We start from the raw sequence: 57,203 nt of genomic DNA on the forward strand, positions 1-57,203 counted from the left end.
CCTGGGTCGCGGTCTGCACCGGCCCGACGAACAGGCCGACGAGGAAGGCGAAGGCGATGACGGTGCCCATCGACAGGTCCCCGGCGACGCCGAGCACCACACCGAAGGCGAGCACTGCGCCGTTGGCGAGACCACCGGCGACACCCGACGACGCGAACGTGACGGCGACGAGCTTCTGTGCCTTGACGTTGGCGTCGAGGTTGCCCTGGATGCCGGTGTCGACGCGCTGCTGCGTACGACGCTCGATGGCGTACGCCCGCACGACCGACGCCCCGACGACGGGCTCGGCGATCACGGCGATCATCTCGCCGACCGTGCGCCGGACGATGTCGTAGGCGTCGCTGAGGCGCTGCGCGAACCACCGCAGGCTGATCGCCAGCGGCAGGAAGCAGACCAGGACGACGATCGTGAGCTGCCACGAGTAGTAGGCCATGATGATCGTCGCGACCAGGATCTGACCGAGGCTCACCACGATCTGGATGCCGGTGAACTGCAGGAACTGCGACACCTGGTCGATGTCGGAGGTCACGCGCGACACGAGCACGCCGCGACGCTCGGAGTTCTGCGTCAGCATCGACAGGTCGTGGACGTGGCGGAACGCGTCGACCCGCATCTGGGCCAGGCCTGTCTCGCTCGCGACGAACAGCCGGATGCGCATCCAGTAGGCCACGCCACCGGTGAAGAGGATCAGGACGGCGGCGATGGCCAGGAACCCGCCGATGTCGCCGACGCTGGTGTCGGCTCCGTCGCCGAGGCCCGAGTCGACGGTGCGCTGGATCAGGATGGGGATGACCGACCCGCCGACCGTGCTCAGGATCGCGAGCAGGATCGTCAGGCCGAGGCCGTCCTTGATGGCCGGCGAGAGGGCAAGACCGCGTCGGATGATCGCCGTGCCGCTCTCGCGGTTGCGATCGATCTCGGGGATGACGTTCTGGGTCATGACAGGGCCTCCCTCGCCTGGTCGTAGGCGTTGACGAGGTTGCTGTAGTCGCTCGAGCGAGCGACCAGCTCGTCGTGGCTGCCCCGGGCGGCGATCGCGCCCTCGTCGAGGAACACGACCTCGTCGGCCAGGGCGATCGTAGCCTTGCGGTAGGCCACGACCAGGACCGTCGGCCCCTCGCCGTCGGCCGTGCTGGCAGCGAGCGCCTTGAGGATGCGTTGCTCGACCTCGGGGTCGACGGCGCTGGTGGCGTCGTCCATCACGAGCAGTCGAGGACGCCGCACCAGGGCGCGCGCGAGCGACAGCCGCTGGCGCTGGCCGCCGGACAAGGTCGTGCCGCGCTCGCCGAGCTCGGAGTCGAGGCCCCGAGGCAACGCCGCGACGAAGTCGGCCGCCTGCACGGTGCGCAGGGCCGCCCACACCTCGTCGTCGGAGTAGTCGCCGCCGAGCGTGACGTTCTCGCGGACGCTGTCGTCGAACAGGAAGGTGCCCTGGGGCACCACGGCGATCGCACGGGCGAGCTCGTCGTGCGTGAGGTCGCGGATGTCGGTGCCGTCGACGCTGATGCGACCGGCCTGCGGGTCGACCAGGCGGCTCAGCAGCGACGTGAGCGTGCTCTTGCCGCTGCCGGTCGCCCCGACGACGGCGACGACCTGGCCGGGCTCGACCTCGAGCGAGATGTGTCGCAGCACGTCGCGGTCGGCGTCATCGAACCGGAACGTCAGGTCGTCGACGTCCAGCGACACGGCGCCGACGCCGGGCAGCGCACGGGGGCCGTACGGCATCGAGCCGCGCTCCTGCAGCACCGAGTCGACCCGTTCCCAGCTGACGACGCTACGGGGCAGCTCGCCCAGCACCCAGCCGATGGCACGCACCGGGAACGCGACCACGGTGAACAGGTAGGCGACCGAGACGACGTCGCCGGGGTCGGCCGCGCCGCTCGCGACCCGGCCGACACCCAGCACCACGACCAGGAGGATGCCGATGTTGGGCAGCGCCTCCAGCAGCGGGTCGAAGATGCTGCGGATGCGTCCGACCGCGATGTTGGCGTCGCGCAGCTCCTGGGAGACCTCGCGGAACCGGTCGGTCTCGTCGGCCTCGCGACCCAGGGACTTGACGACCAGCGCACCGTCGAACGACTCGTGCGCGACGGCGCTGACCGAGCCGCGCAGCGACTGTGCGTGGGCCACCTTGGGCGACAACCAGCGCTGGTAGAAGACGTTGATCACGAACAGGGCCGGGAACACGACCAGACCGACGAGGGTCAGGACGAGGTCGGCACGCACCATCTCGACGATCGCCGCGACCAGCATCGCGATGACGCCGATCGCCATGGGCAGGGGCATGAAGACCGCCCACGCACCCTCGACGTCGGCGTTGGCGTTGGACAGCAGCTGACCCGTGGGGTGCCGGTGGTGCCACGACATCGGCAGCGAGAGGTACTGCCGGGTGACCCGACGGCGGTACTCCGCGACGAGCCGGTAGTAGACGATGCCGCCGATGAGGCGGCGGGCGACGATGCCCAGCGCGCGCAGGATCGCAACCGCCATGAACAGGGCGATCGCCGCGACCAGCGCGCCCTCCGTGACGTCGCCGCGGGCGAACGACGGGCGGATGACGTGATCGGTGGCCCAGCCCAGCACGCGGGCGTCGGCGACGGTCATGAAGCCGAACAGCACGCTGCCGACGACCGACACCCAGAACAGGAACCGCTGCTCCTTGATGCCGCGCCCGAGCAGGGCGAAGCCGCGCCGGGTGATCTGGTCGGTCCGGGCGTCTCCGAGGTCTGACGTGTCAGGGCTAACGGACACGGTGTCCAGCAGCTCGCAAGGTCTCTTTCACCTGTCCGATGGTCAGGTCGCCGAAGTGGAACACACTCGCGGCGAGCACGGCGTCAGCGCCGGCCGCGATCGCTGCGGGGAAGTGATCGAGGCGTCCGGCGCCACCACTGGCGATCAGTGGCACCTGTGTAACGTCACGGACCGCCCGAATCATTTCCAGGTCGAAGCCGTCCTTGGTGCCATCGGCGTCCATCGAGTTGAGCAGGACCTCTCCCGCGCCGAGCTCCGTGGCACGTCGGGCCCACTCCACGGCGTCGAGACCTGCCGACGTACGCCCCCCGTGCGTCGTGACCTCGAAGCCGCTGGGCTGCTCGCTGCTGCGCCGCGCGTCGACGCTCAGCACCAGCACCTGGTTGCCGAAACGCTGCGCGATCTCGGCGATGACCTCGGGCCGGTTGATCGCGGCGGTGTTGATGCCGACCTTGTCGGCGCCCGACCGGAGCAGCCGGTCGACGTCGTCGGGCGTACGGACTCCCCCGCCGACCGTCAGCGGGATGAAGACCTGGTCGGCGGTCTTGCCGACGACGTCGAACGTCGTGCTGCGGCTGTCGGAGGACGCCGTGATGTCGAGGAAGGTGAGCTCGTCGGCCCCTTCGGCGTCATAGACCTTGGCCATCTCGACGGGATCGCCCGCATCACGCAGGTCGACGAAGTTGACGCCCTTGACGACGCGACCGTTGTCGACGTCCAGGCACGGGATCACACGGACGGCAAGACTCACCGCACGAGCCTATCGGTCGCCCCGAGGAGGTGGATTCGCAACGTCATCCACCGCGCCCAGGTGCCCCTGCCACCGCATCGAACGGCATGAGGTTGCAGGCGCACCTGCCCCGGAGCCGGACCCGTGGGAGAGGTTGTAGATCCACCTCCCGCGCGGCGAGGCGGGACCGATCAGCCGAGCTCGTCCTCCCGCCGGCGGCGTGTACGACGGGTCTCGGCGATCTTGTCCTCGATCGCCTCGATCCTCGACTCGGCGTTCAACCGGACCGACGCATAGCCGATGCCGACGCCAAGGGACGGGAAGATCGGCCAGAAGAAGTACGGTCCGCCGCTGGCGATGCTCGACACCACCCACACAGCGACCGACACCCCGCTCACGAACAGCCAGCCGTTGCGGGCGTCACGCAGCTCGCGCTCGTACTTCACGATCGCCTTGGCCCGCAGGTCGGCCGTGACGCCGGACGACACCCGTGTGACGGCGGACGGGAACAGGTCGGCGAGGAGCGGCAGGACCTCGCCGAGGGTGCGGACGCCGAGGGCGGTCGCGCTCCGCTCGTCGTACTCGCTGCGGGTCAGCCGGCCGTCGGCGTATGCCTCCCGCAGCGCGCCGGCCGCGACGTCGCGGTCAGCGTCCGAGGCTCTCAGGGTGGCCGAGGCGGGCACTCGGGGGTCGCCCGAGAAGGCCGCCCAGACCTCAGCCCCCACGGTTCGCCCCTCCGTGAACCGATGCCGTCTGCAGCCTGAACAGGATGCCCTCGCGTCCCTCGAACGAGACGCCATGGATCGAGGGCGCCCGGAGCACCTCGGAGAACCCGAGCTGTTCGTGCAGACGGATCGACGCCGCGTTCTCGGCCGAGGCGAAGTACCACGCCTCATCGGCACGCTGACCGATCCAGCCGAGCCGAGCGGCCGTGAGATCCCGGGCCAGGCCGGCCCGGCGGAACTCAGGGAGGACCGTGACTCCGGTCAGGTAGTGACCGGCCGGCGCTCGATCCTCCGGGTGCTCCTCCAGGACGTGGGCCTGGGCGAAGGCAGCGATCGTCCCACCGACGTCGGCGACGAGGAGAAGCCGTTCGCCCCGGACCGATCGATCGATCGTGTCGGCCCACTCCTCGGGCGTGCGCACCACGACCGTCATGTCGAAGGCCAGCAGGCCTGCCACGTCGGCAGGTGTCGCCGGCCGCAGCACGGCATCAACCACTACGCCCTCACGCCGCGCTCGCGGCTCGTAGGACGCGTAGTGGTGCCCCACGGTCACACCTCTTCGACGGCTGCCAGTGCCTCGGGGAGCGTGAACGCGCCGGCGTAAAGAGCCTTGCCGACGATCGAGCCCTCGACGCCGATGCCGGTGAGCGTCGCGATGTCGCGAAGGTCCTGCAGGCTCGAGACCCCGCCGGAGGCGACGACCGGCTTGTCGGTCTGCTCGCACACCTGGCGCAGCAGGTCGAGGTTGGGGCCGGTCAGCGTGCCGTCCTTGGTGACGTCGGTGACGACGTAGCGGGCGCAGCCGTCACGCTCGAGGCGAGCGAGCACCTCGAACAGGTCGCCGCCCTCCTCGGTCCAGCCGCGCGCCGCGAGGGTCGTGCCGCGGACGTCGAGGCCGACAGCGATCTGGTCGCCGAACTGCCCGACGACCTTGGCGCACCAGTCGGGGTTCTCCAGAGCCGCCGTGCCGAGGTTGACCCGCGTGCAGCCCGTCGCGAGCGCGGCCTCCAGCGACGCGTCGTCGCGGATGCCACCGGACAGCTCGACCTTCACGTCGAGACGCCCGACGACCTCGGCCAGCAGCTCGCGGTTGGAGCCCTTGCCGAAGGCTGCGTCGAGGTCGACGAGGTGGATCCACTCCGCCCCGTCGGTCTGCCACTGCAGGGCGGCGTCGAGGGGCGATCCGTACGCGGTCTCGCTGCCGAGCTCGCCCTGGACGAGGCGCACGGCCTGCCCATCGGCGACGTCGACGGCCGGGAGGAGTTCAAGAGTCACGATCGCGATGGTATCTGTCGGCCCGCCGATCTAGCGTGGCGGCATGAAGGTCATCCTGGTTCCCGGTTTCTGGTTCGACGCGTCGTCGTGGGACGCCGTGACGCCGCTGCTGCAACAGTCCGGCCACGACGTGACTGCCCTGACCCTGCCCGGCCTCGCGTCGGTCGACATCGACCGCAGCGACATCGGGCTCGCCGAGCACGTCGCAGCGGTGGTCGAGCAGGTCGACGCGGCGGGTGAACCGGTCGTGCTGGTCGGCAGCAGCTTTGCCGGCAAGCTGGTGCAGATCGTCACCGACGAACGGCCCGAGTCGGTCGCCCTGGTGGTCTACGTCGACTCGCTGCCCAAGCCCGTCGATGCTGAGGCAGCTGACGAGCCGGCCGGCGCCGACATCGCGTTCTCGTGGGACGAGCTGACACCCGACGAGCAGCGCGACCTCACGCCCGACCAACGGTCGACGATCGAGCGCACGGCCGTTCCCTACCCCGCCCGGGTCGTCCGTGACGGCTGGGTCATGGCCGACGACCGCCGCTACGCCGTCCGCAGCCTCGTGGTCGCCACTGGTTTCACGTCCACCGACCTCGAGCAGTGGCGAGCCGACTACCCGGGCGTCGGCGATGAGCTCGACGCCCACACCGACCTGACGATCGTCGAGCTGCCGACGAGCCACTGGCCCCAGATCACGACCCCGCACGAGCTCGTCGAGACCATCCTCGACGCGATGCCGTGACCGCGATGCCCTGACCTAGAGCGTCGCGATCCAGTTCTGCAGCAGGTGCATGCCGGCGTCGCCGGACTTCTCGGGGTGGAACTGGGTCGCCCAGAGTGGACCGTGCTCGGCCGCCGACACGAAGCGGTCGCCGCCGTACTCCGTCCACGTCACCGACGGGTCGGGGAACGCCGGCGGCTGCGACAGCACCCAGTCACGCAGCCCGTAGGAGTGCACGAAGTAGAACCGCTCGTCCTCGACGCCGGCGAACATGCGCGACCGCTCGCCGGGCTCGACCGTGTTCCAGCCCATGTGCGGCACGATCGGCGCCTGCAGGCGCTCGATGACACCGGGCCACTCGCCACACCCCTCGGTGCGGACGCCGTGCTCGATGCCCTCGGCGAACAGGATCTGCATGCCGACGCAGATGCCGAGCACCGGCCGGGTCGCGATGAGTCGCCGCTCGATGATGCGCACGCCGTCGACGCCCCGGAGGCCGCGCATGCAGGCCTCGAAGGCACCGACGCCGGGCACGAGCAGCCCGTCGGCCTCCTCGGCGGTCCGAGCGTCGCTGGTCAGGACGACCTCGGCCCCCGCACGCTCGACGGCACGCACCGCCGAGCGAAGGTTGCCGGAGCCGTAGTCGAGAACCGCGACGCGCGGCAGCGTCACAGAGCGCCCTTGGTGCTGGGAACGCCCGTCTCGCGGGGATCGAGCGCGATCGCCTCGCGGAACGCCCGCGCGACCGCCTTGAACTGCGCCTCGGCGATGTGGTGCGGGTCGCGACCGTCGATCAGGCGGACGTGCATCGTGACCGCCGCGTGGTGGGCGATCGACTCCAGCACGTGAGCCGTCAGCGAGCCGGAGTACTGCCCGCCGATGATCGCGGTGATCTGGCGCTCGGGCTCGCCGGAGTGCACGAAGTAGGGACGCCCGGAGACGTCGACGACGGCCTGCGCGATCGACTCGTCGAGCGGCACGAGGGCGTCGCCGTAGCGCTTGATGCCGGCCTTGTCGCCGAGGGCCTCGCGCAGGGCCTGGCCCAGGCAGATCGCGGTGTCCTCGACGGTGTGGTGGGCGTCGATGTGCAGATCGCCCTCGGTCTTGACCGTCAGGTCGATCAGCGAGTGACGCGAGAAGGCGGTCAGCATGTGGTCGTAGAAGCCGACACCGGTGGAGATGTCGTTGGCTCCGGTGCCGTCGAGATCGACCTCGACGACGACATGCGACTCGGAGGTCTTTCGCTCGATGCGTGCTGTGCGCGTCATCGGGTCACCTCCTGGAGTGCGTCTCGGAACGCGGTCATGTCCTGCGGCGTGCCGATCGACACGCGCAACCATCCTAGGGGGCCGACCTCGCGGATCAGGACGCCCCGGTCGAGGACGCCCTGCCACACCGCGTGACGGTCGTCGAACCGGCCGAACAGGATGAAGTTGGCGTCGGACTCAGCGACCTCGAAGCCCTGCTCCCGCAGCCACACGGCCGTCTCGTCGCGGGTCGCCCGCAGCGCGTCGACCTGCGCGAGCAGCTCGTCCTCGTGACGAAGAGCAGCGGTTGCCGCAGCCTGGCTGACCGCGGAGAGGTGATAGGGCAGGCGGACGATGCGCAGGGCGTCGATGATCGCCGCGTCGGCGGCGACATAGCCGAGCCGGCCACCAGCGAGCGCGAACGCCTTGCTCATGGTGCGCGTCACCAGCAGACGCGGGAACTCCCCCAGCAGCTCGAGGGCGCTCGGCGTGCCGTCGCGGCGGAACTCCGCATAGGCCTCGTCGACCACCACGATGCCCGGCGCGGCCTCCAGCACCGCGCGCGTGTGAGCGGGGTCGAGCGCCGTGCCGGTCGGGTTGTTGGGCGACGTGAGGATCACGACGTCAGGCTGCTCCTCGGCGATGAGGGCCAGCGCAGCGTCGACGTCGAGACCGAAGTCGTCGCGGCGTCGTCCGGCCACCCACCGGGTGTGGGTGTTGCGGGCGTACTCGGGATACATCGAGTACGTCGGGGCGAACGACACCGCGGTGCGACCGGGTCCACCGAAGGCCTGCAGCACCTGCTGCATGACCTCGTTGGAGCCGTTGGCCGCCCACACCTGATCGACCGTGAGGCCGTGCCCCAGGTAGGACGCGAGGGACGTCCGCAGCTCGATCGCCTCGCGGTCGGGGTAGCGGTTGAGCGTCAACGCCGCGCGGTGCACCGAGTCGGCGATGTCGCGCGCCGTGGCCTCGCTCGGCCCGTAGGGATTCTCGTTGGTGTTGAGCTGCACCGGCACGTCGAGCTGCGGCGCGCCGTACGGCTCGTCGTCCCGGAGCTCCTCGCGGATCGGGACCCAGGCGGGAACCGGCATCAGCGAGACGTCCGGATCGAGACCGCCGCACCGTGGGACGGCAGGTTCTCGGCCTCGGCGAGGGTCACGACGTGGTCGCCGACCTCGCGCAGGGCCGTCTCGGAGTAGGTGACGACGTGCATGTTCTTGCAGAACGCCCGCACCGAGAGACCCGACGAGTGGCAGGCGCAGCCGGCCGTGGGCAGCACGTGGTTGGAGCCCGCGGCGTAGTCGCCGAGCGACACCGGCGTGTGGGAACCCACGAAGATCGCACCGGCGTTGACGATACGCGCGGCGACGCCCGCCGAGTCGGTGGTCTGCACCTCCAGGTGCTCGGCGGCGTAGCCGTTGGCGACGTCGACGGCCTGGTCCATGTCGCGCACGAGGACCGTGGCGGACTGGGGACCGTCGAGCGCCGTGCGGATGCGATCGGCGTGCTTCGCGCTGCCGATCTGCACCTCCAGCTCGGCCTCGACCGCCGTCGCGAGGGACTCGCTGTCGGTGATCAGGACGCTGGCGGCCATCGGGTCGTGCTCGGCCTGGCTGATCAGGTCGGCGGCCACGAAGGCCGGCACGGCGCTGCCGTCGGCGATGATCGCGATCTCCGTCGGCCCGGCCTCGGAGTCGATGCTGACCGTGCCCTGCAGGTGTCGCTTGGCAGCCGCGACGTAGATGTTGCCCGGGCCGGTGATCAGGTTGACGGGGCGGCAGTCGACGCCGTCCTCGGACGCCGCGCCGTAGGCGAACATCGCCAGCGCCTGGGCGCCACCGGCCGCATAGACCTCGTCGATGCCGAGCAGCGCGCAGGCCGCCAGGATCGAGGGGTGCGGGAGCCCGCCGAACTCCGCCTGGGGTGGGCTGGCGAGCGCGATGCCGGGCACGCCGGCGACCTGGGCCGGCACGGCGTTCATGACGACGGTGCTCACCAGCGGCGCGAGGCCGCCGGGCACGTAGAGGCCGACGCGCTGCATCGCCACGATGCGTCGTTCGACCGTCGCGCCGGGAGCGACGTCGGTGACCAGCGTCTGCTCGAGCTCGGCCTCGCTGGTCTGCCGGAGGCGACGGATCGACTCCTCCAGCGCTGCTCGGATCTCGGGCGCGAGCGCGGCGAGGGCGTCGGCCAGCGCGGCGGCAGGCACGCGCAGCTGCGCCGGCCGGACGCCGTCGAACCGCTCGCCCGCGTCGAGCACCGCGACGGTCCCGCGGCTGCGGACGTCCTCGCAGATCGGGCGCACGGCGGCGAGCGCATGCTCGACGTCGACCTCCGCACGCGGCACCGCCGCGGTGTAGACCACGGCTGATTCGTCGGCGGCGGGGTCGAGCTCACGCAGGTCGAGACGTCTCATCACGACATCAAGTCTACGGACGCACTACGGTGGGGTCGTGGCCGCCAACCAGAAGCCCACCGACGCGACGCCGGCGTTCGTCGCCCTGCACCGCGCCAACGTCCAGTTCACCTCGCACTCCTACGTCCACGACCCTCGCGCCGAGTCGTTCGGCATGGAGGCCGCGCAGGCGCTCGGGGTCGAGGCAGGCCGCGTCTTCAAGACGCTGATGGCCGTGATCGACGGAGAGCTCTGCGTCGGCGTGGTCCCGGTGATGGGCTCCCTCGACCTGAAGGCCCTGGCCGACGCGCTCGGCGGCAAGCGGGCCCAGATGGCCGACGCGGCCCAGGCCCAGCGCGCCACCGGCTACGTCATCGGGGGCATCTCCCCCGTCGGGCAGAAGAAGCGCCACCGCACGGTGATCGACAAGTCATCGGCACAGTGGCCGACGATCTTCGTGTCGGGCGGACGCCGCGGCCTCGAGGCCGAGCTGCACCCCGACGACCTCGTCCGGGTGACGCAGGCCGTCGTGTCGCGAATCGCGCGCTAGACCCGCTCGTCGACCCGGTGGCGGGTCGCCCACATGGTGCCGACCACGCCGACCAGGCCGAAGATCGGCCAGACCAGGAACGGCGCCAGGCCGTCGACCTTGAGCTCTGACGGGACGCGATCACCGATGCTGAGGCCGGTGACGGTGACCGGGTCGGGCGGGCCGAGCTCGACGCCGATGCGCCACGCGATGACGGCCGCCAGCAACGTGAGGGCGATGACGACAGGGGTCACGACCCAGCCGAGGTCGTCGAGCACCCAGGCTGCGACGGCGCCCCACACCAGCGACGTGCCCGCGCCGATCAGCACGAACACCACCACGACGGAGAACTGTCCCTTGGCGGCAGCCTCGTTGAGCACGATGCCGTTCTGGACGGCCTCCCACTCAGAAGGATGCGCCAGCCCCAGCCACACGAATCCGGCGGCGATGCCCAGCAGCAGCATGAGGATCGACGTCAGCACGGTCCGCCGCACCACGGATGCGCGGGACGGTGCGGGTGCCTGGCCAGGCAGGAAGTGCTCGTTCACGACAGACAATGGGGCCCCAGCAGCTCTTTGAGGTCGGCGATCAACGACGACGACTGTGCCACACGCAGGCTGTCGTCGAGGCGCATGACCTTGGTCGATCCGTTGCCGATGAGTCGCAGATGGACCTCCGACATGCCCGGGTGGGCCGAGAGCACCTGCTTGAACGTGCCGATCGTGTCGCTGGTGCACCGCGCGACGGGAAGGGTGACGACCATGGGGCGCTCGGGGCCACCCGAGCCCATCGCCGGCATCGTGACCTCGAGGGCGTTGAGCTCGATGCCGTCGTCCTTGCGGCGCACGCGCCCCTTGACCACGACGATCGTGTCGGGCACCAGCACCGGCATGGCCAGCTGGTAGGCGCCCGGGAAGACCATGACCTCGATGCCACCCTCGAGGTCCTCGATCGTGATCGAGGCCCACGGGTCGCCCTTCTTGCTCATGCGGCGCTGGACCCCGGTGATGAGCCCACAGATGCGCGTCGTGCTGCCGTCGGGCAGCTCGGTGTTGGTGAGCAGGTCGCCGACGGTGCTGTCGCTGCTGGCCCGCAGCACGTGCTCGAGGCCCTGCAGCGGGTGGTCGGAGACGTAGAGACCGAGCATGTCGCGCTCGAACGCCAGCAGCTGGGTCTTCTCCCACTCCGGCATCTGCTCGGGCACCTCGACCTTGCCGCCGCTGAACACGTCGTCACCGAGGCCGCCGAACAGCGAGTCCTGGCCGATCGCCGCCTGGCGCTTGAGGTCGATGTAGAGGTCGACGCCCTCCTCGGCCACGGTCGTCAGGGCACGACGGCGATGACCGAGCGAGTCGAAGGCACCGGCCTTGATCAGCGAGTCGAGCACGCGCTTGTTGCACACGTGCGTCGGCACCTTGTCGAGGAAGTCGTTGAAGTCGCCGTAGGCGCCCTTGGTCGTGCGCCCCTCGACGATGCCGGCGACGACGTTCTCGCCGATGTTGCGGATCGCGCCGAGGCCGAAGCGGATGTCGGCGCCCACCGAGGCGAAGTTGGACACCGACTCGTTGACGTCGGGCGGCAGCACCTTGATGCCCATGCGGCGGCACTCGTTGAGGTAGATCGCGGACTTGTCCTTGTCGACGCGGGTGCTCGTGAGCAGGGCCGCCATGTACTCGGCCGGGTAGTTGGCCTTGAGGTAGGCCGTCCAGTAGGAGATCACGCCGTAGGCCGCCGAGTGCGCCTTGTTGAAGGCGTAGTCCGAGAACGGCAGCAGGATGTCCCAGAGCGTCGTGATGGCCTTCTGGGAGTAGCCACGCTCGAGCATGCCCTGCTGGAACCCGGCGTACTGCTTGTCGAGCTCGGACTTCTTCTTCTTGCCCATCGCGCGACGCAGGTTGTCGGCCTGTCCCAGGGAGAACCCGGCGAGCACCTGGGCGATCTCCATGACCTGCTCCTGGTAGACGATCAGGCCGTACGTCTCGCCCAGGACCTTCTCGAGCGGCTTCTCCAGCTCGGGGTGGATCGGATCGATCGGCTCGCGCCCGTTCTTGCGGCGGGCGTACTTGTTGTGCGAGTCGGCGCCCATGGGGCCCGGGCGGTAGAGCGCGCCGACGGCCGAGATGTCCTCGAACTTGTCGGGCTTCATGCTGCGCAGCAGCGCGCGCATCGGCCCGCCGTCGAGCTGGAAGACACCGAGCGTGTCGCCGCGCGCCAGCAGGTCGTACGTCGCCTGGTCCTCGAAGTCGAGGTCCTCCAGCACCAGGTCGATGCCGCGGTTGCGCTTGATGTTGATCAGCGCGTCGTCGAGCACCGTGAGGTTGCGTAGGCCCAGGAAGTCCATCTTGACCAGCCCGAGCGCCTCGCACATCGGGTAGTCGAACTGGGTGATGATCGCGCCGTCCTGCTCGCGCTTCATGATCGGGACGATGTCGATCAACGGGTCGCTCGACATGATGACGCCGGCGGCGTGGACGCCCCACTGACGGATCTGGCCCTCGAGCCCCAGCGCGGTCTGGTAGATCTTGCGGACGTCGGCGTCCTCGTCGTGCAGCTTGCGGAAGTCGCCGCCGTCGCCGTAGCGCTTGTCGTTGGTGTCGAACAGGCCCTTGAGCGACACGCCCTTGCCCATGATGTCGGCCGGCAGCGCCTTGGTGATGCGCTCGCCGTGCGAGAACGGGTAGTCCATGACGCGTGCGGCGTCCTTGATGGCCGCCTTGGACTTGAGCCGTCCGAACGTCGCGATCATCGCGACGCGCTCCTCGCCGTACTTGTTGCTGACGTAGCGGATGACCTCGCCGCGACGACGCTCGTCGAAGTCGATGTCGAAGTCGGGCATGGACGGACGCTCGGGGTTGAGGAACCGCTCGAAGATCAGGCCGTGCGTCAGCGGGCAGATGTCGGTGATCCGCAGCGCGTAGGCCGCGATCGAGCCGGCTCCCGATCCACGGCCGGGACCCACGCGGATGCCGTTGTCCTTGGACCAGTTGATGAAGTCGGCGACCACGAGGTAGTAGCCGCAGTAGCCCTTGGTGCGGACGACGTCGAGCTCCATCTCGGTGCGGGCACGGACCTCGTCGGTCATCTTGTCGCCCGGGTAGCGGCTCTCGATGCCGCGCCAGACCTCCTTGACGAACCAGCTCTCCTCGGTCTCGCCGTCGGGGATGTCGGCCTTCGCCATGTAGCCACCGTTGGACTCGGTGAACTCGACGTTGCAGCGCTCGGCGATCAGGAGGGTGTTGTCGCACGCCTCCTTGAGGTCGAAGCGGTCCTCCCACAGGTCGCGCATCTCGGCGGCGGACTTGATGTAGAAGTCGTTGGAGTCGAACTTGAAGCGGTTGGGGTCGGTCAGCGTGCTGCCGGACTGGACGCACAGCAGCGCCGAGTGCGCCTCGGCGTCCTCGGGGCTCGTGTAGTGCGAGTCGTTGGTCGCGATCGCCGGGAGCCCGAGGTCGGCCTTGAGCCGCAGCAGCCCGTCGCGGACCGTGCGCTCGATCTCGAGGCCGTGGTCCATCAGCTCGAGGAAGAAGTTGTCCTTGCCGAAGATGTCCTGGAACTCCGCGGCCGACGCCCGGGCCTTCTCGTAGTTGCCGATGCGCAGCCAGGTCTGGATCTCGCCCGACGGGCAGCCCGTCGTCGCGATGAGCCCCTTGCCGTACTGCTGGAGCAGCTCGCGGTCGGCGCGCGGCTTGCGGTACTGGCCCTCCAGGCTCGCGTAGGACCCGATCCGGAACAGGTTGTGCATGCCCTCGGTCGTCTCGGACAGCAGCGTCATGTGGGTGTAGGCACCGCGTCCGGCGACGTCGGCGTCCTTGGCGCCCTTGTTCCACTGGACGGCCTTCTTCTCGTGACGCGAGATGTTGGGCGTGAGGTAGGCCTCCATGCCGATGATCGGCTTGACCCCGTGCGCCTTGGCCTTGCTGTAGAAGTCGTAGGCGCCGTGCAGGTTGCCGTGATCGGTCATCGCGATGGACGGCATCCCCAGCTCGGCCGTGCGCTCGAACAGGCCGTCGAGCAGGGCCGCTCCATCGAGCATCGAGTACTCCGTGTGGACGTGCAGGTGCACGAAGGACGAGTCACTCGACATCGAAAAAAGGCCTCCTCGGCGGGACGTGGGGGGAAGATCTACAGCCTAGTCGAGGCCCCTGACGGGAATCGACGCCGCGCCGATCCGCACCTGCGATCCGGGCCCGAAACGGTCTCGGGCGTCACTCGCGTCCCGTCGGTCCCACCGGCCCACCCATACTGGACGGATGACGGAACCAGCTGAGGGCGAGAAGCGGACGTTCACGACGGTCGACGAGTTCATCGAGGCGGCGACCTATGACGTGGAGCCGCGACTGATCGAGATGCGACGAGTCGTCCGCGAGGCGCTCCCCGACGCCGAGGAGACCATCAGCTACAACATCCCGGCCTACCGCCAGCACGGCGTCGTCGTCGTGCAGTTCTCCGGCTACACCGAGCACACCTCGCTCAACTTCTTCCCGACCGCCGGCGCCTTCGCCGCCTTCGACGAGGAGCTGAGGCCCTACCGCACCTCGAAGTCGGCGATCCGCTTCCCGCTCGACGAGCCGCTCCCCCTCGAGCTCATCTCGCGGATCGCGACGTTCCGGCTCGAGGAGGCCGCCGCGTTCGCGGCGCGCAAGCGGTCGGGCAGGTAGCGACCGCCTACTTCTTGGGCTTCGACAGCGCGAACAGACCGACGTCGTACTGCGGGTCCGACGGCACCTTGCGACCGGTCTGGGCGTAGGCGTAGTCGTACGCGTAGTCGCTGCGGGACAGCGCGACTCCCCCGCTGAAGGGGGCGACCTCCGGTGAAGACTGCAGACCGTTGCGGCGATCCTTCGGGATGTTCCAGCGGCCGGTGATCTTGCCGGTCGCAGCATCCAGGGTCATCAGCTCCACGGAGACGTCGTTGCTGAGCGTCGCCAGCACCGTCTTGCCGCCCTCGATCAGGTCGAAGTGCTGCGAGAGGTAGGACCCCTTGCGATCACGCTCCATCGACTCGACGATCGACGAGGTGTCGACCGCCCAGCGGATCTTCTTCTCGGCGAGCGAGTAGCGCATGACGCCGGACTGCTGCTCCATCACCACGTCGCCGTTGTCGAGGCCGACGGTCTGGAACGGGGCAGCTCCGAGCACGGTGAACTTCTTGAGGTCGTCGGCGAGGTAGTCGCGCTCGACCCGCCCGGTCCGCGACACCACACGTCCGGTGTCGGGGTCGAGCAGGACGAGGGAGTCGTCGACCTTCTTGGTCGGGTCGGAGAGATCGCCGAAGACCGTCGAGATCCACAGCGGGTTGCCCTGCCACGACGAGACCGGGCTGCGGCGGTCGACCTTGCCCAGCACCTTGCTCGCCGTCGTCGACCAGACCCGCTCGAAGGCAGGCAGGCGGTAGGCGTCGATGGCCCACTCCCGTCCGCCCTTGAGGCTGGTCGTGCTGACGAACAGCGACGGATCCTCCGGGCTGGGCTGGAGCGGGTAGGACTTGCGCGCCAGGGTGCCGACGTCGACGAACGCGCCGTCGTCGATGCGCCGGACGTCGCGGCCGTCAGACACCACGTAGACGACCTTGTCGCGGACCACCATGTCGGTGACGACCTTTGCCGGAGCCGGCAGCTGGATGCGATCCAGCTCGCTGCCGTCGGCGGCGTCGACCCGCAGCAGGGTGTTGCACGTGTCGCCCTTGCCGCTGCCCTGATAGGCGATGGTGAACGTCTTGACGGCCTGGTCGGGCGGCTCGGACGCGCACACCTTGGCGCCCGGGTCGTCGGCGTCGACCTCGAAGCTCCACTTCTCCTTGCCGGACTTCGTGTCGAAGCCCGTGACGGTGCCGGAGGTGTAGCTCACCAGGCGTGATCCCGTGCTGAAGGCCCCGGAGCTGCGCTCACCCGTGGCACCCTCGGGAGTCGTGATGCCGGCGAGAGCCTTGGCATCGGTGTCGGTGGGACCGGAGGTCGGCACCGACGGGGAGGTCGAGCTGTCGGGCTCCGGGAACGTGAAGATCCCGATGTCGTAGAGGGGCCCCTCGGGCTCCTTGAGGTCGAGGTAGTCCGCGAACGTCCGCTTCCAGCTGTCGAAGTTGCGGCTCAGCACGAGGCCGTCGCCGAACAGCGTCATGCCGGGCTCGACCTGGAAGCCGTTGCCGTAGTCGGCCGGGACGGCCCAGCGGGCCACGAGCTTGCCGGTCTTGACCTGCACGGCAATGACCTCGGCCGCCGTGTTGTTGCTGACCGTCGCGACCAGGTAGCCGTCTGCCGTGACACCCTGCGGGAGGACCGTCGTCAACGGGTAGTCCTCGGCCGACTCGAGCTCGACCTGGCCGAGATCGAGGTCCCACGCGACCTTGCCGGTCTCGAGGGAGTAGCGCGTCAGGCCACGCACCTGCGCGAAGACCATGTCGCCGCCGGGCAGGCCGAGGGCGCGGTCGAACTGGTTGGCGGCGCTCGAGAGATCGAACTCGCCCTCGGCCGCCTTGCCGCCGGAGTCGGTGGCCGCGTCGGCCTTGCCGACGACCTTGCCGGTGTCCGGGTCGACCTGGATCATGGAGTAGCGACTCCCGTCCTGCTGGACCATCCAGGCCGGGTTGCCGCTCGCGGGCGAGATGATGCAGTCCTCACGGACGTCGGGAAACAGCGACGCCGAGTCCTCGGTCCACATCCGCTCGAAGGACGGCAGCGCGTAGGCATCGACCCGGCATCGTCCACGGTCGCTGAGGCGAGCACCGATGAGGGTGTCACCCTCGGGCGTCGGCGCGATCGTGAAGTACGACCCCGTCTCGAGGCGCTGGAGCGGCTCCGGCTCGCCCTTGACCATCTTCCACACGACACCGCGGAAGTCGAGGACGTAGTCGCGGCCCTTGATCGTGAGCAGCTCGGTGACCGGGCCGCCGGCGGAGTCCCCCTCGAACTCCTGGAGGTCCGACAGCGTCTTCGAGATCGACATGACCTTGCCGTCGGACACCCGGATCGTCGCGAGGTCGGGGCAGTAGCCGGACTTGCCGTAGGCGACCGTGAAGGTCTTGACGGCGCGATCAGGCTGCGACACGAAGCAGACCGTTCCTCCGCCGAGGTCGAGCTTGGAGGTCCAGAGCTGTTCGCCGGAGTCGAGGTCGTAGCCCGAGATGTTGTCGACCGCGTAGCCGACCGCGGTGCGTCCGCTGATGAACGCGCCCGACCGCCGCTCGACGGAGGCGCTGTCGAGCGAGCCGGCCTGCTCCTCCAGCTCGTCGGACGACTCGAGCAGCACCTTGGGCTCGAGCGCGGGTCCGGTCGCCGCGCCACGGGCTGACGGCGCCTTGGCCGGAATCGGCAGGGACGGCCCCGACTCCTTGTCGTCCTTGTCGTCGCCACCGCCGGTGCAGGCCGTGAGAGCGAGCACCATCGTCGCGGCGACTGCGACGAGCCGCTTCATGCGCCGACCCACTTGCGCGTCGCGGCGAGGAGGTCCTTCTCGCTGCGGCCCAGCTTGCGGGCCGCAGCCTTGCGGTCGTCGGCCCCGTAGAAGGCCTCGGCGGTCTCGAACACCGCGTCACGTCCCTTCTCGTCCTCGAGGTAGGCGAAGATGGCCGCTGAACACTGGTAGAACTCGTACTCCAGCGGTGAGTCGTGGAACTCGTCGTAGCCCTTGAGAGCCACCGACTCGAACTGTCCGAACGCCGATCGGATGCGACCGCCGTCCGTGGCCATCAGCGACTGGCCATTCGTGCCCCACTCGGCGAGCCCCTCGGCGACCCAGGTGGGCTGGCCCGAACCGCTGTTCCACTGGTCCGCCAAGACGTGGATCCCCTCGTGGCAGGCCGTGTCGACGAAGTCCGGCCGGGTGAACGACCCCTCGTGGAGCCCGACTCGACCGGTCGCCCGCGGCAGCCCCTTGGCGTCGGCCGGCGTCTTCTGCCCCTTGGACAGCTCGGCGGGGTCCAGGAACGGGTGGTAGTAGGCGTGCGCGTCGGCCTCGCCGATCGCCACGCCGCCGTAGAGCTTGCCGTCGACGGCTGGCCAGGTCATGGCGTAGAAGACCTTGTCGACGCCCTTCGGCCTCGGCATGAGATCGAACGCCCTCTTGGCTCCCTGCTCGATGCGACCCGCGAAGTCCTTCGCCTTGGCCGCGTCCTGCTTGCGGAAGACGATCCACGCATGCTTGGTCTCGATCGCATCGATCGTGGCGACGTCCCAGATCGACGGGTCGAACTGCGCCTCGGCGTCGCCCAGGTGCAGCAGCTCGAGCGGCGCGTCCTCGGCCTTCTTGCGGAACGAGGCGCGGTAGCTCTCGACGACCTGCTGGGCGTCGCAGCCCCTGACCTGATGGGCGAAGACGAGATCGCCGTCGTACTCCACGAGCCCGCCGGAGGCGTTGCGGGTGCGCCCGGTCGGCACACCGACGAACCACTCCCCCTCGACGAACCCGAGGCGCTTGAAGTTGTCGAAGCGGCGGGTCCAGCGCTTGCGGACGTCGTCGAGCGCGAAGTCGCCCGGATCGATGAGGGCGACGAGCTGCTCGACGTCCTTGCTCGCGAACGCCTCGTTGAGCTGCTTGCGTAGCGCCGCCGTGTCAGCCTGCGTGACGACGTTGCCCGTCTGCGGCTTGACGATGTTGGGGCCCTTGGTCGTGGCCTTCGGCTCGGCCTTCGTGCTGCCGCCGCCACAGCCGGCGAGCACCAGCCCTGCCGAACCCCACAACAACGTACGTCTGTCCAACTCGCGCATCAGTCCCCCGAACTGTGGTCAACCCGTACGGTATCGCCTGCGACAGGCTGGCGCGCGACAACGCCCCAGAACCATCGGCGCGTGTTCGAAAGGTCCCGGGGCGTCGCGGCAGGCCAGCGGTGGCCTAGCGGCTGCTGGCGATGCGGTACTGCCGGATCGACAGCGGCACGAAGACCACGATGATGAGCGCGACCCACAGCAGCGTGTAGACCACCGGGTGCTGGATCGACCACGCATCGGAGGCCGGCGGCAGCCCGCCGGTGTTGCCGAACAGCTCGCGCGAGGCCTGCGTGACGGCCGAGACGGGGTTCCACTCGACGAACTTCTGCAGCCCGCTCGGGAACGAGTCGAGCGGCACGAAGGCGTTGGAGACGAACGTCAACGGCATGATCACGATGAACGAGGCGTTGTTGATGACCTCGACGCTGGGCACCAGCAGGCCGACGTAGGCCATGACCCAGCTGATCGCGTAGGCGAACACCAGCAGCAGCAGGAATCCCGACAGCGCGTCGACGACACCCTCCCGCATGCGCCAGCCGACCAGCAGACCGGTCAACGCCATGATGATGAGCGACAGCACGTTGTAGACGATGTCGGACGTCGTGCGGCCCACCAGGACCGCCGACCGCGACATCGGCAGGGAGCGGAAACGGTCGATGATGCCCTTCTGCATGTCCTCCGCGAGACCTGCGCCCGTGAAGGTCGCGCCGAACACGACGGTCTGGGCGAAGATGCCGCCGATCAGGAACTCGCGGTAGTTGACCCCGTCGCCCGGGTCGATCGCGCCGCCGAAGACGTAGGCGAACAGCAGCACGAACATGATCGGCGAGATCAGGACGAAGACCAGGATCTCCGGGACCCGGACGATCTTGATGAGATTGCGCTTGGCGACGACCCATCCGTCGGTCGCGTGGCGGGTCAGGCTGGTCATGCGGAGACCTCCTCGGTCGAGTCGTCGTCAGCGGGGTCGGTGACGCCTTCGGCAGCACGCCCGGTGAGGCTCAGGAACACGTCGTCGAGGGTGGGCCGGCGCAGCCCGACGTCGAGGACGTCGATCGTCGCGGTCTCGAGCTCCTGCAGCACGGTGCGCAGCTGGGGCACTCCCCCCTCGACGGCAGCGGTCAGCTCGCGGCCGTTGTCGCCGACCTGGACCTCGCCGACGGCCACGCCCGCCAGGATGCGCACCGCGTCGTCACGCCGGGCCGGATCGGTCAGCAGCACCTCGATGCGCTCGCCGCCGGTCTGGGCCTTGAGCTCGTCGGCCGTGCCGCGCGCGATCGCCCGACCGTGGTCGATGACGACGATGTCGTCGGCCAGCAGGTCGGCCTCCTCGAGGTACTGCGTCGTCAGCAGCAAGGTGGCACCCGACGACACGAGGTCGCGGATGACGGTCCACATCTGCTGGCGGCTGCGCACGTCGAGACCTGTCGTCGGCTCGTCGAGGATCAGCACCGGAGGCTCGGCGACCAGCGCGCCCGCCAGGTCGAGGCGCCGTCGCATGCCGCCGGAGTAGGTCTTGGACGGACGGTCCCCCGCGTCCTCGAGCCCGAACCGCTCGAGCAGGTCGCGGGCGCGCTGGGAGGCCCTCGCCTTGGGCATGCCGTAGAGCCGGCCGACCATCTGCAGGTTCTCGAATCCCGTCAGGTGCTCGTCGACGGCGGCGTACTGGCCCGACAGCCCGATGCGGGCGCGGACGCCGTCGGGGTCCTTCGCGACGTCGACGCCCGCCACCTCGGCGGTGCCGCCGTCGGCCTTGAGCAGCGTCGCGAGGATGCGGACGGCCGTCGTCTTGCCGGCACCGTTGGGACCCAGCAGGCCGAGCACCTTGCCCTCGGGCACCGTGAGGTCGAGGCCCGAGAGCGCCTCGACGTCCTTGTACCTCTTCACCAGTCCGGTCGCCCGGATCATGTCAGTCATGCGTCAGGAGCCTCTCTCTATTCCTATCAGGAACATCGAGAGACATCCTGCCGCATGCCGCCGACAGAAACGTCCCCTTTTTGCCCCGAAGCGGTGGAATCTCCACCGCAAGCGAGGGAATGGGGTTGCGGATCCACCTCCCGGCGGCGGGTCGGTCAGACCTGGCGGTAGCTGCTCAGGAAGTTGCCGAGCCGCTGGATCGCGTCGGCCAGGTCGCGCGCCCACGGCAGCGTCACGATGCGCAGGTGGTCGGGATCGGGCCAGTTGAAGCCCGTGCCCTGCGTCAGCAGGATCTTCTCCTGCAGCAGCAGGTCGAGCACGAGCTTCTGGTCGTCGTGGATCGGGTAGACCTCGGGATCGAGCCGCGGGAACGCATACAGCGCGCCCTGGGGCATGACGACGCTCACGCCGGGGATCTTGCGCAGCTCGTTGACGGCGGTGTCGCGCTGCTCGAGCAGGCGTCCGCCCGGCAGGATGAGCTCCTTGATCGACTGGTAGCCGCCGAGCGCCACCTGGATGGCGTTCTGGGCGGGGACGTTGGGGCACAGCCGCATCGAGCACAGCAGCGTGATGCCCTCGAGGTAGTCCTGCGCCCGCTCCAGCGGCCCCGTGACGACCAGCCAGCCGGCGCGGTAGCCACAGACCCGGTAGGCCTTGGACAGACCGTTGAACGTCAGGGTCAGCACGTCGGGTGCGACGCTCGCGAGCGGGATGTGGACCGCGTCCTCGTAGAGGATCTTGTCGTAGATCTCGTCGGCCATCAGGACCAAGTCGTGCTTGCGCGCGAGGTCGGCGATGCCGGCCAGCGTCTCGCGCGAGTAGACCGCGCCGGTGGGGTTGTTGGGGTTGATGACGACGATGACCTTGGTGCGGTCGGTGATCTTGGACTCGAGATCGGCGAGGTCGGGGTTCCAGTCGGACTCCTCGTCGCACAGGTAGTGCACCGGCACGCCGCCGGCGAGGTTGGTCACCGCCGTCCAGAGCGGGTAGTCGGGAACGGGGATCAGCACCTCGTCCCCGTTGTCGAGCAGCGCCTGGAGCGCGATCTGGATCAGCTCGGAGACCCCGTTGCCGATCCACACGTCGTCGACGTCGATCGTCGGGAAGCCGTCCTGCAGCTGGTAGTTGTGCACCACGGCGCGGCGCGCGGACTGGATGCCGCGGGAGTCGGAGTAGCCGGCCGCGCTCGGCAGCGCCGCGATGACGTCCTGCAGGATCTCGGCGGGTGCGTCGAAGCCGAAGGGCTGGGGGTTGCCGATGTTGAGCTTGAGGATGCGGTGTCCCTCGGCCTCGAGGGCGGCGGCTCGGGCGCTGACGGGTCCACGGATGTCGTAGAGGACATCTCTCAGCTTCTCGGACTGGCGCACGATGGAGGACATGGCGCCATTGTTTCACCTGCCCTCGGGCACCCGGTCGCGCCTCTCCGGGTGGAACCGGACCGCCAGCACCGCGATGTCGTCCTCGTGCTCGTCCGGGAGCAGGCCGGTGACCAGCTCCTCCAGCGGAAGTGACCGCAGGGCCGACAGCCGGTCGCGCAGGGCCGTGAGGCTGTGCTCGAGGTGCTCGCGACGTCGTTCGACGAGACCGTCGGTGAACAGCAGGAGCGTCGCCCCCGCACCCATCGTGGTCACGTCGTCGGCGCGGGGTGACTCCGCGTCGATCCCGAGCAGCAGACCGTGCGCGTCGAGCTGGCGCACCTGGCCGTCGGGGTCGCAGACCAGCGGCGGCGGGTGGCCGGCGTTGGACCACTGGACCCGCAGCGTGCCCGCATCGGCGGTGTCGTCCTCGACGCGCATCACCAGGGCGGTCGCGATCGTGGGCATCTCCAGCGTCACCAGGGCACGGTCGACCTGGGTCAGCAGCTCGCTCGGCGAGGCGCCGGTGGCGACGGCGATGCCCCGCATCAGGTTGCGCAGCTGCCCCATGACGGCGGCCGACGCGATGTCGTGGCCGACCACGTCGCCGATGACCAGGATGCTGCGCCCGTCGTGCTGGACGAAGGCGTCGTACCAGTCACCACCGACCTGGACCGCCTCGTTGGCCGGACGGTAGCGGGCGACCACCTCGAGGTGGCTCGGCTGCACCGTCGCCGTCAGCATCGAGCGCTGGAGCTCCTCGGAGACGTCGCGGTGCTGCCGCATCTGCATCGCGTTGAGCAGCGCGATCGCCGCACGCCGCCCGATGATCTCGACGGTCGTCTCCTCCGCCGGCGTGAAGACCGGGCGGTCCGGACCGCGGTAGAGCGTGAGCACGCCCACGAGACGGTCGGCGTGAAGGAGCGGCAGGAAGGCCGCCGAGTGCGGCGCGAGGATGCGCATCGCGTCGATCGCCTCGGCTGACTGCAGGCGGCTGATCGCGAGCTCGTCGACCCGCTCGCGCACGTAGACCGGCTCCCGGGACGACGCGGCCTGCGTCACCCCGTTGACGGCCCGGGTGATGCCCGTCAGCCGGTGCTGCGCGAACAGCACCGTGGCCGGCCGGAAGATCGGGTCGCGGTGCCACGTGTCGACGTCCTTCAGCTGCCCCTCGTCGTCGACGATCGTGACCATCGACCAGTCGGCGAGCTCCGGCACCGGCAGGCGCGCGAGCCGGCTGATCGCGACCTCGGGCTCCATCGAGGCCGACAGCACCTCGCCTGCCGCGGCCGCGAACGCGATCAGTCGCGCGCCCTCGTCACCGGCGAAGTTCTTGCCGAGGAGGTCGACCGGGAGACCCTCCATGGAGGGTCCGGGAGGTGGCGATTCCACGTCTCAGCGCGGCAGCGGGTTGTCGTCGATCGTGCGGACGACCTCGAGCGCATGGACGAGGTCGTCGGGATACTCCGAGCTGAACTCGACCCACTCGCCGGTGCGGGGGTGGGTGAACGCGAGGCCCTTGGCGTGCAGCCACTGGCGGTCGAGGTCGACCCGCTTGGCGAGCGTCGGGTCGGCGCCGTACATCAGGTCACCGACGCACGGATGGTGGATCGCGCTCATGTGCACCCGGATCTGGTGCGTGCGTCCGGTCTCGAGCTTGATCGTCAGCAGGCTGGCGAACCGGTGCGCCTCGAGCGTGTCGTAGTGCGTGATGCTGTCGCGGCCGCCGTCCTTGACCGTGAACTTGAAGTCGTGCTTGGGGTGCCGGGCGATCGGCGCGTCGATCGTGCCCGTGTGCGGGTCGGGGTGACCCTGCACGAGCGCGTGATAGGTCTTCTCGACCGTGCGGTCGCGGAAGGCCTGCTTGAGCACGGTGTAGGCGTGCTCGGACTTCGCCACCGCCATGAGGCCGCTGGTGCCGACGTCGAGGCGGTGCACGATGCCCTGACGCTCGGGAGCGCCCGAGGTCGAGATCCGGATGCCGACGCCCGCGAGGTGGTCGAGCACCGTGGGACCGCTCCAGCCGACGCTGGGGTGCGCCGCGACGCCGACGGGCTTGTCGACGACGACGATGTCGTCGTCCTGGAAGACGATCTTCATGCCCTCGACCTCGGTCGCGACGACCACGGCCGTGCGCGGCGCGGGGATCGATGCCTCGAGGATCGACCCGGGCACGACCCGGTCGGACTTGGCGGGTGCAGCCCCGTCGAGCGTCACGTGGCCGTCGGCGACGAGCTCGCTCGCCCGGGTGCGGGACAGGCCCAGCAGGCGGGCCAGGGCGCTGTCGACCCGCTCGCCCGCGAGGCCCTCGGGGACCTGGATGACCTTGTGGTCGAGGGCGGGCTGGCCCAGGTCGGTGCCGTCGGTGGTCATGACTTCTCCTCGCGGGTGCCGTCGAGACCGATGCCTCGCCACGCACGCCAGATGATGATGAGAGCCGCGAACGTCAGGGCGATGTCGGCGACGTTGCCGACGAACACGCCGTAGTCGATGAAGTCGACGACGTGGCCCTTGAGCGGCGCGGGCTCACGGAAGATGCGGTCCACCAGGTTGCCCAGCGCACCGGCGAGCAGCAGACCGAGCCCGATGGCCCACCCCTTGTCGCGCAGGCGAGGCGCCGCCCGGATGACACCGATGCACACGGCGATGGCGATCAGGCTCAGGACCAGGGTGAACCCGGCACCGGTGCTCAGCGCGGCACCCGGGTTGCGCAGGAACGTCAGCGACAGCAGCCCGGGGATGATCTCGATCGACTCACGACCTTGCAGCTTCTCGACCGCGACGACCTTGGTCACCTGGTCGAGAGCCAACGCCACGACCGCCACGACCGTGAACAGTCGTACGTATGTCCTCGTGGTCGCGCCGTGGTCGTCGCCAGGGCTCAGCGACGCTCCTCGCGCTGCTTGCATGTCATGCACAGTGTCGCACGAGGGAACGCCATCAAACGATTCTTGCCGATCGCCTCACCGCAGGACTCGCACTGACCGTAGGTGCCCTTGTCGAGCCGGTCGAGCGCCTTCTCGGTCTGCAGGAGCAGCTCGCGCTGGTTGGCGGCGAGGGACATCTCGGCGTCACGCTCGAGCCCCTTGGAGCCCACGTCGGCCTGGTCGTTGCCCGCGCCGTCGACGCCGTCGCGCAGGAGGTCCTGCAGCTCGCGGGCCGACTGGTCGAGCTCGATCCGCAGGCGGGCCAGGTCACCCTCGAGCTCGCTGCGGACCTCCTTGGTCTCGGCTGCGGTCCAGGGCTTCTCGTCCGCCCGTACGGCGAGCTTGGTGTTTGACATGCACGAAGATTAGACCCCGCCCTGCACAAAGCCAACTCGCACCGCCGCAGTCCTGACAACGCTCACCCGTAGAATTGAGGGTGTGACTTCGCACGCGTCCTACCGCCCCGTTCCCGCCCACGTCGATCTGCCGGTGCTGGAGCGCGAGATCCTCGATCTCTGGGCCGACCAGGGCACCTTCGCCGCCAGCCTCGACACGCCGCAGAACGCGCCGCGCTGGACGTTCTACGAGGGCCCCCCGACGGCCAACGGCACGCCCGGCACGCACCACGTCGAGGCCCGCGTCTTCAAGGACGTCTTCCCCCGCTTCAAGACCATGCAGGGCTACCACGTCGACCGCAAGGCCGGCTGGGACTGCCACGGCCTGCCCGTCGAGATCGCGGTCGAGAAGGAGCTCGGCTTCAACGGCAAGCCCGACATCGAGGCGTACGGCATCGCCGAGTTCAACGCCAAGTGCCGTGAGGCCGTCGTCCGCAACGTCGACCTCTTCGAGGAGATGACCGACCGGATGGGCTACTGGGTCGACATGGCCCACCCCTACCGGACGATGGAACCCGCCTACGTCGAGAGCGTCTGGTGGGCGCTGTCGACGATCTTCAAGAAGGGTCTGCTGACCGAGGACTTCCGCGTCGCTCCCTACTGCCCGCGCTGCGGCACGACGCTGTCCGACCACGAGCTGGCGCAGGGCTACGAGACGATCACCGATCCGTCGGTCTACGTCCGGTTCCCCCTGACCTCCGGCCCCCTCGCCGGACGCGCGTCGATGCTGGTCTGGACCACCACGCCCTGGACGTTGGTCTCCAACACCGCCGTGGCCGTCAACCCCGAGTTCACCTACGTCCTCGCCACCGACGGCACCGAGACCCTCCTCGTCGCCGAGTCGCTGGTCGGCAAGGCGCTCGGCGAGGGCTGGACGCTCACGGGCGAGTCGTTCGCCGGCACCGAGATGGAGCGCTGGACGTACGACCGCCCGTTCTCGTTGATCGAGTTCCCCGCACCGGCGCACTTCGTGGTGCTGGCCGACTACGTCACGGCCGAGGACGGCACGGGCCTGGTGCACCAGTCCCCCGCCTTCGGCGCCGACGACATGGAGGTCTGCAAGGCGTACGACCTGCCCGTCGTCAACCCGATCCGCCCCGACGGCCACTTCGAGGACGACGTGCCGCTCGTGGGAGGCCAGTTCTTCAAGACCGCCGACCGGGTGCTCGCCGACGACCTCGCCGCCCGCGGCCTGATGTTCAACGAGCTGGCCTACGAGCACTCCTACCCGCACTGCTGGCGCTGCCACACTCCGCTGATGTACTACGCCCTCCCGGCCTGGTACATCCGCACCACTGCGGTCAAGGACCGCCTGCTGGCCGAGAACGAGGGCACCAGCTGGTTCCCCGAGACCATCAAGAACGGTCGCTACGGCGACTGGCTCCACAACAACATCGACTGGTCGCTGTCGCGCAGCCGCTACTGGGGCACTCCCCTGCCGATCTGGCGCAACGACGTCGACCCGTCGCAGGTCGTGTGCATCGAGTCACTGGCCGAGCTGTCGAGCCTGACCGGTCGCGACCTGTCCGACCTCGACCCGCACCGCCCCTACATCGACGAGATCACCTTCGAGGTCGACGGCCAGCCCGGCACCTACCGCCGCGTGCCCGACGTCATCGACGCGTGGTTCGACTCCGGCTCGATGCCGTTCGCGCAGTGGGGCTACCCGCACGCGCCCGGCTCGAAGGAGAAGTTCGAGCAGGCCTACCCGGCCCAGTACATCTGCGAGGCGATCGACCAGACGCGTGGCTGGTTCTACTCGCTCATGGCCGTCGGCACCCTCGTCTTCGACCAGAGCTCCTACGAGAACGTCGTCTGCCTCGGCCACATCCTGGCCGAGGACGGCAAGAAGATGAGCAAGCACCTGGGCAACATCCTGCTGCCGATGCCGCTCATGGACGAGCACGGCGCCGATGCGCTGCGCTGGTTCATGGCCTGCTCCGGGTCACCGTGGGCGCCGCGCCGCATCGGACACACGGCGCTGTCCGAGATCGTCCGCAAGGTGCTGCTCACCTACTGGAACACCACGGCGTTCCACGTGCTCTATGCCGGTGCCAACGAGTGGACGCCGGCCGATCCCGCACCGGCGTTCGCCGATCGGCCCGCGATGGATCGCTGGATCCTGGGCGAGGCCCACCGCCTCACCCAGCAGGTGACCGACGCGCTCGAGGAGTTCGACACCCAGCGCGCCGGCTCGCTGATCGCGGCCTACGTCGACCTGCTGTCGAACTGGTACGTCCGCCGTTCCCGCCGCCGGTTCTGGTCAGGTGACGCCTCGGCGCTCGCGACCCTGCACGAGACGCTGCACCTGGTCACGCTGCTCATGGCACCGCTGACCCCGTTCATCACCGAGCGGGTCTGGCAGGATCTCTTCGCCGCGACGTCCGACGAGCTCCCGCGGTCGGTGCACCTGGCCACGTGGCCGGTCGCCGACGCGTCGCTGGTCGACGACGACCTCGACCGCCAGATGCGCCTCGCGCGCCGCGTGGTCGAGCTCGGGCGCGCCGCCCGGGCCGAGGCCAAGGCCAAGACCCGCCAGCCCCTGCGACGCGCCGTCGTGGGCTCGCAGGCCTACGCGCTGCTCAGCGAGGAGCTTCGCGCCGAGATCGCCGAGGAGCTCAACGTCCGGGCGCTGGAGTCGTTCGAGACCACGGGCGACCTGGTCGACCACTCGGCCAAGGGCAACTTCCGCAACCTCGGCAAGCGGTTCGGCAAGCAGACACCTGTGGTCGCCGCCGCCATCGCCGCCGCAGACGCGGGGCGACTGGCCAGCGAGCTCTCGGGCACGGGCACAGCCACCGTCGAGGTCGACGGCGAGACCGTGTCGGTGGGCAGCGACGACGTCATCATCGCGGAGCACCCGCGCGAGGGCTGGTCGGTCGTCAACGACCAGGGCGAGACCGTCGCGCTCGACCTCGAGCTCGACGACGACCTGCGCCGAGCCGGGTTCGCCCGCGAGGCCATCCGGGTCATCCAGGAGGCCCGCAAGTCGTCGGGTCTCGACGTCAGCGACCGCATCACGCTCACCTGGTCTGCCGAGGGTCCGATGGCCGAGGCGCTGCGGGCCCACACCGAGCTCATCGCCGACGAGGTGCTCGCGACGACGATCACCGAGGGCGCCGAGACGGCGACGTTCACCGACGACGACCTCGGGCTCGCCTTCTCCCTCGCCAAGGCCTGACCGGCCCCGAGAGCAGCAGAACGGCCCGCCTCCAAGGAGGCGGGCCGTTCTGGGTGCGGATGAGGGTGTGAAGCCTCAGAAGCTCTCGTCGTCGCCCAGCAGCGAGCGGAGACGGCGCGGAGCCGCGTCTGCCGGTGCCTGGACGGGCGTCGGGCTCGTCGTGCTCTCGTTGGCCGCGAGCTGGTCGAGCTGGCTCTGGAAGTAGTTCTTGAGCCGTGCTCGGTACTCGCGCTCGTAGGCCCGCAGGTGCTCGACCTCGCGCTGGATCTCGTAACGATCCCGCTCGATCGTCGCGACGGCCTGCGTGCGACGCTCGTTGGTCTCGTCGTCGAGCTTCTGCGCGCGGATGCGGGCATCGGTCTCGAGGCGGTCGGCCTTGCCGCGAGCCTCGTTGGTGAGACGCTCGGCCTTCGCCCGTGCCTCGCCCACGATGCGGTCGGCCTCTTCCTTGGCCGCGTCCATGAGCTGGTCGGCGTTGGACGAGGCGATCTCGAGCAGACGCGCCGCGGCGGACGACGCATCGCCCATCGACGGGGTCGCACGGACCGGCTCGGGAGCAGCTGCCACCGGCGCCGGCGCCGGCGTGGGAGCCGGAGTCGGGGTCGGCTCGGGCTCAGGAGTCGGCGCAACCTGCACGGGCTCCTGGACGGCCGGGGTGGGCGGCGTCTGCTGGGCGGGGGTCGACGACGAAAGGGCCGGGATCAGTCCGGTCGGTTCGCCGGTCGATGCGGCGGCTACCTTGGCGCGAAGTTCTTCGTTCTCGACCGTGAGTCGCTCGAGCTCGGCCTCGACCTCGTCGAGGAACTGGTCTACTTCGCCCATGTCATAGCCTTCGCGAAGACGGACGGGCGTAAAACGCTTGTTACGCACGTCCTCTGGCGTCAGTGGCATGAGTACACCTCGGGTTGCGGGGTAGTCCTGGGGACTCTGAGCCTCCACCGTACTCCGTCGGAGTTCACTTCTGCCACAGCAGTCCCGGCCCCGTCACGTGGTCATCACCACGTTGGGCTGCAATGCCTAGTAGAAGACGGCGCGGACGATCGCCTGGAGGATGTAGATGCCGATGATGAGGATCATCGGCGACAGGTCGAGCACGACCTGACCCAGCCGCAGCGGCGGGATGACGCCCCTCACGGCACGCAGCGGCGGGTCCGTCACGGAGTAGAGACCCTCGCAGATCACCAGGACGATGCCGCGCGGACGCCAGTTGCGGGCGAGCAGCTGCACCCAGTCCAGGACGAACCGGGCAATGAGCAGGACGAGTGCGATCCAGAGCGCCAGGAGAAGGAAGTACCCGACTGTTTCCACGCGCGCTCAGCTCTGGTTGAAGAAGCCGCCGGCAGCGATGCGCTGCTTGTCCTCGTCCGTCACCGAGATGTTCTCGGGCGACAGCAGGAAGACCTTGGCGGTGACTCGGTTGATCGAGCCGTGGACGGCGAACACCAGTCCGGCGGCGAAGTCGACGAGGCGCTTGGCGTCGTCGTCGTCGATCTCCGAGAGGTTCATGATGACCGGCACACCGGAGCGGTAGTGCTCACCGACCGTGCGGGCGTCGTTGTAGGTGCGCGGGGTGACCGTCTCGATGCGGGCCAGGTCCGAGGCGTTGGACTCACGGCGCTCAGGACGCGGCTCGGCGCGGCGGCGCTCGTCAATGTGAGCGACCGGCGCAGGACGCACGACAGCAGGCTGACGGGTCGCGGGCTGGCGGGTGGCCTGCTCAGGCGCGTCGAACTCCTCATCGAACTCGTCGTCGAAGTCAGCCTGTTCGACGAGGCCGAGGTACTCGCCGACCTTACGCATTGCGCCAGCCATGATTGCTCCATGTGTCTGAGTGTCTGATCGGAAATGACATTCCTGAGATTACCCGGTGGAAGCACGCGCACCGAGTATCGAACGCCCGATGCGCAGGTGTGTCGCGCCGGCGGCGATCGCCGCCTCGAAGTCGCCGCTCATGCCGGCCGAGATCATCGAGGCGTCGGGGTGGTCCTCGCGCAGGGCTGCCGAGAGCCGCGCAAGGTGCTCGAAGTGGGGCACCGGGTCGTCGCCCAGGGGTGCCACGGTCATCAGTCCGCCGAGCTGCAGGCCCGGTGCCGTGGCGATCGCCGCGGCCAGGTCGGGGATGCCGGAGGGCACGACCCCGGCGCGGCCCGGGTCGGTGGCGTCGAAGTCGACCTGCACCAGGCAGGTGAGGGTTCGCCCGGCCGCCTCGGCACCGCGGGACAGCGAGTTGACGAGCTTGACCCGGTCGACGCTGTGCACGAGATCGGCGTAGCGGGCGACGGCCCCGGCCTTGTTGGTCTGCAGACCTCCCAGGAAGTGCCACCGGACGGCCGCCTCGACCTCGTCGGCCTTGTCGCCGGCCTCGGGGTGGCGGTTCTCCCCCACGTCGGTGACGCCGAGGCCCGCCAGCAGGTCGACGTCGGAGGCGGGATAGGTCTTGGTGACGACGACGAGCGTGATCTCGCTGCGGTCGCGTCCGGCGGCGGTGCACGCGGCCACGATGCGATCCTCGGTCTCGGCCAGCCCCCGCCGGAGCTCGTCGAGCCGGGCGCTCGGGTCGGCGCTCACTGCCGGATCACCGCCACGGCACCGAAACGTCCGGAGTCCTGGCCCTGCCGGCGGTAGGAGTACCACCGGTCGTGCTCGATCGTGCACTCGTCAGCGCCGAGGTCGCTCGTGCGGACGTCGAGCGCGGTGAGCTGGGCACGGACACCCGCACCGACGTCGATCGCCGGCGTGCCCCATGACGTGGTCGAGCGCGCCTCGGGGACGACCGCCGCGACCGCGTCGACCATCTCCTGCGGGAGCTCGTAGCACTGTCCGCAGGCGCGCGGACCGATCCACGCCTGGATCGTCGTCGCACCCCGGGCACGCATCGCCGCCACCGCGGAGCCGACGACGCCCTTCGTGAGGCCTTCACGACCGCAGTGCACGACCCCGACCAGGGACTGCTCGGGCGCGGCCAGGACGATCGGGGTGCAGTCGGCGACCCGGACGAGCACGCCGACACCCGGCGTGTCGGTCAGCAGCGCATCGGCCACGGGGACCTCGTCGAGCGGCACGTCACCGGTCCAGGCGACCTCGGCACCGTGGACCTGGGTCATCCGGACGAGACGGTCCAGGGCCAGCTCGCCGGTCACGCGGTCGAGGTTGGCCGCGACGTGCTGCGGATCGTCACCTCCCGAGGTGCCGAGGTTGAGCGATGCCCACGGACCGTCGCTCACACCACCAAGTCGATCGGTGAACGCGAACGCGATCCGTCCGAGGCGTCCTTCGTGCCAGAACAACTCAGCGGAGGAAGTCGGGCACGTCGAGGTCGTCGCCGTAGTCGGTCGGCAGCGGATCGGCGGGGATCGTCGCGTTGCCCGCTCCGTCCTCGGGCGGCGGGTTCTTGCCGTCGAGGAACGGGTCGGGAGCCAGATAGGTCTGGGCCGTCGGCGGAGCCGCCGCCGCGGGGGCCGCCGGGGCCGGTGCCGGCGCCGCCGACTCCCGGAGCAGGGCGGGCTTGGTCGCGTCGCGGAGCATCGGCTCGCCACCGTCGAAACCGGCGGCGATGACCGTCACCCGGACCTCGTCGCCGAGCGCGTCGTCGATGACGGCACCGAAGATGATGTTGGCCTCGGGGTGCACCGCGTCGGCGACCAGGCCGGCCGCCTCGTTGATCTCGAACAGGCCGAGGTCGGAGCCACCGGCGATCGACAGCAGCACGCCTCGGGCCCCCTCGATCGAGGCCTCGAGCAGCGGGCTCGAGACCGCACTCTCGGCAGCCACCGCCGCCCGGTGCTCTCCCCGGGCGGACCCGATGCCCATGAGGGCCGAGCCGGCGTCGGACATGACTGACTTGACGTCGGCGAAGTCGAGGTTGATCAGGCCGGGGGTCGTGATCAGGTCGGTGATGCCCGAGACACCCTGATGCAGGACCTGGTCGGCCTGGCGGAACGAGTCGAGCAGGCTCACGTTGGGGTCGCTGATCGACAGCAGGCGGTCGTTGGGGATGACGATGAGGGTGTCGACCTCGTCGCGCAGCGCCTGGATGCCGTGGTCGGCCTGGTTGGACCGGTTGCGGCCCTCGAACTTGAACGGGCGCGTGACGACGCCGATCGTCAGGGCACCGAGCGAGCGCGCGATGCGCGCGACCACCGGCGCACCTCCGGTGCCGGTGCCGCCGCCCTCGCCCGCCGTCACGAAGACCATGTCGGCGCCCTTGATGGCCGCCTCGATCTCCTCGGCGTGGTCCTCGGCGGCGCGCTTGCCGATCTCGGGGTTGGCGCCGGCACCGAGGCCGCGCGTGGAGTCGCGGCCGACGTCGAGCTTGACGTCGGCGTCGCTCATGAGGAGCGCCTGGGCGTCGGTGTTGATCGCGATGAACTCGACTCCCTTGAGCCCCACCTCGATCATGCGGTTGACGGCGTTGACGCCGCCTCCGCCGATGCCGACGACCTTGATCACGGCGAGGTAGTTCTGGACCGCCATCGTGTGTCCTTCCGGGGATGTGGAGCTGAGCGTGAATGTGTGTGGAGGCCCGAGAAAACTCTAACCGTGAGGTGAAGAGTTATAGTTATGTCAACCTCTGACCTACCGAGAACGGTACGCGCGGGACGCACGACTGCTCGTGCGACACGCCGCGGCTACTGACGTGTCGTCGGCTGGTCCGGCGCGCTCACGTCGTAGCGCGTCGCGTCGATGCGCAGCAGCGACCGGAGCACCTCGAGCTTGCGCTCGCCCTTGGCCGCGCTCCCCCACACGACCGTGCGGCCACTGGTGAGGTCGAGCTCGATCGAGTCCTTGCTCGCCGCACTGACCGACTGCAGCTGCCGGCGCAGCGTCGGCTCGCGCCGGGTCACCAGGTCGACGACCCGGGCGACAGATCGCCGCGTCTCCAGCGCCCGCTCGGGATCGGTCACGCTGATCGTGGCCTCGACGAGCTTCGACGGTGCCGACGAATACGACCGGAAGTCGATGCCCTCACGGTCGATGCCGCGGATCGCTCCGGCGACGTTCGAGACGATGATCGCCTTGCGCTCGACGACGTCGATCGCGACGGTGTGCGGCCACGACCGGGACACGTCGACCGACTCGACCCGCTCGAGCGCAGCGACCCGCGACTCGATCGCCGTGAGGTCGACCCGGGCGAGAGGACGTCCGGTCGGGACGTCGGCGGCACGCAGGATCTGCGACCGCTTGAGCGTCGTCTGTCCCTCGACGTCGACGCCACGCACCGCCAGCACGCTGGAGAACCAGATAAGCCAGCCGAGGGTGACCATGACGACGAGGGCGAGCACCGCGAGGGCGATTCGCTTGATCCGTCGCCGCCGGTCGTGCCTGACCCGGTCGACGAAGCGCTGCTCCGTCACGCCCCGGTGCCGTCCAGCTCGGCGCCGTCCAGCTCGGCCAGCACCGCGGGGCCCACCGTCGTGATGTCGCCGGCGCCCAGGGTGAGGAGCACGTCGCCTGCTCGCAGCCGGGGCAGCAGCTCCTGCGCGAGGCCGGCCACCGGTCCCCCGAGCGTGGCCTCGGGTCCCTCGACGGCGTCGACGATCAGGGCAGACGTCACGGCGGGGTCGGGGTCCTCGCGCGCGAGGTAGATGTCGGCGACCACGACGAGATCGGCGGCGGAGAGCTCGCGCCCCATCTCGACGCCGTAGACACGGGTGCGACTCACCAGGTGAGGCTGGTAGGCCACCACGAGCCGGTCGGAGCCGGCGATCGCCCGCGCTGCGGCGAGGTCGGCACGGATCTCGGTCGGGTGGTGGGCGTAGGAGTCGTAGACCCGCACGCCGGCGGCCTCGCCGAGCGGCTGCATGCGGCGGTTGGCGCCGGTGTAGGCACCGAGGCCGGCGATCAGCAGGTCGACGTCGTGCCCCAGGTGGAGCCCGGCGCCGAGCGCCAGCAGCGCGTCGACGGCGTAGTGGGCGCCCGGCACCGCAAGCTCGACCGGGCCGAGATCGACACCCCGGCTGGACACGTCGAACGTCGTCGCCGTGCCCTGCACCACGAGTCGTGTGCCGCGCACGTCGGCGTCGTCGGCGAAGCCGGCCAGCACGACCTCCAGCCCCCGGGCGCGCGCGACCGGGACCAGCGCGCGGGTGCCCGGGTCGTCGGCGTTGAGCACCACGAAGTCGGCGACGTTGCCGATGAACTCGTCGAAGGCCGCGGCATAGGCCTCGACCGTGCCGTAGTTGTCGAGGTGGTCGGCGTCGACGTTGGTCACGATCGCGCCCTCGGGGGCGTAGACGAGGAAGGCCCCGTCGCTCTCGTCCGCCTCGGCGACCAGGAGGTCGCCGGAGCCCAGACGGGCGTTGGCGCCGAGGCTCGCGACCTCGGCACCGATCGCGTAGGACGGCTGCGCTCCCGCGGCGATCAGCGCGCACGTCAGCATCGCGGTCGTCGTCGTCTTGCCATGGGTGCCCGCGACCGCGATCGTCCGGCGCCCGACCATGACCGAGCGCAGGCCGGCCGACCGGGGCCAGAGCCGCAACCCGCGACGCTGCGCCTCCACGATCTCCGGGTTGTCCTCGCGCACGGCGGTCGAGGCGATCACGGTGTCGACGCCCTCGAGGTGCGCGGCGTCGTGCCCCACGTGACACGTGATGCCCTCGGCCCGCAGGGCCTCGAGCACGGCCGAGTCGGCCGCGTCGCTGCCCGACACCGCGACGCCCTGCTGGGCCATCAGCCGGGCGATGCCCGAGAGCCCGGCACCACCGATGCCGACGAAGAAGACGGCACCCAGCGCGTCGACCGACACGATGTCGGTCGGGATCGGGATCTTCATGCTCGGGCAGCCTTCTGGATCAGCTCGGCGAGGCGGACGTCGGCATCTCGGCGCACGATGCCCGACGCCGCGGCCGACATGGCGCCGAGGCGTCCGGTGTGCGAGATCAGCGGGATCACGACGTTGTCGATCCAGGCGGGCGTGAGCGCGGCGTCGTCGATGAGCAGGGCTCCACCGGCCTCGACGACGGGGTGCGCGTTGTGGGCCTGCTCGCCGTTGCCGATCGGCAGCGGCACGAACGCCGCCGGCAGGCCGACCGCCGCGACCTCGGTGACGGTGTTGGCACCGGCGCGGCACACGATCAGGTCGGCCGCGGCGTAGGCCAGGTCCATGCGGTCGATGAACGGCACGACGACGTAGGGCGGGTCGCCCGGGCGCGGGTGCACCGAGACCTCGTCGGGACGACCGGCGGCGTGCAGCACCTGGACACCGGCGTCGGCGAGGTCGCGAGCAGCGGCCGACACCGTCTGGTTGATGCGACGGGCGCCCTGGGAGCCGCCCGTGATGAGCAGGGTCGGCAGGTCGGGGTCGAGCCCGAAGAAGGCCCGTGCCTCGGCCCGGCTGGCGGCCCGGTCGAGCGCCGAGATCTCGCGCCGGATCGGCAGGCCGACGTAGTGGGCGTGCGGCAGGTCGGTGTCGGGAAAGCTCGTCGCCACGTGATCGGTGAACCGGGCACCGAGCTTGTTGGCGATGCCGGGGATCGCGTTGCCCTCGTGCACGACGAGGGGCACGTGCCGCCGCCGCGCCACGAGGTAGGCCGGCACCGAGACGTAGCCGCCGAAGCCGACGATCACGTCAGGACGGACGCGGTCGATCACCTCGCCCGTCGCCTTGACGGCGGCACGCAGCTTGCCGGGCACCTGGACCATCGCCTTGCCGGGCTTGCGTGGCAGTGGCACGGGCGGGACGAGCTCGAGCGGGTAGCCCGCCTGCGGGATCAGGGTCACCTCGAGGCCGCGCGGCGTGCCGAGGCAGGTGATCTCGACACCGGCGTCGGCCAGCACGGCGGCCGTGGCCAGGAGCGGCGAGGTGTGGCCGGCGGTTCCACCACCGGCGAGCAGCACACGCACTCGCTATCGTCCCTTCTTTCGATTGGCGCGCCCGGCCGCGAGGGCCCGGCGGGCCCCCGGTTCGGTCGTCGCGCAGTTGAGCAGGACGCCCAGCGCCACGAGCGTGACGAGCAGGCTCGATCCACCGTACGAGATGAGTGGCAACGGGATGCCGATGACCGGCAGCAGCCCCAGGACCATGCCGATGTTGATGACGGCCTGGATCATGAGCCAGATCGTGATGCCTGCAGCGGTGTAGCGGACGAACGGGTCGCGGGTGCGGGTCGCGATGCGTAGCCCGGCGAAGCCCAGGACGATGAACAGCACCAGGACGACGAGCGTGCCGATGAGGCCGAGCTCCTCGCCGATCACGGCGAGGATGAAGTCGGTGTGGGCCTCGGGCAGCGATCCCCACTTCTGCCGGCTTCCACCGAGCCCGACGCCCCAGAAGCCGCCTGTCGCGAGCGCCATCATGCCGTGGATGGCCTGGAAGCCGGCGCTGTCGGGATCGGCCTGCGGGTTGGTGAAGTTGAGCAGGCGCTCGACGCGGTGCGGCGACTGGGCCACGGCCACGACCAGGCCCACGAACAGCAGGGCCACCAGCCCGCCCATCTGCTTGCGGGGCAGGCCGGCGACCCAGAGCATGCCGACGATGAGCGCGAACAGCACGAGTGCCGTGCCGAGGTCGTGCTGTCCGACGACGAGCAGGGCGACGCTGCCGGCCACCGGCACCATCGGGGTGATCACGTAGCGCGGGATGCCGAGGTACTTCTGACGGCGGGCGTAGATGTCGGCGATCCAGAGCACCAGCGCGAGCTTGGCGAACTCCGACGGCTGCAGCTGGAAGCCGCCGAACAGCGGGAGCCAGTTGCGGTTGCCGTTGACCGTGACGCCGACCCCGGGGATGAACGTCGCCATGATGAGCAGGACCGACACGGCCAGGAACGGCACGATGAGCCGCCGCAGCAGCGGCAGGGGCATGCGGGCCGCGACGACCGCGCCGATGACGCCGAGCACCGCGAAGATCAGCTGGCGCAGCACGATCGCGAACGAGTTGCCGTAGTTGACCAGCGCGAAGATCGAGCTGGCACTGAGCACCATGATCAGGCCGATGCCCAGCAGGAGAGCCGTCGATCCCAGCACCAGCTGGTAGGACGCGAGCGGGCGCTCGAGCGTACGGCGCGCCGCCTCGACGATCGCCGGGGAGCGTCGGTCGTCGGTCGTGGTCATGTCCGACTGCTCCGCGTCATGGTCGTCCTCTGCCTCGGGGAAGGAAGGTCAGGACTGGTCACGCAGCTGCTGCACCGCGGCGACGAAGCTGTCGCCCCGCGCGGCGTAGTTGCGAAACTGGTCCATGGACGCGCACCCCGGGGCCAAGAGCACCGTGTCGCCCTCACGGGCGAGCGATGCCGCGACCTCGACGACGCGTTCCATGGGATCAGTCTCGCCGGTGTCGACCTCCACGACGGGGACATCAGGCGCGTGTCGCTGCAGCGCCTCGGCGACGAGGTGACGGTCGGCACCGATCAGCACGACCCCGCGCAGACGGCTGCGGGCAGCGATGACGACGTCGTCGAACGTCGCGCCCTTGGCCAGACCACCGGCGACCCACACGACGGACTCGAACCCTTGCAGGGACGCCTGCGCCGCGTGCGGGTTGGTCGCCTTGGAGTCGTCGACGTAGTGCACCCCGGCGATCTCGCCGGCGTCGGCGATGCGGTGGGCGTCGGGCGTGAACGACCGCAGGCCGTCGCGGACGGCGCGAGCCTCGACCCCGTGTGCGCGCGCCAGGGCCGCGGCAGCGAGCGCGTCGGCGACCACGTGGGGCGCCGGGACGCGGCTGCTGTCGCCGTGGGCCGCCAGGCCGATGTCGCTGATGCTGCCGAGCTCGGCGGCGCTCGAGATGCGCCCGGGGATGAACGCCCGGTCGGCGATCACGTCGTCGACCAGCCCGATCATGCCGGTCGCCGGGATGCCGAGCGTGAAGCCGATCGCGCGGCACCCTTCCACGACGTCGGCCTCCTCGACCAGCCGCTCGGTGACCGGGTCGTCGACGTTGTAGACGCACGCCACCTGGGCGTTGTGGTAGATCCGCCCCTTGTCGGCCGTGTAGGCGTCGATGCCGCCGTGCCAGTCGATGTGGTCGGGCGCCAGGTTGAGCACGACGCTCGCCTGAGCGGAGATCGACTGGCTCCAGTGCAGCTGGTAGCTCGACAGCTCGACGGCCAGCACGTCGAAGGACTCGGGGTTCATGACCGCCTCGAGGACGGGAGTGCCGACGTTGCCGACGGCGAGGGCGTTGAGGCCCTGCGCCCGCAGGATCGACTCGAGCATCTGGACCGTCGTGGTCTTGCCGTTGGTGCCGGTGACGGCGAGCCACGGCGCGGGGTTGTCGCCGCGCAGCCGCCACGCCAGCTCGACCTCGCCCCAGACCGGGATGCCCCGGGCCGCGGCGTCGGCCAGCATCGGCGTGCTCGGCGCCCATCCCGGCGAGGTGACGAACACGTCGATGCCCTCGGGGAACGTGTCGGTGGAGCCGGGGCCGATCCGGACGTCGACGCCCAGGATCTCCAGCAGCGTCGCCTTCTCGCGCAGGGCGGCGTCGTCACCGTCGTCGAGCGCGATGACGTCGGCACCCAGGTGCTGGAGCGTGTCGGCGGCCGCGAACCCGCTCACGCCGAGACCGCCCACCGCGGCGCGGACGCCCTCCCACGACGACTCCCGACCCAACGACGAAAGGTCGATCGTCATACGCCCGTGACCCACTCGCTGTAGAAGATGCCGAGGCCCGTCGCGACGCACAGGCCGCTGATGATCCAGAACCGGACCACGATCGTGATCTCCGCCCAGCCGAGCAGCTCGAAGTGGTGCTGCAGCGGGGCCATGCGGAAGATCCGTTTGCCGCCGGAGATCTTGAACCAGCCGACCTGCAGGATCACCGACATCGTGATCGCGACGAACAGGCCGCCGATGATGACCAGCAGCAGCTCGGTGCGGGTCATGAGCGCGAATCCCGCCATCGCACCTCCGAGCGACAGGGAGCCGGTGTCGCCCATGAAGATCTTGGCCGGCGAGGCGTTCCACCACAGGAAGCCGAAGCACGCACCGGTCAGGGCCGACGCGACGACCGCGAGGTCGAGCGGGTCGCGGACCTCGTAGCACTTCATGCCGGGGTTGAACGAGCAGTTCTGGTTGCTCTGCCAGATGTTGATGAAGACGTAGGCGCCGAAGACCATCATCGCGGCGCCGGTTGCGAGACCGTCGAGCCCGTCCGTCAGGTTGACACCGTTGCTGGCACCGGCGACGAGCACGAGCACCCACAGGACCAGCAGCAGCGTCGGCATGCGCCAGCCGTCGAAGTCGCGGGTGAACGACACGAAATGGGTGATGGGCGTCCGACCGGTGTCGTCCTCCCAGCCGATCGCGAGCCAGGCGAAGATCAGGCCGATGACCGTCTGGCCGATGAGCTTGGCCTTGCTGCGCAGGCCCAGGCTGCGCTGCTTGGAGACCTTGATGAAGTCGTCGAGGAAGCCGATCGCGCCCAGGCCCACGAACAGGAACAGCAGCAGCAGCGCGGACGCACTCGGCATGGTCTGGGTCGCGAGCTTGGCCGTGAAGTAGCCGATGACGACCGCGATGATGACGACGAGGCCGCCCATCGTCGGGGTGCCGCGCTTGGTGTGGTGCGAGGTCGGGCCGTCGTCACGGATCAGCTGGCCGTAGCCCTGCTTGACCAGCACGGAGATGGCGAACCGGGTGCCGATCAGGGTGACCAGCAACGACAGCGCTCCTGCGATCAGGATGGCCTTCATCGCGTGGTGGATCCTTTCGGGTGGTGCATCGGGTGCTTCGTCGAGGCGTCTCGTCGAGTATGGCGTCAGGTGCCGAGCAGTGCCTGTGCGACTCGCTCGAGCCGAACGCCCCTCGATGCTTTCACAAGGAGCACGTCGCCCCCGGACAGGCTCGCGGAGAGTGTGCGGGTCGCCACATCGACGTCGGGGACCTGCACCGCGATGTCTCCGGCGCCCTCCGCGATGCCGTGGGCGTCGTCGCCCACGACGACGACGCGGGCGAAGCCGAGCTCGGCCGCGAGGCGGCCGATGCGCACGTGCTCGGCCGTGCTGTCGTCGCCGAGCTCGAGCATCGCGCCGAGCACCGCGACCGCCCGGCCCTGCCCGATCGCCGCGACCGCACGCAGCGCAGCCGCCATCGACTCGGGGTTGGCGTTGTACGCGTCGTTGATGACGACGAGCCCGTCGGCGCGCTCATGACGCTCCATCCGCATGGGCGAGACCGCCGCGGCGGCCGTGGCGAGCCGCTGACCGATGGTCGGCAGGTCGACGCCCAGCGCCAGCGCGGCCGTGGCCGCCGCCGCCGCGTTGTGGGCGTGATAGGCGCCGATGAGCGGCACGTGCGTCTGGACGGTGCGTCCGTGGTGGGTCAGGGAGAAGTGGGGGAAGCCGTGGTCGTCGACGCTGACGTCGCCGAGCGCGACGTCGCCGGCGTGGCCGAACGTCGTGACGGTCGCCTCGGTGCGGGCGGCCATCGCTGCGACCAGCGGGTCGTCGGCATTGAGCACGACGACCCCGTCGGCGTCGATCGAGGCCGCCATCTCGCCCTTCGCCTCGGCGATCCGCTCCACCGAGCCGAACTCACCGACGTGCGCGTGCCCGACGTTGAGCACCAGGCCGACGTCCGGACGGGCAACGGCGCAGAGCGCGGTGATGTCTCCGACGTGGCGAGCACCCATCTCGACCACGAGGTAGCGGGTCAGCTCGTCGACGCCGAGCACGGTGAGCGGCACCCCGAGCTCGTTGTTGAAGTTGCCGACCGTGGCGACGGTGGCGCCGTCCGGAGCGAGCAGGTGGGCCAGCAGGTCCTTGACGCTGGTCTTGCCGCTGGAACCGGTGAGGGCGACCACCGTGACGCCGTCGAGCTGCTCGAGCACGTGGCGGGCCAGCGCCGCCAACGCCGTGGTCACGTCGGGGACGACGACAGTCGGAACACCCGTGGCCCGAGACCCCAGCACCGCGGCTGCCCCCGTCTCGACGGCCTGCGCGGCGAAGGCATGGCCGTCGACCCGCTCCCCCGCCAGGGCGGCGAACAGCCCGCCGGGCTCGACCCGTCGCGAGTCGAGAGACGCGGGCGCATCGACGACGACCCCCGGGTCGCCGTCGACAACTCCCCCGGTGACCTGGGCGATCTCGCCCAGCGACAGAGGGATCACGAGGTGCCGCCGATCAGCTCGACGAGCACCTCGCGGTCGTCGAACGGGTGCACGACGCCCTCGATCTCCTGGCCGCGCTCGTGCCCCTTGCCTGCCACGACGACCGTGTCGCCGAGGTGGGCCATCGCCACCGCGTGGGCGATCGCCTCACGGCGTCCGGGCACCTCGACCACGACGCCCGGCCCGGCGGTGGCGCCCTCGAGGACGGCTGCGCGGATGGCTGCGGGCCTCTCGGTGCGCGGGTTGTCGTCGGTGACGATGACGACGTCGGCGTGGCGCGCGGCGATCTCACCCATCAGCGGGCGCTTGCCGTGGTCGCGGTCGCCACCGGCGCCGATGACGACGATCAACCGTCCGGCGGTCACCGGACGCAGGGCCGTGAGCACCGCCGAGACGGCATCGGGCTTGTGGGCGTAGTCGACGATCGCGGTGAACGCCTGGCCGGCCTCGACGCGCTCCATGCGACCCGGGACGCCCGTGCTCGCGGCGATGCCGGCCGCCAGCTCGACCGGGTCGTGACCGGCGGTCGCCAGGGCCGCCATGACGGCCAACGCGTTGGACACGTTGAAGACCCCGGGCAGCGGCACGGACAGGTCGACCGCGAAGTCGTCGGGGCCGAGGACCTCCAGGTCGGTGCCGAGCCGGTGCGGTCGGATGTTGACGGCGCGCCAGTCGGCCGGGTTGCCGTCGGTGGAGAACGTCGTGACGGGCAACGGCGTGAGGTCGCGCAGACGGCGTCCGTGGGCGTCATCGATGTTGATGACGGCCTGCCGCGACCGTTCGGGCGTGAAGAGGGCGGCCTTGGCCAGGAAGTAGTCGTCGAGGTCGCGGTGGAAGTCGAGGTGGTCGCGGCCGAGGTTGAGGAACACCGCCACGTCGAACATGAACCCGTCGACGCGGCCCTGCACGAGGGCGTGGCTGGAGACCTCCATGGCGCAGAGCTCGACGTCCTCCTCGCGCATCACGGCGAACAGCGCCTGCAGCTGCGGCGCCTCGGGAGTCGTCAGCGTCGACGGCGCGGGCGTCTGACGGATGCGGGTGCCGATGGTGCCGACGACGGCCGAGCGCCGGTCACCGAGGGCGGCCTCCGCCAGGTAGGTCGTGGTGGTCTTGCCCTGCGTGCCGGTCACGCCGAGCGTCGTGAACGCCTCGCTGGGGTGGCCGTAGAACGTCGCGCTGAGCCCTGCGAGGCACGGGCGGGGTGCATCGACGACGACGGTGGGCAGCGTGTCGCCCACGAGCGCGGCACCGTCGGCGTCGGTCAGGACGGCCACCGCTCCTCGGTCGAGGGCCTGCTGCGCGAAGGACGCACCGTGGACGTTGGCTCCGGGCAGCGCGGCGTAGAGATCGCCGGGGACGACGTGCGCCGTGTTGAGCGCGATGCCCGTGACCCGGACGTCGCCGGTCGACCTGGCGCCGACCTCGGCAGCCACCTCGGCAAGACTCCACCGAGGGGTTTCCCGAGGCCTGACCCGCATCTCATCCGTCACCCAGCAACCCTATCCAAGACCGCCCCCAGCGCCCCACTCCCCCGCGAGCCCAGGCGCCCCCGTCAATCACCAGCCGTCTGTGCCGGCCCAGGGCCGAGCGAAGCGAGCCGAAGCACCCCCATCAAGCACCAGCCCTCATTGCTGCCCCAAGGCCGAGCGAAGCAAGCCCAGGCGCCCCACCGAGCAGCCACTCCCGTGTGCCAACCCAAGGCCGAGCGAAGCGAGGCCAGGCGGCCGCACCGAGCGCCAGCGAGGTGCGGACAGGCGCGGGCCCCCGCGAGCGCAGCGAGCAGGGAAGCCCGCCCCGAGGCGGCGAAGCCGCCCCGCCTACCAGGTCTGCGCGACCTTCGGGCTCTTCGAGCCGCTCGGGGCGACGCCGAAGCGCTCCAGCGCCATCGACATGATGTCGTGGAACACCGGCGCCGCGGTCGAGCCGCCGCCGGCGTTGCTGTACGGCTTGTCGAGCACGATGTAGGTGAGGAAGCGCGGGTTGTCGGCCGGGGCGAAGCCCATGAACGACACCGTGTTCTGGCCCCGGATGTAGCGGCCCGTGGTGGGGTCGACCCGCCACGCGGTGCCGGTCTTGCCCGCCACGCGGTAGCCCTTGATGGCCGCGGCCGGCGCGGTGCCGTCGGGGGCCGTCACGGCCTCCATCATCCGGGTGACGGTCGAGGCGGCGTCCTTGGAGACGATGCGCTTGCTCGCAGGCGACGTGACCGCGGTCTTCGTGCCGTCCTTGTCGACGGTCGAGGTGACGACCGACGGCTCGCACATCTTGCCGGCGTTGGCGATCGCGCCGACCGCGCGCATCATCTGCATCGCGGTGACGGAGACGCCCTGGCCGAACGAGATCGTCGCGTGGTTGGCCTTGGTCCACTCCGACCCGTTGGTCAGGATGCCCTTGGACTCACCCGGCAGGTTTACGCCGGTCTTCTGCCCGAACCCGAACTTGCTGAAGTACTGGTACATCGTCTGGTCGCTCATCTGCTGGGCCGCGACGATCGTGCCGAGGTTGGACGAGAGCGCGATGACGCCGGCCGCGGTCAGCTTGAGCGTGCCGTGCTGCCAGTAGTCACCGATCGGGAACCGGTCGATCGTCATCTTCGGCGGCACCACGATCGGGGTGTCGGCGGCGATCTTGCCCTGGTCGGCCAGCGCGGCCATCGTCACGGTCTTCATGACGCTGCCGGGCTCGTAGACGTTCTGCACCGCGCGCGAGACCGTGTTGGAGTCGTCCATGCCCGAGCGCTCGTCGGCGTTGAACGTCGGCGCCTGCGACATCTGCACGATCTGGCAGGTCTTGACGTCCATCGTGATCGCGAGGCCCCAGTCGGAGCTCGACGCCTGCACCGCGTCGGCCAGGCGCTGGTCGGCGTACCACTGCAGGTCGCGGTCGATCGTGGTCTGCACGTCGCGACCCGGCACCATCTCGGTGACGGTGCTGTCGGCCATCGGGATGCGCTGACCGGTCGGCGAGACCTCGTAGGTGCTGGAGCCGTCGGTGCCCGTCAGCGTCTTGTCGAACTGCTGCTCGAGGCCGGCGACGCCCTTGCCGGCGCCGTTGGTGTAGCCCAGCAGGTTGGCCGCGAGCTTGCCGCCCGGGTAGGTGCGCAGCGTCTCCTTCTCGCTGAAGACGCCCGGAAGCCCCGCCTTGTCCAGCGCCGCGATCGCCTTGTCGGCCGTCCACTTCGGGAGGTCCTTGGCGAGGTAGACGTAGCGCGAGTCAGGCGTGCGCAGCTTGTCGATCGTGTCGAAGTAGTCGATCTCGTTGCCGAGCTTCTCGCGCAGGATGCGGGCGATCTGCGGCGCGTTGTCGACGGTCATCTTCGGGTCGGCCGTGAGGGTCAGTCCGTCGACGCTGGTCGCGAGCTCCTCGCCGTTGCGGTCGAGGATCGCGCCGCGCGGAGCCGGGTCGACCTTCTTCTGGGTGCCGGAGGCCACCGCCTGGGCGGCATAGGCGCTCGCGTCGAGCCCCTGGATCTGGAACAGGCGGGCCCCGAACAGGGCGAACACGACCAGGATGATCACCAGGCACGCCCGCAGACGACGCCGCGTCAGGACCTGCGCGGCGTTCACGGCGTCACCCGGGTGATGTTGCTGCCGGCGACGGCGGCCTCGGGCTTGCCGAGCACCTTGCCGTCCGCCAGCCGCAGGAACGCGGGGTTGGCGTTGGGGACCATGCCGATCGCGAGGGCCTCACGCGCGACGTTGGCGGGGCTCTGGAGGCGGTCGACCTCGCGCGACAGCGCCTGCTGCTGGGTCTGCAGCGAGGTCGCCTGGCTCTGCAGCCGTGCGGCCTCGAACGACTGGGCCTGCAGCACGGTGCTCATGACGATGAGCCCCACGAGGCCGATCGAGAGCACCGTGAGGACCACGACGACGAATGGCGCCTTGCGCGCCCGGCTGCGGACCGGCCGCACCAGTCGCAGCCCGACGGCCTTCGCATCCTCGATCCGGCTCGGGACCGGGGCGAACGCACGGGACAGTTGCGAGCTCATGCTGCGTTCCTCTCCACCACACGGAGCCGCACCGAACGGGCGCGGGAGTTGTCGTCGATCTCTGACTCGGTCGCCATCTCGGCGCCGCGGGTCACGAGGCGGTACTTCGCCTCGTGGCCCTCGGGCACGAACGGCAGGTCGCGCGGCACGTCGGTCGTGGTGACCTCGGTGAACGCACGCTTGGTGATGCGGTCCTCCAGGGAGTGGTAGGCCAAGACGACTACCCGTCCCCCGGGAGCAAGGACGTCGAGGGCGTCGGGCAGGGCCCGCCGGTAGACGCCGAGCTCGTCGTTGACCTCGATGCGCAGCGCCTGGAACGTCCGCTTGGCCGGGTTGCCGCCGGTGCGTCGCGCCGCCTGCGGGATGGAGTCCCGGATCAGGTCGACGAGCCGTGCGCTGGTGGTGAACGGCTCCTTGGCACGCTCGGCCACGACCGCGTCGGCGATGCGCTTGGCGAACTTCTCCTCGCCGTACTCGCGCAGCACCTTGGCGAGGTCGCGCGCCTCGTACGTGTTGAGGATGCCGGCTGCCGTCAGCTCGTCCTCGGGGTTCATGCGCATGTCCAGCGGCGCGTCCTGGGCGTAGGCGAAGCCGCGGTCAGCCAGGTCCAGCTGCATCGACGAGACGCCGAGGTCGAACAGGACGCCCGACACGGTGGAGAAGCCGGCGTCACGGACGACGTCGGCGATCTCGTCGTAGACGGCGTGCGCGTAGGTGACCCGGTCACCGAAGCCGGCGAGCCGGGTGCGGGCCCGGTCGAGCGCCTCGGGATCGCGGTCGATGCCGATGACGTGGAGGTCGGCGAAACGGTTGAGCATCGCCTCGGTGTGACCGCCGAGGCCCAGGGTCGCGTCGACGACGACGGGGCGGTCGACGGCGACAGCGGGGGCCAGCAGGTCGAGCACGCGATCGAGGAGCACCGGGACGTGGCTCGCGGCGGCACTCACAACAGGCCCAGACCGATCGAGATGACGGTGGCCAGGACGATCGACGAGCCGAGGCTGAACGCCATGAGCCGGACGCCGTCGGCCACCTCGTGGCGTACGCGGCGCGTGCTCTCGTCGACCCTCATGTCCCTCGTCCTGTTCGTGTGATGTGCCCGGCTGGTGCTCCTGGAGCCAGATCCGCGACCGCTGGGTCTGACACCGGGGAAGTGATGTCAGAACCACGCGGGCGCAGATCTCGCCCCACGAACGTCAGAAGATCCCGGGCATCACTTCTTCCGACATGTCCGCGAACGGACCCTCTTGGGAGGACTCGAACTCGGCCCAGCGGCCGGAGTCCCAGATCTCGATGCGGTCCATCGCACCGACGACCGTGCACTCCTTGTCGAGCTGCGCCCAGGTGCGCAGGACGGCCGGGACGGAGATGCGGCCCTGCTTGTCCGGAACCTCCGACGAGGCGCCGGAGAAGAACATCCGGTTGAAGTTGCGGGCCGCCTGGTTGGTGAAGGGCGTGTTGCGGATGCGGTCGGTGAAGGCGTTGAAGGCCTCGGTCGTCCATCCGTAGATGCAGTTCTCCTGGCCACGGGTGAGGACGATGCCGGTCTCGAGGCGCGGGCGGAACTTGGCCGGGAGGAAGAGCCGGCCCTTGTCGTCGAGGCGAGGGGTGTAGGTGCCGAAGAAGTTGGACACATCCGGGTTCACCTCGCTCCTCCTCGTTGACGGCCATGCGCTCCATTTCACACCACCTTACTCCACTCTCCCCCACAATGCACACATTTCCGGCACGTTTTCGGGCATGCAGAACAGCGCCCTCCACGCGGTGGAGGACGCTGAAAAGCCCGTCAGGGCAAAGAAAAACCGCCCCCGAGGGGGCGGTCAGTGGCGAGGTGGGGGGAAGTGGAGCGGATATCGCCTCCGGTGGGGCCTAGAGCTCGTCCCCGTCGCGGCGGCGCTGCCAGCGCTCCTCCATGCGGTCGACGAACGAGCCCGACGACTTGTTGCTCTGTCGGCCGGGCCGACCGCCTCGGCCGGACTGCGCCGAGGCACCGTCCTCGTCGCGGCCACCGATGCCGCGCTTCCAGGCGTTGGTGAACAGGTAGGCGGAGGCGAGCATCGCCACGAAGCCGACGACGCCGAGCCAGGTCATCTTGCTCACGGCGCCACCGAACATGATGACGAGGCCACCGATGAAGCCCAGGACGGCGAGCAGTGCGACACGGCGGTTGCGCGCCATGAACTTCGACCCGCGCAGGGTCGACGCGAAGTCCGGGTCCTCTGCTGCCAGCGACTGCTCGAGCTGGTGGAGCAGGCGGGCTTCTTCGTCAGAGAGTGGCACTCTAGCCTCCTGGATTCGGTGGTGCTGGTGACAAGTCTAGGCGGGCGATCGACTGCAGACCAGCGGAAAGTCCTGAGAACTCCGGCGACGTCCGCACCACGCGCTCCAGGGCGTACAGCGCGTCGCGTGCACCGGGCTCGGTGTCGACGATCGCACTGGGCACCAGATCGGCGAACACCCGCAGGCCGTTGGCCGCCACGGGCACGAATCCGCCCCCCACCAGCAGGGCCTCGAGCTCGCTCGGCACGAACCGCCGCGGGCCCATGGTGCGCAGGTCCCAGTCGTCGGCCGACCGGCCCAGCAGCGTCTGCGCCGTGACGAAGTCGCCTGCCAGGGCGCGTGCGGCGACGGCCGCGTTGCGGCCCGACACGACGACGCTGACGTGACCGCCTGCCCGCAGCACGGTCGCGACCGTGGAGAGGGCGAAGGCCGGGTCGTCGACGTGCTCGAGGACCCCGTGACACACGACCAGGTCGAACGACCCCGGAGCCACGTGGTCGAGCAGATCGGCAGCATCGCCCTGGATCCCTCTGACGGGGTCGACGAGGCCGGCCTCGACGCCGCGTCGGTGCAGCGAGGCCAGGGCGTCGGGGCTGGGGTCGACGACGGTGACCCGGTGTCCCAGCTGCGCAAGCCGCACGGCGTCACCACCGGTGCCGCCCCCGAGGTCGAGGACGTCGAGCAGGTCGCCCGCACCCGCGATCTCGACCGCGTCGACGACTGCCTGCCACATCAGCTCGGAGCGGACCGGACCCATGGCGACCACTGTGCCACAGCGCTGGCTGCCGCCCTCGACGCAGGGGCCGGTGTGGTGGCCGGACGGCGTGCGGCACCGCGTAGTCTGCGCGCATGGCGAACGTCGTGGTCGTGGGTGGCGGTTTCGCCGGGCTCACCGCCGCCGCGCGCCTCGCCAAGCTGCGCCACGACGTCACGCTGCTCGAGGCGGGCGACCGACTCGGCGGTCGGCTGCACGGTCACACCGTCAATGGTCAGGCGTGGCAGATCGAGCTCGACACCGTCTCGTTGCCCGGGGTCTTCCGCGACCTGTTCCGCAAGTCCGGCCGGCCGCTCGAGCGGGTCCTCGACTTCACCAAGACCGAAGGCCGACGCCACGTCTTCAAGGACGGCTCGGTCCTCGACCTGCCGCTCGGCAACCGGGGCGACCAGCACGAGGCCGTCTCGGCCCTGCTCGGCGAGGACGAGTGGTCGCCGTGGGTCGACCGCTTCGCCGAGCCCTGGGACGTCATCCGGCGCATGGCCCTCGACCAGGTCTTCCCCGGCAAGCCTGCCGTCGACCGCTCGGTCCGCCGGATGCTGAAGCCACGCCGGACGATCCAGGCGCTCGATCGCGACTTCGCCGACGAGCGCCTCGCCAAGATCGTCCTCGACCCCGTCCGCCTGGCCGGGCAGGACTGGCGCGCCACCCCGGCCTTTGCGGCGGTCACGCACTACGTCGAGCGGTCCTTCGGCCGCTGGCGCTTCGACGGTGGCCTCCCTGCCCTGGCCGACGCCCTCGAGAAGCGGCTCGCGGAGCGGAAGGTCACGGTCCAGCTGGGCGAGTCGGCCCACGAGCTGGTGCGCGACGGCGGGCGCGTGACCGGGGTCGTGACCGACCGGCGCACCGTGCCGGCCGACGTCGTCGTGTGGGCAGCCCCCACCTGGCCCGCTCCCCTGCCACCGCCCCGGGCGCTCCCGGTCATCCCCGCGTCTCGGACGCTGGTGACCCTGTCGCCCGAGGCTCCGGCGCTCGCGGACGAGGTGCTGGTGCACGCGAACCCGCCGATCCGCCTGTGGTCGAACGGCGGGGGCCGGTGGACGCTCGAGCACCGCAGCGGCGAGGACCCGCTCCACGCCCTCGTCCGGTTCGGCATCGACCTGCGCCCGTTCGTGGTCGACCGGATCGACCTCACGCCGAGCGACCTGGTCGTGCTCGGCCACTGGGGCTGGGTCTGGAACACCTGGACGACCGCCTTCGACCTGCCGGGCGTCGCGCCGTCGGGCGGCCTCTACTTCGCAGGCGCGCACGCCCACCCCGGCGGGACGCTCGAGGCGATCGGCATGGCGACCGCGGCGATCGCCGCCGACGTCGGCCCTGCTCCCCGCTAGAGGGTCAGACCAGCCCGTCGGCGCGCAGCGCCTCGAAGATCTCCCGCGTCGCCTTCGAGCGGTTGAGCGTGATGAAGTGCAGGCCAGGTGCGCCGCCGGCCAGCAGGTCGCGGCACAGCTGTGTCGCGAGCTCGATGCCCTTGGCGCGCACGGCGTCCTTGTCGTCGGCGATCGGCTCGATCTGCTCGAGCACCTCCGGCGGCATGGCCGCGCCCGACAGCTCGGCCATGCGGGCGACCTGCGCGAAGTTGAGGATCGGCATGATGCCCGGGACGATCGGGATGTCGCTGCCGAGGGCGCGGACGCGCTCGACCAGCGAGAAGTAGTCGTCCGAGCGGAAGAACAGCTGGGTGATGGCGTACTCGGCGCCCGCCTCCGCCTTGGCGACCAGCACCTCGGCGTCGTGCTGCAGGCTCCTGGCGTCGGGGTGTCCCTCGGGGAACGCTGCGACGCCGATCTCGAAGCCGCCGAGCTGGGCCGCCAGCTCGACCAGGTCGATCGCGTAGGTCATGCCGTCCGGGTGGGGCTCCCACGGCGCACGGGGACCGCCCTTGGGGTCGCCGCGCAGCGCGAGGACGTTGTCGACGCCCGCAGCGGCGTACTGCTTGAGCACCGACTCGATCTCGCCGCGGGTCTGCGAGACCAGCGTGAGGTGGCCGACGGGCCGCATCGACGTCTGCTCGGCGATGCGAGCCGTGATGCGGACCGTGCGCTCCTGGCTCGTGCCGCCGGCGCCGTAGGTGACCGACACGAACGTCGGGTCGAGCGGCTCGAGGTCGGCGATGGTCTGCCACAGCACCGCCTCACCCGCGTCGTCCTTCGGCGGGAAGAACTCGAAGGAGCAGCTCGGGGTGGGAGCCCGGAGCGCGGCGACGAGGGACGTGTCTTCGGAACGCATGGCGCAACGATATCGTTCAGGACGTGACGACACCTGCGGATGACCACGACTTCCGGGCACGAGTCGATCACAGTCTCGCCGCCTTCGTCGCCGCCAAGGCCGGCCCCTTGGGCGCCCTCGGTCCCGACCTGGACCACCTGACCAGCGCCGCGCTCGACTTCGTGGGCGGCGGCAAGCGCCTGCGACCCCAGTTCTGCCACGCCGGGTGGCTCGTCGCCGGCGGCGACCCGCTCGACCAGCACCTCGTCGACGCGGCGGCCTCCCTCGAGTGGCTGCAGGGCAGCGCCCTCGTCCACGACGACCTGATGGACGGCTCCGACACCCGACGCGGACGACCGAGCATCCACCGGGCGTTCGAGGCCCTGCACCGCGACGAGGACCGCCACGGCGACGCGGCCGGTTTCGGCCTCTCGACCGCCGTGCTGCTGGGCGACCTGATGCTGTCGTGGTGCGACGAGATGATGACGACGGCGATCCTCGACTCCCCCACGATGGCCCCGCACGTGCGCAGCGCCCGGCACTTCCTCGACCTGTGCAAGACCGAGGTCGTCGCCGGCCAGTTCCTCGACGTCGCCGGCCAGACCAGAGCGCGCCTGTCCGTCGACGAGGCCATGGCGATCGTCCGCTTCAAGTCCGCCAAGTACACCGTCGAGCGACCCCTCCACATCGGCGCCGCGCTGGCCGGAGCGTCCGCCGACCTGATCGACGCCCTCACCGCCGTCGCCCTCCCGCTCGGCGAGGCCTTCCAGCTGCGCGACGACGTGCTCGGCGTGTTCGGCGACCCCGCGGTCACCGGCAAGCCGGCCGGCGACGACCTGCGCGAGGGCAAGCGCACGGTGCTCGTCGCCCGGGCCTACGAGCTGACCGACGCCGCCGGGCACGCGGTGCTGCGTGACCGCCTCGGCACCGTCGAGGGGGTCGGGGTCGTCGCCGACCTCATCCGCACCTCGGGCGCGCTCGACGCCGTCGAGGCCGACATCACCCGGCTCGAGGAGCAGGCCGATGCCGCGATCGAGGCGCTCGGTCCCGACGCTCGCGAGATCCTGTCGCCCCTCGCCCTCACAGCAACCCGTCGAAGCCGTTGACGCCGAGATCGTCCCGCACGACCACCGCGAGCGCCACCGACTGACCCACGGCGTCGCGCAGCACGTCGACGACGGCACTCGCCTGCTCGGGGTCGACGTCACCCAGCCGGACGAGCCCGTCCCAGACGAGGACCGTCGGCCCGGCCGACAGGTCGGCCAGCACGTCGAAGAGGGCGTCGAGGTTGCGGCCGAACCACGCAGGCAGCGACCACTGGCCTGCCACCTCGGCATAGAAGTCGCCGGTCGACCCGATGTGCCTGGTGTCGAGCCGCAGGGCCAGCCACCCGGCCGCCTCGGCCTCGGCGGCCAGGTCACGCTCCGGCGTCCCTCGCCAGCTGAACAGGCCCGTCGCGGTCGTTCCTGCGAGCATCGAGGCGTACGACGCGGTCATCCGGTCCCCCGCCTCACCGGGTGGAACGACGCATAGTGGTCGTCGGTGTAGTAGGTATCGCCGTCACGGCCCACGACGAGCCGCCGTGCTCCGCGATCGGACTCCCCCGGGGTCGGCACGGTGTATTCGCGCCAGTAGCCCCGCGGGCGCTCGGGCAGCAGACGTTCGCGGTTCATGAAGACGCTGTCGTCCCGGTCAAAGGGATAGGGTCCGCCGTCCTCGACGAGCGCCAGGGTCTCCCGAGCCTCCACGGGCAGCTGGGAGGCCGAGACCGTGCCGTCGGGAAGGGTCCCGGCCGGGACGGTGTCGTCGTCGGTCGACGCGACCTCCCACAGGACGACGGCGAGCACGGCCACGAGCGCCAGCACCTGCCACCACGTCGTCCGCCGCATGGGTCCATCGTGGCCCATCCCGCGTGCGCGACATCACGAACCCGATGCAACACGCGTCCGTGCTGGTCACGGACCTGTGTGGCAGAGTCACTAGAATGCGTTCAGGACCCCGACGGGGTCCGTGTGTGACGAGGGAGGGTCGGAGTGGCACTGATGGGCGACGAAGCCCTCGTCGGGCGTGTCCTCAACGACCGCTATCTCATCGGCGACCGCATCGCACGCGGCGGCATGGCCAGCGTCTTCCAGGCCACCGACCAGCGGCTCGACCGCGAGGTCGCGATCAAGGTCATGCATCGCGGCCTCGGCGACGACCAGCAGTTCACCGAGCGCTTCGTGCGCGAGGCCAAGTCCGCGGCCAAGCTCAACCACCGCAACGTCGTGTCGGTCTTCGACCAGGGCACGGACGGCGAGGTCACCTATCTGGTCATGGAGTACGTGCCGGGGCGCACGCTGCGCGACCTCATGCGCGACGAGGCCCCGATGCCGGCCTACCGTGCGCTGGAGCTGCTCGAGCAGGTGCTCATCGCCCTGTCCGCCGCCCACGCCGCCAAGATCATCCACCGCGACGTCAAGCCAGAGAACGTCCTCATCACCCCCGACGGCGACGTCAAGGTCGCCGACTTCGGCCTGGCGCGTGCCGTGAGCGCGGCGACCACGGCCACGGGCGGCACGCTGATCGGCACCGTGTCCTACCTCGCCCCCGAGATCGTCACCAACGATGGCGCCGACGCGCGTTCCGACGTCTACGCGTGCGGCGCGATGCTCTACGAGATGCTCACCGGGGTCAAGCCGCACTCGGGCGAGTCCCCCATCCAGGTCGCCTACAAGCACGTCCACGAGGACATCGGCGCACCGTCCAAGGTCCAGCGCGGCATCCCGCCCTACGTCGACGCGCTCGTCGCCCGGGCGACGGTCCGGGACCGCGACCAGCGCTCGACCGACGCACGCGTCATGCTGCAGCAGGTCCGGTCGGTGCAGCGTGCCCTCGACGCCGGTCTCGAGGACGATCCCGAGCTGGTCGCCGACCTCGCCCCCGGCGGTCGCATCGACGAGGACTCCTCCGACGACCCGACGGTCGCAGTTCCCCGCTCCGCACTGGGTGCAGCGGCCATGGGTGGAGCCGCGATGGCCTCCTCCGCTGCGGACTCCGCCCCCACCGAGGCCGTCGCCGCGGCATCCGAGCACACGATGCAGTGGAGCAGCGGCACGACACAGGCGCCGCCCCCACCGCCACCGACCGACGCCGGCGCGGCCAAGCCCATCGGGCTGCACCCGCCGATGTCGCGCGAGCAGTACGGCCAGGCCACCAGCAAGCCGCACTCGCGACGCGGTCGCAACCTGCTCGTCGCGGCGGTCGTCTTCGCCCTGCTCGCTGGCCTGCTGACGTGGTACTTCGCCGACCTGCGCTACACCGACACGCCCGTGCTCACCGGCAGCGCCGCCACCACGGCGGAGAAGAACGCCGAGGACGAGGGCTTCGACTTCAAGATCGCCAGCGAGGCGTTCTCCGAGGACGTCGCCGACGGCGTCGTCATCAGCACCGATCCCGAGCCGGGGCAGAAGATCCTGCCCGGCGGCACGATCGAGGCCGTCGTCTCCAAGGGGCCTGAGCGCTACTTCATCCCCAAGAACAACTTCAAGAACATGACGGTCAACGGCGCCAGGACCTATCTGGAGTCGCAGAACCTCGTGCTGGGTGACCAGAAGACGCAGTTCAGCGAGACGATCAAGAAGGGCCGTGTGATCGGTCCCCAGGACGACATCACCTCGGCGACTCCCCTGCGCAAGGGCGAGACGGTCGACATCCTCGTCAGCAAGGGTCGTCAGCCGATCAAGGTCGAGGACTTCACCGGCAAGTCCGAGACCGAGGCCACGTCGGGCCTCAAGGAGGCCGGCTTCGACGTCACGTCGACCGAGGCGTTCAGCGAGGACGTCGACAAGGGCATCGTCATCTCGCAGAGCCCCGACAGCGGCACCCAGTTCAAGAACGACACCATCACGCTCACGGTCTCCAAGGGCCCCGAGCTCATCACGGTGCCCAACGTCAAGGGCAAGAAGAAGAGCGAGGCACGCCGGATCATCGAGGCGGCCGGCCTGGAGTTCTTCTCCCCCTACATCCCCGGAGCCGGCAACTTCACGGTCCGGCGACAGAACCCCGGCGGCGGCGACGAGGTGCGCCGCGGCACCCGGATCTTCGTCTTCCCGCTCTGAGCGTGACCCGCTGTCACTGAGACATCCGTCCCAGTTCCCGTAGGGTGACCGCCATGGATCAGCCGCGGATCGCCCCGGGCGGGCTCAAGGAGCTCGGCCTCGTCAACTTCGCCGTCGCCTCGGTCGCGGGCCGCGTCATCGGCGGCCACAAGCCTCACGTCTTCACGACGCTGGGCCGCCAGCGCAGGCTGTTCCGGGGCTGGCTCCACTTCAGCGGGCGACTCATGCCCGGAGGACTGCTCCCCCGGCGCGAGTCCGAGCTGGTCATCCTGCGCATCGCGACCCTGCGCGACTGCGAGTACGAGCGGCGTCATCACCTGCGGATCGGCCGGCGGGCGGGCGTCACCGAGGCCCAGATCGCGCACCTCGGCGACCTGGGCTGGTCGGGGTGGAGCCCCCGCGAGCGCGCGCTGCTCACCGCAGCGACCCAGCTCGTCGAGACCAAGAACCTCGACGACACCGCATGGGACGACGTCCGCACCCATCTCGACGAGCCGCGGGCCATCGAGCTGCTGCTGCTCTGCGGCCAGTACGACTCCCTGGCCACCACGCTGCTGACCCTGCGGGTCCAGCCCGAGGACTAGCTCCGCGGGATCAGTCGCGGTTGGCCAGCATCTCCGCGACGAGGAACGCGAGCTCGAGCGACTGCGCCCGGTTGAGGCGGGGGTCGCAGAGCGTCTCGTAGCGGTGCGTGAGGTCCTCGGCCGAGAGCTTGGCGCCGCCGCCGACGCACTCGGTGACGTCGTCACCCGTGAGCTCGACGTGGACGCCGCCCGGCCAGGTGCCGAGCGAGCGGTGGACCTCGAAGAAGCCGCGGACCTCGTCGATGACGTCGTCGAACTCGCGGGTCTTGTAGCCGTTGCTGGTCTCGAAGGTGTTGCCGTGCATCGGGTCGCAGACCCAGGCGACCTCGATGCCGGCAGCGGTGACCTTCTCGACGAGCTGGGGCAGGCCGTCGCGGATCTTGCCCGCGCCGAACCGGGTGATGAAGGTGACCTTGCCGGGCGTGCGCTCGGGGTTGAGCTTCTCGTAGAGCGCGATGGCGTCGTCGGCCGTCGAGGTCGGGCCGAGCTTGACGCCGATCGGGTTGGCGATGCGGCTGAGCAGCTCGACGTGGGCCCCGTCGAGCTGGCGGGTGCGCTCACCGATCCACACGAAGTGGCTCGACACGTCGTAGGGCAGCGATGTGCGCTGGTCGATGCGTGTGAGGGCGTGCTCGTACTCGAGGATCAGGGCCTCGTGCGAGGAGAAGAAGTCGACGGTGTGGAACTCGTCGGGGTCGACGCCGATCGCGTCCATGAACGCCAGCGCACGGTCGATGTCGGCCCCGATGCGCTCGTAGCGCTCGCCGACCGGGCTGTTCTTGACGAAGTCGGTGTTCCAGGCGTGCATCTGGCGCAGGTCGGCGTAGCCGCCCGTCGTGAAGGCGCGCGCGAGGTTGAGCGTCGCGGCCGACGCGTTGTAGACGTCGACGAGTCGCTGCGGGTCGTGGGCGCGAGCCTCGGGGGTGAAGTCGAAGCCGTTGACGGCGTCGCCGCGGTAGGCCGGCAGCGTCACGCCGTCGCGGGTCTCGGTGTCGCTCGAGCGCGGCTTGGCGTACTGCCCGGCCAGACGTCCGACCTTGACGACCGGGACGCTCGCCGCGTAGGTCAGGACGACCGCCATCGACAGCAGGACCCGCAGCTTGTTGCGGACGTTCTCGGCCGTGACGCCCTCGAAGGTCTCGGCGCAGTCGCCTCCCTGCAGGAGGAACGCCTTGCCCTGCGCGACGTCGGCCAGGCGGCCGCGCAGCGCGTCGCACTCGCCGGCAAAGACGAGCGGGGGCATCTTCCGCAGCGTCTGCACCGCGGCGTCGCGGGCGGACTGATCGACATACGTGGGCTGCTGGACAGCACCGATCGCATGGAGTTCGTCAAGGCTGGGAATGCTCACCGGTCAAGAATACGCGGCCCCCCGAGCACTC

General features: G+C 70.1%; 54 protein-coding genes and 1 pseudogene (1 of these 55 running past the window's edge). 8 read left to right on the forward strand and 47 right to left on the reverse strand.

Annotated elements, in window-relative coordinates:
- The 7 genes and pseudogenes from HQK15_RS14015 to priA all read right to left on the reverse strand — a co-directional run.
- On the reverse strand, window positions 1-940 hold the 5' portion of the coding sequence (locus tag HQK15_RS14015; RefSeq protein ID WP_173492094.1) for an ABC transporter ATP-binding protein. It extends 899 nt beyond the left edge of the window; the window shows 940 of its 1,839 coding nt (coding positions 1-940); its start codon is at window positions 938-940; the stop codon falls past the left edge of the window.
- Entirely contained in the window at window positions 937-1,725 is a 789-nt protein-coding gene (locus HQK15_RS19235) for an ABC transporter ATP-binding protein (RefSeq protein WP_437340253.1), read from the reverse strand. Before HQK15_RS19235 ends, HQK15_RS14015 begins: the two co-directional genes overlap by 4 nt.
- A 150-nt stretch (window positions 1,726-1,875) precedes the next feature.
- A pseudogene (locus tag HQK15_RS19240) lies at window positions 1,876-2,604 on the reverse strand (ABC transporter transmembrane domain-containing protein); the annotation flags it as partial.
- Window positions 2,605-2,740: 136 nt separating this feature from the next.
- Entirely contained in the window at window positions 2,741-3,502 is a 762-nt protein-coding gene (hisF, locus tag HQK15_RS14025; RefSeq protein WP_173492096.1) for an imidazole glycerol phosphate synthase subunit HisF, read from the reverse strand.
- 170 nt (window positions 3,503-3,672) lie between these two features.
- Entirely contained in the window at window positions 3,673-4,206 is a 534-nt protein-coding gene (locus HQK15_RS14030) for a DUF1707 SHOCT-like domain-containing protein (protein ID WP_173492097.1), read from the reverse strand.
- Entirely contained in the window at window positions 4,196-4,753 is a 558-nt protein-coding gene (locus tag HQK15_RS14035; protein WP_173492098.1) for a GNAT family N-acetyltransferase, read from the reverse strand. Before HQK15_RS14035 ends, HQK15_RS14030 begins: the two co-directional genes overlap by 11 nt.
- A gap of 2 nt (window positions 4,754-4,755) precedes the next feature.
- Window positions 4,756-5,481, reverse strand: a complete 726-nt coding sequence (gene priA / locus HQK15_RS14040) for a bifunctional 1-(5-phosphoribosyl)-5-((5-phosphoribosylamino)methylideneamino)imidazole-4-carboxamide isomerase/phosphoribosylanthranilate isomerase PriA (RefSeq protein ID WP_173492099.1) — start codon at window positions 5,479-5,481, stop codon at window positions 4,756-4,758.
- 43 nt (window positions 5,482-5,524) lie between these two features.
- Between priA and HQK15_RS14045 the strand changes: the two genes are divergently transcribed.
- Window positions 5,525-6,211 carry an alpha/beta fold hydrolase gene (locus HQK15_RS14045; protein WP_173492100.1) on the forward strand — a complete coding sequence of 229 codons (687 nt, stop codon included), beginning with the start codon at window positions 5,525-5,527 and terminating at the stop codon, window positions 6,209-6,211.
- A 15-nt stretch (window positions 6,212-6,226) separates the two neighbouring features.
- Here the strand turns inward: HQK15_RS14045 and hisH are convergent, their stop codons facing one another.
- From hisH to hisD, 4 genes are read right to left on the reverse strand one after another with little or no spacing between them, the layout of a single operon-like run.
- Entirely contained in the window at window positions 6,227-6,862 is a 636-nt protein-coding gene (gene hisH / locus HQK15_RS14050; RefSeq protein ID WP_173492101.1) for an imidazole glycerol phosphate synthase subunit HisH, read from the reverse strand.
- The gene (gene hisB, locus HQK15_RS14055) at window positions 6,859-7,458 is read right to left on the reverse strand and encodes an imidazoleglycerol-phosphate dehydratase HisB (RefSeq protein WP_173492102.1); all 600 of its coding nucleotides are present in this window, start codon (window positions 7,456-7,458) and stop codon (window positions 6,859-6,861) included. Before hisB ends, hisH begins: the two co-directional genes overlap by 4 nt.
- Complete coding sequence (locus HQK15_RS14060) at window positions 7,455-8,531, reverse strand: histidinol-phosphate transaminase (RefSeq protein WP_173492103.1); 1,077 nt, start codon at window positions 8,529-8,531, stop codon at window positions 7,455-7,457. Before HQK15_RS14060 ends, hisB begins: the two co-directional genes overlap by 4 nt.
- A complete protein-coding gene (hisD, locus tag HQK15_RS14065; protein ID WP_367649188.1) occupies window positions 8,531-9,859 on the reverse strand; it encodes a histidinol dehydrogenase in 1,329 nt (442 codons plus the stop codon). The genes HQK15_RS14060 and hisD overlap by 1 nt, the downstream gene beginning before the upstream one ends.
- Before the next feature lie 34 nt (window positions 9,860-9,893).
- Here hisD and ybaK point away from each other — a divergent pair, with 34 nt between their 5' ends.
- Window positions 9,894-10,385: a Cys-tRNA(Pro) deacylase gene (gene ybaK / locus HQK15_RS14070; protein WP_173492104.1), complete on the forward strand. Its 492-nt coding sequence runs from the start codon at window positions 9,894-9,896 to the stop codon at window positions 10,383-10,385.
- Here the strand turns inward: ybaK and HQK15_RS14075 are convergent.
- Both HQK15_RS14075 and dnaE read right to left on the reverse strand, forming a co-directional pair.
- Window positions 10,382-10,912, reverse strand: a complete 531-nt coding sequence (locus tag HQK15_RS14075; protein WP_173492105.1) for a hypothetical protein — start codon at window positions 10,910-10,912, stop codon at window positions 10,382-10,384. The two genes, ybaK and HQK15_RS14075, sit on opposite strands and share 4 nt — an antisense overlap.
- Window positions 10,909-14,448: a DNA polymerase III subunit alpha gene (dnaE, locus tag HQK15_RS14080; RefSeq protein ID WP_173492106.1), complete on the reverse strand. Its 3,540-nt coding sequence runs from the start codon at window positions 14,446-14,448 to the stop codon at window positions 10,909-10,911. The genes HQK15_RS14075 and dnaE overlap by 4 nt, the downstream gene beginning before the upstream one ends.
- Before the next feature lie 166 nt (window positions 14,449-14,614).
- Between dnaE and HQK15_RS14085 the strand changes: the two genes are divergently transcribed.
- Entirely contained in the window at window positions 14,615-15,022 is a 408-nt protein-coding gene (locus tag HQK15_RS14085; protein WP_173492107.1) for an iron chaperone, read from the forward strand.
- A 7-nt stretch (window positions 15,023-15,029) separates the two neighbouring features.
- On the opposite strand, the gene HQK15_RS14090 is transcribed toward HQK15_RS14085, so the two are convergent.
- The 9 genes from HQK15_RS14090 to HQK15_RS14130 all read right to left on the reverse strand — a co-directional run bounded on the left by HQK15_RS14090 (window position 15,030) and on the right by HQK15_RS14130 (window position 25,621).
- Window positions 15,030-17,774 (reverse strand): outer membrane protein assembly factor BamB family protein, encoded by a 2,745-nt coding sequence (locus HQK15_RS14090; RefSeq protein WP_173492108.1) that lies wholly within the window; start codon window positions 17,772-17,774, stop codon window positions 15,030-15,032.
- Window positions 17,771-19,066, reverse strand: a complete 1,296-nt coding sequence (locus HQK15_RS14095) for a hypothetical protein (protein WP_173492109.1) — start codon at window positions 19,064-19,066, stop codon at window positions 17,771-17,773. Before HQK15_RS14095 ends, HQK15_RS14090 begins: the two co-directional genes overlap by 4 nt.
- 124 nt (window positions 19,067-19,190) lie before the next feature.
- Window positions 19,191-19,997: an ABC transporter permease gene (locus HQK15_RS14100; RefSeq protein WP_173492110.1), complete on the reverse strand. Its 807-nt coding sequence runs from the start codon at window positions 19,995-19,997 to the stop codon at window positions 19,191-19,193.
- On the reverse strand, window positions 19,994-20,983 hold the full coding sequence (locus tag HQK15_RS14105) for an ATP-binding cassette domain-containing protein (protein WP_173492111.1): 990 nt from the start codon (window positions 20,981-20,983) through the stop codon (window positions 19,994-19,996). The genes HQK15_RS14100 and HQK15_RS14105 overlap by 4 nt, the downstream gene beginning before the upstream one ends.
- 155 nt (window positions 20,984-21,138) lie before the next feature.
- On the reverse strand, window positions 21,139-22,362 hold the full coding sequence (locus HQK15_RS14110; RefSeq protein ID WP_173492112.1) for a pyridoxal phosphate-dependent aminotransferase: 1,224 nt from the start codon (window positions 22,360-22,362) through the stop codon (window positions 21,139-21,141).
- 12 nt (window positions 22,363-22,374) lie between these two features.
- Window positions 22,375-23,703 carry a PP2C family protein-serine/threonine phosphatase gene (locus HQK15_RS14115; RefSeq protein ID WP_173492113.1) on the reverse strand — a complete coding sequence of 443 codons (1,329 nt, stop codon included), beginning with the start codon at window positions 23,701-23,703 and terminating at the stop codon, window positions 22,375-22,377.
- Window positions 23,704-23,733: 30 nt separating this feature from the next.
- A complete protein-coding gene (locus tag HQK15_RS14120; RefSeq protein ID WP_173492114.1) occupies window positions 23,734-24,711 on the reverse strand; it encodes an RluA family pseudouridine synthase in 978 nt (325 codons plus the stop codon).
- Window positions 24,708-25,247: a signal peptidase II gene (lspA, locus tag HQK15_RS14125; protein ID WP_254451001.1), complete on the reverse strand. Its 540-nt coding sequence runs from the start codon at window positions 25,245-25,247 to the stop codon at window positions 24,708-24,710. The genes HQK15_RS14120 and lspA overlap by 4 nt, the downstream gene beginning before the upstream one ends.
- A complete protein-coding gene (locus HQK15_RS14130; RefSeq protein WP_173492115.1) occupies window positions 25,220-25,621 on the reverse strand; it encodes a TraR/DksA family transcriptional regulator in 402 nt (133 codons plus the stop codon). The genes lspA and HQK15_RS14130 overlap by 28 nt, the downstream gene beginning before the upstream one ends.
- 82 nt (window positions 25,622-25,703) lie before the next feature.
- Between HQK15_RS14130 and ileS the strand changes: the two genes are divergently transcribed.
- Window positions 25,704-28,841 carry an isoleucine--tRNA ligase gene (ileS, locus tag HQK15_RS14135; RefSeq protein WP_173492116.1) on the forward strand — a complete coding sequence of 1,046 codons (3,138 nt, stop codon included), beginning with the start codon at window positions 25,704-25,706 and terminating at the stop codon, window positions 28,839-28,841.
- 75 nt (window positions 28,842-28,916) lie between these two features.
- Here the strand turns inward: ileS and HQK15_RS14140 are convergent, their stop codons facing one another.
- The 21 genes from HQK15_RS14140 to HQK15_RS14235 all read right to left on the reverse strand — a co-directional run bounded on the left by HQK15_RS14140 (window position 28,917) and on the right by HQK15_RS14235 (window position 48,914).
- On the reverse strand, window positions 28,917-29,732 hold the full coding sequence (locus tag HQK15_RS14140) for a DivIVA domain-containing protein (protein ID WP_173492117.1): 816 nt from the start codon (window positions 29,730-29,732) through the stop codon (window positions 28,917-28,919).
- A gap of 126 nt (window positions 29,733-29,858) precedes the next feature.
- Window positions 29,859-30,149, reverse strand: a complete 291-nt coding sequence (locus tag HQK15_RS14145; RefSeq protein ID WP_173492118.1) for a YggT family protein — start codon at window positions 30,147-30,149, stop codon at window positions 29,859-29,861.
- 6 nt (window positions 30,150-30,155) lie between these two features.
- Window positions 30,156-30,653: a cell division protein SepF gene (locus HQK15_RS14150; RefSeq protein ID WP_173492119.1), complete on the reverse strand. Its 498-nt coding sequence runs from the start codon at window positions 30,651-30,653 to the stop codon at window positions 30,156-30,158.
- A gap of 48 nt (window positions 30,654-30,701) precedes the next feature.
- Window positions 30,702-31,409, reverse strand: a complete 708-nt coding sequence (locus HQK15_RS14155; protein ID WP_173492120.1) for a YggS family pyridoxal phosphate-dependent enzyme — start codon at window positions 31,407-31,409, stop codon at window positions 30,702-30,704.
- A complete protein-coding gene (locus HQK15_RS14160) occupies window positions 31,406-32,128 on the reverse strand; it encodes a purine nucleoside phosphorylase YfiH/LACC1 family protein (protein WP_173492121.1) in 723 nt (240 codons plus the stop codon). Before HQK15_RS14160 ends, HQK15_RS14155 begins: the two co-directional genes overlap by 4 nt.
- A 1-nt stretch (window position 32,129) precedes the next feature.
- Window positions 32,130-33,314 (reverse strand): cell division protein FtsZ, encoded by a 1,185-nt coding sequence (gene ftsZ / locus HQK15_RS14165; protein ID WP_173492122.1) that lies wholly within the window; start codon window positions 33,312-33,314, stop codon window positions 32,130-32,132.
- 155 nt (window positions 33,315-33,469) lie between these two features.
- Window positions 33,470-34,195 (reverse strand): cell division protein FtsQ/DivIB, encoded by a 726-nt coding sequence (locus HQK15_RS14170; RefSeq protein ID WP_173492123.1) that lies wholly within the window; start codon window positions 34,193-34,195, stop codon window positions 33,470-33,472.
- Window positions 34,192-35,613 carry a UDP-N-acetylmuramate--L-alanine ligase gene (gene murC / locus HQK15_RS14175; protein WP_173492124.1) on the reverse strand — a complete coding sequence of 474 codons (1,422 nt, stop codon included), beginning with the start codon at window positions 35,611-35,613 and terminating at the stop codon, window positions 34,192-34,194. Before murC ends, HQK15_RS14170 begins: the two co-directional genes overlap by 4 nt.
- Complete coding sequence (murG, locus tag HQK15_RS14180) at window positions 35,610-36,683, reverse strand: undecaprenyldiphospho-muramoylpentapeptide beta-N-acetylglucosaminyltransferase (protein ID WP_173492125.1); 1,074 nt, start codon at window positions 36,681-36,683, stop codon at window positions 35,610-35,612. The genes murC and murG overlap by 4 nt, the downstream gene beginning before the upstream one ends.
- Before the next feature lie 3 nt (window positions 36,684-36,686).
- A complete protein-coding gene (ftsW, locus tag HQK15_RS14185; RefSeq protein WP_173492126.1) occupies window positions 36,687-37,892 on the reverse strand; it encodes a putative lipid II flippase FtsW in 1,206 nt (401 codons plus the stop codon).
- Between the two features lie 48 nt (window positions 37,893-37,940).
- Window positions 37,941-39,413: a UDP-N-acetylmuramoyl-L-alanine--D-glutamate ligase gene (gene murD / locus HQK15_RS14190; RefSeq protein WP_173492127.1), complete on the reverse strand. Its 1,473-nt coding sequence runs from the start codon at window positions 39,411-39,413 to the stop codon at window positions 37,941-37,943.
- Window positions 39,410-40,474, reverse strand: coding sequence for a phospho-N-acetylmuramoyl-pentapeptide-transferase (gene mraY, locus HQK15_RS14195; protein WP_173492128.1), 1,065 nt, complete (start codon window positions 40,472-40,474; stop codon window positions 39,410-39,412). Before mraY ends, murD begins: the two co-directional genes overlap by 4 nt.
- 65 nt (window positions 40,475-40,539) lie before the next feature.
- On the reverse strand, window positions 40,540-41,889 hold the full coding sequence (locus HQK15_RS14200; protein WP_173492129.1) for a UDP-N-acetylmuramoyl-tripeptide--D-alanyl-D-alanine ligase: 1,350 nt from the start codon (window positions 41,887-41,889) through the stop codon (window positions 40,540-40,542).
- Window positions 41,886-43,322: a UDP-N-acetylmuramoyl-L-alanyl-D-glutamate--2,6-diaminopimelate ligase gene (locus HQK15_RS14205; RefSeq protein WP_367649189.1), complete on the reverse strand. Its 1,437-nt coding sequence runs from the start codon at window positions 43,320-43,322 to the stop codon at window positions 41,886-41,888. The genes HQK15_RS14200 and HQK15_RS14205 overlap by 4 nt, the downstream gene beginning before the upstream one ends.
- A 384-nt stretch (window positions 43,323-43,706) precedes the next feature.
- Window positions 43,707-45,455, reverse strand: coding sequence for a peptidoglycan D,D-transpeptidase FtsI family protein (locus HQK15_RS14210; RefSeq protein ID WP_173492130.1), 1,749 nt, complete (start codon window positions 45,453-45,455; stop codon window positions 43,707-43,709).
- Window positions 45,452-45,877: a cell division protein FtsL gene (gene ftsL / locus HQK15_RS14215; protein WP_173492131.1), complete on the reverse strand. Its 426-nt coding sequence runs from the start codon at window positions 45,875-45,877 to the stop codon at window positions 45,452-45,454. Before ftsL ends, HQK15_RS14210 begins: the two co-directional genes overlap by 4 nt.
- Window positions 45,874-46,824, reverse strand: coding sequence for a 16S rRNA (cytosine(1402)-N(4))-methyltransferase RsmH (rsmH, locus tag HQK15_RS14220; RefSeq protein ID WP_173492132.1), 951 nt, complete (start codon window positions 46,822-46,824; stop codon window positions 45,874-45,876). The genes ftsL and rsmH overlap by 4 nt, the downstream gene beginning before the upstream one ends.
- Window positions 46,821-46,949 (reverse strand): hypothetical protein, encoded by a 129-nt coding sequence (locus tag HQK15_RS18905; protein ID WP_302477622.1) that lies wholly within the window; start codon window positions 46,947-46,949, stop codon window positions 46,821-46,823. The genes rsmH and HQK15_RS18905 overlap by 4 nt, the downstream gene beginning before the upstream one ends.
- A 124-nt stretch (window positions 46,950-47,073) precedes the next feature.
- Window positions 47,074-47,523 (reverse strand): division/cell wall cluster transcriptional repressor MraZ, encoded by a 450-nt coding sequence (gene mraZ, locus HQK15_RS14225; protein ID WP_367649190.1) that lies wholly within the window; start codon window positions 47,521-47,523, stop codon window positions 47,074-47,076.
- Between the two features lie 223 nt (window positions 47,524-47,746).
- Window positions 47,747-48,157 (reverse strand): SCO2097 family morphological protein, encoded by a 411-nt coding sequence (locus tag HQK15_RS14230; protein ID WP_173492133.1) that lies wholly within the window; start codon window positions 48,155-48,157, stop codon window positions 47,747-47,749.
- A 1-nt stretch (window position 48,158) separates the two neighbouring features.
- Window positions 48,159-48,914 carry a class I SAM-dependent methyltransferase gene (locus HQK15_RS14235; protein ID WP_173492134.1) on the reverse strand — a complete coding sequence of 252 codons (756 nt, stop codon included), beginning with the start codon at window positions 48,912-48,914 and terminating at the stop codon, window positions 48,159-48,161.
- A gap of 92 nt (window positions 48,915-49,006) precedes the next feature.
- On the opposite strand from HQK15_RS14235, the gene HQK15_RS14240 reads away from it, so the two are divergent.
- Window positions 49,007-50,263, forward strand: a complete 1,257-nt coding sequence (locus HQK15_RS14240; RefSeq protein ID WP_173492135.1) for a phytoene desaturase family protein — start codon at window positions 49,007-49,009, stop codon at window positions 50,261-50,263.
- Between the two features lie 4 nt (window positions 50,264-50,267).
- On the opposite strand, the gene metF is transcribed toward HQK15_RS14240, so the two are convergent.
- Window positions 50,268-51,161: a methylenetetrahydrofolate reductase [NAD(P)H] gene (gene metF, locus HQK15_RS14245; protein WP_173492136.1), complete on the reverse strand. Its 894-nt coding sequence runs from the start codon at window positions 51,159-51,161 to the stop codon at window positions 50,268-50,270.
- Window positions 51,162-51,184: 23 nt separating this feature from the next.
- Here metF and HQK15_RS14250 point away from each other — a divergent pair, with 23 nt between their 5' ends.
- A complete protein-coding gene (locus HQK15_RS14250) occupies window positions 51,185-52,246 on the forward strand; it encodes a polyprenyl synthetase family protein (protein ID WP_173492137.1) in 1,062 nt (353 codons plus the stop codon).
- On the opposite strand, the gene HQK15_RS14255 is transcribed toward HQK15_RS14250, so the two are convergent.
- Complete coding sequence (locus HQK15_RS14255; RefSeq protein WP_217361672.1) at window positions 52,221-52,637, reverse strand: barstar family protein; 417 nt, start codon at window positions 52,635-52,637, stop codon at window positions 52,221-52,223. The genes HQK15_RS14250 and HQK15_RS14255 overlap by 26 nt on opposite strands.
- Window positions 52,634-53,029, reverse strand: a complete 396-nt coding sequence (locus HQK15_RS14260; RefSeq protein ID WP_173492138.1) for a guanyl-specific ribonuclease — start codon at window positions 53,027-53,029, stop codon at window positions 52,634-52,636. Before HQK15_RS14260 ends, HQK15_RS14255 begins: the two co-directional genes overlap by 4 nt.
- A gap of 153 nt (window positions 53,030-53,182) precedes the next feature.
- On the opposite strand from HQK15_RS14260, the gene pknB reads away from it, so the two are divergent.
- Window positions 53,183-55,240: a Stk1 family PASTA domain-containing Ser/Thr kinase gene (gene pknB, locus HQK15_RS14265; RefSeq protein WP_173492139.1), complete on the forward strand. Its 2,058-nt coding sequence runs from the start codon at window positions 53,183-53,185 to the stop codon at window positions 55,238-55,240.
- 53 nt (window positions 55,241-55,293) lie between these two features.
- Entirely contained in the window at window positions 55,294-55,824 is a 531-nt protein-coding gene (locus tag HQK15_RS14270) for a carboxymuconolactone decarboxylase family protein (protein WP_173492140.1), read from the forward strand.
- Between the two features lie 10 nt (window positions 55,825-55,834).
- Here HQK15_RS14270 and HQK15_RS14275 read toward each other — a convergent pair whose 3' ends face one another.
- Complete coding sequence (locus HQK15_RS14275; RefSeq protein ID WP_173492141.1) at window positions 55,835-57,172, reverse strand: class II 3-deoxy-7-phosphoheptulonate synthase; 1,338 nt, start codon at window positions 57,170-57,172, stop codon at window positions 55,835-55,837.
- Between the last annotated feature and the right edge of the window lie 31 nt (window positions 57,173-57,203).

Origin of the sequence: Aeromicrobium stalagmiti (assembly GCF_013283745.1) — a bacterium.
Classification (GTDB): domain Bacteria; phylum Actinomycetota; class Actinomycetes; order Propionibacteriales; family Nocardioidaceae; genus Aeromicrobium; species Aeromicrobium stalagmiti.

Bases quoted from the DNA above. Each gene is read 5' to 3' on its own strand.
- HQK15_RS19235 (WP_437340253.1), bottom strand. From the start codon at position 1,725: ATGCCGTACGGCCCCCGTGCGCTGCCCGGCGTCGGCGCCGTGTCGCTG.
- HQK15_RS14045 (WP_173492100.1), top strand. From the start codon at position 5,525: ATGAAGGTCATCCTGGTTCCCGGTTTCTGGTTCGACGCGTCGTCGTGG.
- hisB (WP_173492102.1), bottom strand. From the start codon at position 7,458: ATGACGCGCACAGCACGCATCGAGCGAAAGACCTCCGAGTCGCATGTC.
- HQK15_RS14060 (WP_173492103.1), bottom strand. From the start codon at position 8,531: ATGCCGGTTCCCGCCTGGGTCCCGATCCGCGAGGAGCTCCGGGACGAC.
- dnaE (WP_173492106.1), bottom strand. From the start codon at position 14,448: ATGTCGAGTGACTCGTCCTTCGTGCACCTGCACGTCCACACGGAGTAC.
- HQK15_RS14085 (WP_173492107.1), top strand. From the start codon at position 14,615: ATGACGGAACCAGCTGAGGGCGAGAAGCGGACGTTCACGACGGTCGAC.
- HQK15_RS14090 (WP_173492108.1), bottom strand. From the start codon at position 17,774: ATGAAGCGGCTCGTCGCAGTCGCCGCGACGATGGTGCTCGCTCTCACG.
- HQK15_RS14095 (WP_173492109.1), bottom strand. From the start codon at position 19,066: ATGCGCGAGTTGGACAGACGTACGTTGTTGTGGGGTTCGGCAGGGCTG.
- HQK15_RS14100 (WP_173492110.1), bottom strand. From the start codon at position 19,997: ATGACCAGCCTGACCCGCCACGCGACCGACGGATGGGTCGTCGCCAAG.
- HQK15_RS14105 (WP_173492111.1), bottom strand. From the start codon at position 20,983: ATGACTGACATGATCCGGGCGACCGGACTGGTGAAGAGGTACAAGGAC.
- HQK15_RS14110 (WP_173492112.1), bottom strand. From the start codon at position 22,362: ATGTCCTCCATCGTGCGCCAGTCCGAGAAGCTGAGAGATGTCCTCTAC.
- HQK15_RS14115 (WP_173492113.1), bottom strand. From the start codon at position 23,703: ATGGAGGGTCTCCCGGTCGACCTCCTCGGCAAGAACTTCGCCGGTGAC.
- HQK15_RS14120 (WP_173492114.1), bottom strand. From the start codon at position 24,711: ATGACCACCGACGGCACCGACCTGGGCCAGCCCGCCCTCGACCACAAG.
- lspA (WP_254451001.1), bottom strand. From the start codon at position 25,247: ATGCAAGCAGCGCGAGGAGCGTCGCTGAGCCCTGGCGACGACCACGGC.
- HQK15_RS14130 (WP_173492115.1), bottom strand. From the start codon at position 25,621: ATGTCAAACACCAAGCTCGCCGTACGGGCGGACGAGAAGCCCTGGACC.
- HQK15_RS14140 (WP_173492117.1), bottom strand. From the start codon at position 29,732: ATGCCACTGACGCCAGAGGACGTGCGTAACAAGCGTTTTACGCCCGTC.
- HQK15_RS14150 (WP_173492119.1), bottom strand. From the start codon at position 30,653: ATGGCTGGCGCAATGCGTAAGGTCGGCGAGTACCTCGGCCTCGTCGAA.
- ftsZ (WP_173492122.1), bottom strand. From the start codon at position 33,314: ATGGCGGTCCAGAACTACCTCGCCGTGATCAAGGTCGTCGGCATCGGC.
- murC (WP_173492124.1), bottom strand. From the start codon at position 35,613: ATGAAGATCCCGATCCCGACCGACATCGTGTCGGTCGACGCGCTGGGT.
- ftsW (WP_173492126.1), bottom strand. From the start codon at position 37,892: ATGACCACGACCGACGACCGACGCTCCCCGGCGATCGTCGAGGCGGCG.
- murD (WP_173492127.1), bottom strand. From the start codon at position 39,413: ATGACGATCGACCTTTCGTCGTTGGGTCGGGAGTCGTCGTGGGAGGGC.
- mraY (WP_173492128.1), bottom strand. From the start codon at position 40,474: ATGAAGGCCATCCTGATCGCAGGAGCGCTGTCGTTGCTGGTCACCCTG.
- ftsL (WP_173492131.1), bottom strand. From the start codon at position 45,877: ATGAGCTCGCAACTGTCCCGTGCGTTCGCCCCGGTCCCGAGCCGGATC.
- HQK15_RS18905 (WP_302477622.1), bottom strand. From the start codon at position 46,949: ATGAGGGTCGACGAGAGCACGCGCCGCGTACGCCACGAGGTGGCCGAC.
- HQK15_RS14235 (WP_173492134.1), bottom strand. From the start codon at position 48,914: ATGGGTCCGGTCCGCTCCGAGCTGATGTGGCAGGCAGTCGTCGACGCG.
- HQK15_RS14240 (WP_173492135.1), top strand. From the start codon at position 49,007: ATGGCGAACGTCGTGGTCGTGGGTGGCGGTTTCGCCGGGCTCACCGCC.
- metF (WP_173492136.1), bottom strand. From the start codon at position 51,161: ATGCGTTCCGAAGACACGTCCCTCGTCGCCGCGCTCCGGGCTCCCACC.
- HQK15_RS14255 (WP_217361672.1), bottom strand. From the start codon at position 52,637: ATGACCGCGTCGTACGCCTCGATGCTCGCAGGAACGACCGCGACGGGC.
- HQK15_RS14260 (WP_173492138.1), bottom strand. From the start codon at position 53,029: ATGCGGCGGACGACGTGGTGGCAGGTGCTGGCGCTCGTGGCCGTGCTC.
- pknB (WP_173492139.1), top strand. From the start codon at position 53,183: ATGGGCGACGAAGCCCTCGTCGGGCGTGTCCTCAACGACCGCTATCTC.
- HQK15_RS14270 (WP_173492140.1), top strand. From the start codon at position 55,294: ATGGATCAGCCGCGGATCGCCCCGGGCGGGCTCAAGGAGCTCGGCCTC.